General features: G+C 44.1%; 42 protein-coding genes and 1 riboswitch (1 of these 43 running past the window's edge). Of the genes, 31 read left to right on the forward strand and 11 right to left on the reverse strand.

The features are described 5' to 3' along the window. Both OQJ75_RS03215 and OQJ75_RS03220 read right to left on the reverse strand, forming a co-directional pair. Positions 1-792: IS110 family transposase (locus tag OQJ75_RS03215; protein WP_266067096.1), on the reverse strand; the 792-nt coding region annotated here is incomplete at its 3' end. Between the two features lie 110 nt (positions 793-902). Continuing rightward, positions 903-2,183 carry a cation:proton antiporter gene (locus OQJ75_RS03220; protein ID WP_065207267.1) on the reverse strand — a complete coding sequence of 427 codons (1,281 nt, stop codon included), beginning with the start codon at positions 2,181-2,183 and terminating at the stop codon, positions 903-905. Positions 2,184-2,352: 169 nt separating this feature from the next. Here OQJ75_RS03220 and metH point away from each other — a divergent pair, with 169 nt between their 5' ends. Further along, entirely contained in the window at positions 2,353-6,030 is a 3,678-nt protein-coding gene (gene metH / locus OQJ75_RS03225) for a methionine synthase (protein ID WP_265970969.1), read from the forward strand. Positions 6,031-6,145: 115 nt separating this feature from the next. On the opposite strand, the gene lysC is transcribed toward metH, so the two are convergent. Next, the gene (gene lysC / locus OQJ75_RS03230; RefSeq protein WP_265970970.1) at positions 6,146-7,513 is read right to left on the reverse strand and encodes a lysine-sensitive aspartokinase 3; all 1,368 of its coding nucleotides are present in this window, start codon (positions 7,511-7,513) and stop codon (positions 6,146-6,148) included. 108 nt (positions 7,514-7,621) lie between these two features. Further along, positions 7,622-7,799: riboswitch (Lysine riboswitch) on the reverse strand. 176 nt (positions 7,800-7,975) lie between these two features. Between lysC and OQJ75_RS03235 the strand changes: the two genes are divergently transcribed. Continuing rightward, complete coding sequence (locus tag OQJ75_RS03235) at positions 7,976-9,115, forward strand: pyridoxal-phosphate-dependent aminotransferase family protein (RefSeq protein WP_265970971.1); 1,140 nt, start codon at positions 7,976-7,978, stop codon at positions 9,113-9,115. 104 nt (positions 9,116-9,219) lie between these two features. Here OQJ75_RS03235 and OQJ75_RS03240 read toward each other — a convergent pair whose 3' ends face one another. From OQJ75_RS03240 to OQJ75_RS03255, 4 genes are all read right to left on the reverse strand, one after another. Next, positions 9,220-10,983, reverse strand: coding sequence for a PglL family O-oligosaccharyltransferase (locus OQJ75_RS03240; RefSeq protein ID WP_265970972.1), 1,764 nt, complete (start codon positions 10,981-10,983; stop codon positions 9,220-9,222). A gap of 96 nt (positions 10,984-11,079) precedes the next feature. Further along, on the reverse strand, positions 11,080-13,911 hold the full coding sequence (uvrA, locus tag OQJ75_RS03245; RefSeq protein ID WP_265970973.1) for an excinuclease ABC subunit UvrA: 2,832 nt from the start codon (positions 13,909-13,911) through the stop codon (positions 11,080-11,082). Between the two features lie 149 nt (positions 13,912-14,060). Beyond that, positions 14,061-14,933 (reverse strand): UTP--glucose-1-phosphate uridylyltransferase GalU, encoded by an 873-nt coding sequence (gene galU / locus OQJ75_RS03250; protein WP_004735975.1) that lies wholly within the window; start codon positions 14,931-14,933, stop codon positions 14,061-14,063. A gap of 157 nt (positions 14,934-15,090) precedes the next feature. Then, a complete protein-coding gene (locus OQJ75_RS03255) occupies positions 15,091-15,738 on the reverse strand; it encodes a LuxR C-terminal-related transcriptional regulator (protein ID WP_065105522.1) in 648 nt (215 codons plus the stop codon). Between the two features lie 278 nt (positions 15,739-16,016). Here OQJ75_RS03255 and OQJ75_RS03260 point away from each other — a divergent pair, with 278 nt between their 5' ends. The 26 genes from OQJ75_RS03260 to tldD all read left to right on the forward strand — a co-directional run bounded on the left by OQJ75_RS03260 (position 16,017) and on the right by tldD (position 47,626). Beyond that, positions 16,017-16,574: a single-stranded DNA-binding protein gene (locus OQJ75_RS03260; protein ID WP_017061342.1), complete on the forward strand. Its 558-nt coding sequence runs from the start codon at positions 16,017-16,019 to the stop codon at positions 16,572-16,574. A 161-nt stretch (positions 16,575-16,735) separates the two neighbouring features. Further along, on the forward strand, positions 16,736-18,751 hold the full coding sequence (gene csrD / locus OQJ75_RS03265) for an RNase E specificity factor CsrD (RefSeq protein ID WP_265970974.1): 2,016 nt from the start codon (positions 16,736-16,738) through the stop codon (positions 18,749-18,751). Positions 18,752-18,753: 2 nt separating this feature from the next. Then, positions 18,754-20,196, forward strand: a complete 1,443-nt coding sequence (locus OQJ75_RS03270; RefSeq protein WP_265970975.1) for an MSHA biogenesis protein MshI — start codon at positions 18,754-18,756, stop codon at positions 20,194-20,196. Then, positions 20,196-20,843: a type 4a pilus biogenesis protein PilO gene (pilO, locus tag OQJ75_RS03275; RefSeq protein ID WP_265970976.1), complete on the forward strand. Its 648-nt coding sequence runs from the start codon at positions 20,196-20,198 to the stop codon at positions 20,841-20,843. Before OQJ75_RS03270 ends, pilO begins: the two co-directional genes overlap by 1 nt. After that, positions 20,836-21,168: an MSHA biogenesis protein MshK gene (locus OQJ75_RS03280; RefSeq protein ID WP_265970977.1), complete on the forward strand. Its 333-nt coding sequence runs from the start codon at positions 20,836-20,838 to the stop codon at positions 21,166-21,168. The genes pilO and OQJ75_RS03280 overlap by 8 nt, the downstream gene beginning before the upstream one ends. A gap of 15 nt (positions 21,169-21,183) precedes the next feature. Next, entirely contained in the window at positions 21,184-22,821 is a 1,638-nt protein-coding gene (mshL, locus tag OQJ75_RS03285) for a pilus (MSHA type) biogenesis protein MshL (protein ID WP_265970978.1), read from the forward strand. Positions 22,822-22,874: 53 nt separating this feature from the next. After that, complete coding sequence (locus tag OQJ75_RS03290) at positions 22,875-23,714, forward strand: ExeA family protein (RefSeq protein ID WP_050622248.1); 840 nt, start codon at positions 22,875-22,877, stop codon at positions 23,712-23,714. Positions 23,715-23,716: 2 nt separating this feature from the next. Further along, positions 23,717-24,883, forward strand: coding sequence for a tetratricopeptide repeat protein (locus tag OQJ75_RS03295; RefSeq protein ID WP_265970979.1), 1,167 nt, complete (start codon positions 23,717-23,719; stop codon positions 24,881-24,883). Then, a complete protein-coding gene (locus tag OQJ75_RS03300) occupies positions 24,873-26,597 on the forward strand; it encodes a GspE/PulE family protein (RefSeq protein WP_265970980.1) in 1,725 nt (574 codons plus the stop codon). The genes OQJ75_RS03295 and OQJ75_RS03300 overlap by 11 nt, the downstream gene beginning before the upstream one ends. Before the next feature lie 12 nt (positions 26,598-26,609). Then, positions 26,610-27,830: a type II secretion system F family protein gene (locus tag OQJ75_RS03305; protein WP_265970981.1), complete on the forward strand. Its 1,221-nt coding sequence runs from the start codon at positions 26,610-26,612 to the stop codon at positions 27,828-27,830. Positions 27,831-27,832: 2 nt separating this feature from the next. Beyond that, the gene (locus OQJ75_RS03310) at positions 27,833-28,312 is read left to right on the forward strand and encodes a hypothetical protein (RefSeq protein WP_265970982.1); all 480 of its coding nucleotides are present in this window, start codon (positions 27,833-27,835) and stop codon (positions 28,310-28,312) included. 115 nt (positions 28,313-28,427) lie between these two features. After that, on the forward strand, positions 28,428-28,982 hold the full coding sequence (locus tag OQJ75_RS03315; protein WP_265970983.1) for a prepilin-type N-terminal cleavage/methylation domain-containing protein: 555 nt from the start codon (positions 28,428-28,430) through the stop codon (positions 28,980-28,982). A gap of 35 nt (positions 28,983-29,017) precedes the next feature. Next, positions 29,018-29,536 (forward strand): type II secretion system protein, encoded by a 519-nt coding sequence (locus OQJ75_RS03320; protein ID WP_265970984.1) that lies wholly within the window; start codon positions 29,018-29,020, stop codon positions 29,534-29,536. A gap of 150 nt (positions 29,537-29,686) precedes the next feature. Further along, positions 29,687-30,178, forward strand: coding sequence for a prepilin-type N-terminal cleavage/methylation domain-containing protein (locus tag OQJ75_RS03325; protein WP_265970985.1), 492 nt, complete (start codon positions 29,687-29,689; stop codon positions 30,176-30,178). Further along, positions 30,175-30,744 (forward strand): type IV pilus modification PilV family protein, encoded by a 570-nt coding sequence (locus OQJ75_RS03330; protein WP_265970986.1) that lies wholly within the window; start codon positions 30,175-30,177, stop codon positions 30,742-30,744. The genes OQJ75_RS03325 and OQJ75_RS03330 overlap by 4 nt, the downstream gene beginning before the upstream one ends. After that, positions 30,744-31,490, forward strand: a complete 747-nt coding sequence (locus OQJ75_RS03335) for a prepilin-type N-terminal cleavage/methylation domain-containing protein (RefSeq protein WP_265970987.1) — start codon at positions 30,744-30,746, stop codon at positions 31,488-31,490. The genes OQJ75_RS03330 and OQJ75_RS03335 overlap by 1 nt, the downstream gene beginning before the upstream one ends. After that, positions 31,480-31,908 (forward strand): MSHA biogenesis protein MshP, encoded by a 429-nt coding sequence (locus OQJ75_RS03340; protein ID WP_135456134.1) that lies wholly within the window; start codon positions 31,480-31,482, stop codon positions 31,906-31,908. Before OQJ75_RS03335 ends, OQJ75_RS03340 begins: the two co-directional genes overlap by 11 nt. 2 nt (positions 31,909-31,910) lie before the next feature. Beyond that, complete coding sequence (locus tag OQJ75_RS03345; RefSeq protein WP_265970988.1) at positions 31,911-36,329, forward strand: DUF6701 domain-containing protein; 4,419 nt, start codon at positions 31,911-31,913, stop codon at positions 36,327-36,329. Between the two features lie 150 nt (positions 36,330-36,479). Then, the gene (locus OQJ75_RS03350) at positions 36,480-37,523 is read left to right on the forward strand and encodes a rod shape-determining protein (protein ID WP_010434366.1); all 1,044 of its coding nucleotides are present in this window, start codon (positions 36,480-36,482) and stop codon (positions 37,521-37,523) included. 360 nt (positions 37,524-37,883) lie between these two features. After that, positions 37,884-38,771, forward strand: coding sequence for a rod shape-determining protein MreC (gene mreC, locus OQJ75_RS03355; RefSeq protein WP_265970989.1), 888 nt, complete (start codon positions 37,884-37,886; stop codon positions 38,769-38,771). Beyond that, complete coding sequence (gene mreD, locus OQJ75_RS03360; protein WP_265970990.1) at positions 38,761-39,249, forward strand: rod shape-determining protein MreD; 489 nt, start codon at positions 38,761-38,763, stop codon at positions 39,247-39,249. Before mreC ends, mreD begins: the two co-directional genes overlap by 11 nt. Positions 39,250-39,256: 7 nt before the next feature. Further along, positions 39,257-39,901 carry a Maf family protein gene (locus tag OQJ75_RS03365; protein WP_265970991.1) on the forward strand — a complete coding sequence of 215 codons (645 nt, stop codon included), beginning with the start codon at positions 39,257-39,259 and terminating at the stop codon, positions 39,899-39,901. A 20-nt stretch (positions 39,902-39,921) separates the two neighbouring features. Then, positions 39,922-41,391: a ribonuclease G gene (rng, locus tag OQJ75_RS03370; RefSeq protein WP_265970992.1), complete on the forward strand. Its 1,470-nt coding sequence runs from the start codon at positions 39,922-39,924 to the stop codon at positions 41,389-41,391. Positions 41,392-41,401: 10 nt separating this feature from the next. Further along, positions 41,402-45,274 carry a YhdP family protein gene (locus tag OQJ75_RS03375; RefSeq protein WP_265970993.1) on the forward strand — a complete coding sequence of 1,291 codons (3,873 nt, stop codon included), beginning with the start codon at positions 41,402-41,404 and terminating at the stop codon, positions 45,272-45,274. Between the two features lie 74 nt (positions 45,275-45,348). Beyond that, on the forward strand, positions 45,349-46,161 hold the full coding sequence (locus OQJ75_RS03380; RefSeq protein ID WP_265970994.1) for a carbon-nitrogen hydrolase family protein: 813 nt from the start codon (positions 45,349-45,351) through the stop codon (positions 46,159-46,161). 19 nt (positions 46,162-46,180) lie between these two features. Then, entirely contained in the window at positions 46,181-47,626 is a 1,446-nt protein-coding gene (gene tldD / locus OQJ75_RS03385; RefSeq protein ID WP_265970995.1) for a metalloprotease TldD, read from the forward strand. Positions 47,627-47,734: 108 nt separating this feature from the next. Here tldD and OQJ75_RS03390 read toward each other — a convergent pair whose 3' ends face one another. Next, a complete protein-coding gene (locus OQJ75_RS03390; protein ID WP_265970996.1) occupies positions 47,735-49,114 on the reverse strand; it encodes a PhoH family protein in 1,380 nt (459 codons plus the stop codon). A gap of 465 nt (positions 49,115-49,579) precedes the next feature. On the opposite strand from OQJ75_RS03390, the gene rapA reads away from it, so the two are divergent. Beyond that, positions 49,580-52,489 carry an RNA polymerase-associated protein RapA gene (gene rapA, locus OQJ75_RS03395; RefSeq protein ID WP_265970997.1) on the forward strand — a complete coding sequence of 970 codons (2,910 nt, stop codon included), beginning with the start codon at positions 49,580-49,582 and terminating at the stop codon, positions 52,487-52,489. A 111-nt stretch (positions 52,490-52,600) separates the two neighbouring features. Here rapA and OQJ75_RS03400 read toward each other — a convergent pair whose 3' ends face one another. After that, positions 52,601-53,878 carry an NRAMP family divalent metal transporter gene (locus tag OQJ75_RS03400; protein WP_265970998.1) on the reverse strand — a complete coding sequence of 426 codons (1,278 nt, stop codon included), beginning with the start codon at positions 53,876-53,878 and terminating at the stop codon, positions 52,601-52,603. 158 nt (positions 53,879-54,036) lie between these two features. Here OQJ75_RS03400 and OQJ75_RS03405 point away from each other — a divergent pair, with 158 nt between their 5' ends. Both OQJ75_RS03405 and OQJ75_RS03410 read left to right on the forward strand, forming a co-directional pair. Further along, a complete protein-coding gene (locus tag OQJ75_RS03405) occupies positions 54,037-54,771 on the forward strand; it encodes a pseudouridine synthase (protein WP_265970999.1) in 735 nt (244 codons plus the stop codon). A 34-nt stretch (positions 54,772-54,805) separates the two neighbouring features. After that, positions 54,806-55,771, forward strand: a complete 966-nt coding sequence (locus tag OQJ75_RS03410; protein ID WP_265971000.1) for a D-2-hydroxyacid dehydrogenase — start codon at positions 54,806-54,808, stop codon at positions 55,769-55,771. 113 nt (positions 55,772-55,884) lie between these two features. Here the strand turns inward: OQJ75_RS03410 and OQJ75_RS03415 are convergent, their stop codons facing one another. Together OQJ75_RS03415 and OQJ75_RS03420 are read right to left on the reverse strand one after the other, a co-directional pair. Then, entirely contained in the window at positions 55,885-56,322 is a 438-nt protein-coding gene (locus tag OQJ75_RS03415) for a universal stress protein (protein WP_010434405.1), read from the reverse strand. Positions 56,323-56,429: 107 nt separating this feature from the next. Then, positions 56,430-57,671 carry the end of a TRAP transporter permease gene (locus OQJ75_RS03420; protein ID WP_265971001.1) on the reverse strand. 1,338 nt of this gene lie beyond the right edge of the window, so 1,242 of the gene's 2,580 nt are visible here — the last part of the coding sequence; the start codon falls outside the window, past its right edge; the stop codon is at positions 56,430-56,432.

Below are 57,671 nucleotides of genomic sequence, written 5' to 3' on the forward strand. Positions count from 1 at the left end.
AAGTAGCTTGGTCTTTCCTCCCGTTGAGAATTGCCTTGGCACAAGCCCCAACCAAGCCGCCATCTCACGGCCACTGGCAAAGTTACTCGGAGAGCTTACATCGGCAATACACAATGTGGAGGTAAGATCGCCAATTCCAGGGATAGTTTTTAATAATTGAGCACTTTCATTATTATTAACAATCGATTGAAGCTTGTTATCTTGAGTTTTGATTTGTTCATTAAGGTACTTGTAATGCTCATGGATAGATATCAATTCACATAGCAAACTTTTTGGCAATGAGGCTGTTTGTTCTGCTAACCATTGAAACAGAGACTTCATCTTTGCATGCCCTTTGGGAAAGCTAAGTCCGAACTCAAGTAAGATCGCTCCGATCCGCGACATAGTGGCGGTTCTCTCCTTGATATAACTATCTCTGACTCGATGAATCGCTGCGATGACTTGAGCCTCTTCACTTTTTACAGCTACAAACCTCATGGTCGGTCGACCCGCAGCCTCTGCGATCGCTGAAGCATCGATGAAATCGTTTTTATTGCCTTTGACATATGGCTTAACATACTGAGGAGGAATAAGTCGGGGTTGATGGCCAAATTCACTACACTTTCGAGCAAGCCAATGAGCACCGCCACAAGCTTCGAAAGCAATAGTTGTTGGTTCTATTTTACTAAGAAAGATTAAGAGTTGATTGCGATTAAATTTACGACGAAGCACCTCCATCCCACAACGGTTATGTGCGATAGCATGGAAGCAATGTTTACCTAGGTCGATACCTAAAATATGAATAGAAGACATATGGTTCACCTCATTCTGAGAGCCTACTCTAAGCTTAATGGCTTGAGAGTGAGGCGGACCATATAATTAAGGCCACCTAAATTAGGCAGCCTGGTTAATATTTTTAGATGCTAATCCAGCTCTTTCTCAGCTTGTTTCGCTTTCTCTATCATCGGAGTAATTGTTGAACCTTGAACTAAGATTGAGAACACAACAACAGCGTATGTCATGACGAGGATTATCTCTTTAACATCTATTGCCTTGTCTTCAATCACCCAGATACCTGAAGGGATTGAAAGTGCCATGGCTAGAGCTAGTCCACCACGCAACCCACCCCAAGTTAAGATCTTGATTGACCAAGGGTTGTAAGTTCTAAAGCGTTTGAATCCGATATAAGACAAGAAAACACTTAGGTAGCGTGCGCTTAGCACTAGAGGTACTGCGAACGCCATTAAGATCCAGTCTTCTTGGTGGAATTTGAATAACAACATCGACATACCGATCAATAAGAACAATACGCCATTTAAGAATTCATCTATCAATTCCCAGAAGTGGTCTAGGTGATCCTCACTCTCTTTCGAGAATCCAATAAAGCGCGTCCAGTTACCAATCATGATACCTGATACCACCATTGCTAACGGTCCTGATACATGTAGGACTTCAGCAAAGGCATAACCAGCTGTCGGAATACCTATGGTTAATAGCAACTCCATCGAGTGGTCATCGGTGTTGCTGATTAGGTAATGGAATATTAAACCTAGAATAAAGCCATAGACGATACCACCGATAGCCTCTTGGACGAATAACATGGTCACGCTACCTACAGTCGGTGCTTCTGTACCGAACGCAATGGTAAATAGGGTAACGAAGATCACTAGGCCAAAACCATCGTTGAATAGAGATTCTCCCTCGATTTGAGTTGAGATTCGTCTGGGAGCATCGAGTTTCTTTACGATGGCTAATACGGCAATTGGATCGGTCGGGGAGATTAGAGAACCAAAGAGTAAGCAGTAAATTAGATCAAATTGAATACCGATGAACTGACAGAACCCATAGAGCACAAAACCAATAAAGAATGTTGAAAATAGCGTTGCCCCTAATGCGAGTACTGTTATTTCCCACTTTTGGTCTTTTAGGTTTGGTAATTTAATTCCCAACCCGCCTGCAAATAGTAAGAATCCTAATATCCCTTTTAGAAGGAAATCTTCAAAATTGATACTGGCAACGGTCTCTGAGGCAATGTCTGCCAATTGGAACCAATTATTTTGTCCCGCAATGATAATCAATAGGGATAGCATCATTGAACCAGCGGTGATGGCGATGGTTGTCTGCATCTTACCAATTTTGGTATTCACGAAAGCAATAAGCATGGCAGCAGCGGACAAGAAGCATAGGGTGTAATAGACCGACATTGGCATTCCAATATGTAACAAAGTATGAATATGAATTTTCGTTGTCTCATGCTCAAATAGCAAACATTTTTTTGTCATGACTCGGTAATCAATTTCCTTTTTTAGACGTCTAGACTCCTTTTTAATGTGTGATAGGATGGAGGGATAATTAAAGGAATGAGGTTGTACTGTGGGAAGCAATGTAAGGCAAAAGATTGAAGTTCTGTTGAAGCAAAGAATTTTACTGATCGATGGTGGCATGGGCACTATGATTCAGGACTATAAATTGGAAGAGCAAGACTACCGCGGTGAACGTTTTGCTAATTGGCATAGTGACTTAAAGGGCAACAATGACCTTTTAGTTCTTACACAGCCTAAGCTTATCAAAGATATCCATACTGAATATTTGGAAGCTGGGGCCGACATCCTCGAGACCAATACCTTTAACTCTACAACCATCGCTATGGCCGACTACGATATGGAAAGCCTTAGCGAAGAAATTAACTTTACAGCTGCAAAATTAGCTCGTGAAGCGGCAGATGAATGGACGGCAAAGACCCCAGAAAAACCTCGTTTCGTAGCGGGTGTGTTAGGTCCAACTAACCGAACTTGTTCTATCTCTCCAGACGTTAATGATCCGGGCTATCGTAATGTTAGCTTTGATGAGCTTGTTGAAGCTTACTCCGAATCGACACGAGCACTTATCAAAGGCGGCTCGGATCTTATTCTTATCGAGACTATCTTCGACACGTTAAATGCAAAAGCATGTTCTTTTGCGGTTGAATCTGTTTTTGAAGAGGTAGGCATCACGCTTCCTGTGATGATCTCCGGTACCATTACTGACGCATCAGGTCGTACGCTTTCAGGGCAAACAACAGAAGCTTTCTACAACGCCCTTCGTCATGTTAAACCTATCTCATTTGGATTGAACTGTGCACTCGGGCCAGATGAACTGCGAGAGTACGTTGGTGAGATGTCCCGTATCTCAGAAAGCTATGTTTCTGCTCACCCTAACGCCGGTTTACCTAATGCGTTTGGCGAGTATGACCTTTCTCCCGAAGATATGGCTGAACATGTTAAGGAATGGGCTGAAAGTGGCTTCTTAAACTTAATTGGTGGCTGTTGTGGTACGACACCAGAACATATTCGCCAGATGGCCGAGGCTGTTGACGGTGTAATGCCGCGCCAATTACCCGATTTGCCAGTCTCTTGCCGTCTTTCGGGGTTAGAGCCGTTGACGATCGCCAAAGAATCTCTGTTTGTGAACGTAGGTGAGCGTACTAACGTTACCGGCTCAGCTCGATTTAAGCGCCTGATTAAAGAAGAGCTTTACGATGAAGCGTTGAGTGTTGCTCGAGAGCAAGTAGAAAACGGTGCACAAATCATTGATATCAACATGGATGAAGGGATGCTAGACGCTGAGGCGTGCATGGTTAAATTCCTTAATCTATGTGCATCTGAGCCAGAGATCTCGAAAGTGCCAGTCATGGTCGACTCTTCAAAATGGGAAGTTATTGAAGCGGGTCTGAAATGTATTCAGGGTAAAGGCATCGTTAACTCTATCTCATTGAAGGAAGGGAAAGAGAAGTTTGTCGAGCAAGCTAAATTAGTTCGTCGTTATGGTGCCGCAGTCATTGTGATGGCCTTCGATGAAGTCGGCCAAGCCGATACTCGAGAGCGTAAAGTTGAGATCTGTACCAATGCCTACAACATTCTTGTTGATGAAGTCGGTTTCCCACCTGAAGATATTATTTTCGATCCGAACATTTTTGCAGTTGCGACGGGCATTGACGAGCATAACAATTATGCGGTTGATTTTATTGAAGCAGTAGGAGATATCAAACGCGATCTTCCTCATGCAATGATCTCTGGTGGTGTATCGAATGTTTCGTTCTCGTTCCGCGGTAATAACTACGTTCGTGAGGCAATCCACGCAGTATTCCTATACCACTGTTTCAAAAATGGTATGGATATGGGTATCGTAAATGCCGGGCAGTTAGAGATTTACGATAACGTGCCTGAAGATTTACGTGAAGCGGTTGAAGATGTAGTACTTAACCGTCGTGATGATTCGACAGAACGTTTGCTTGATATGGCAACCGAGTACCTAGAGCGAGCCGTTGGTAAAGTTGAAGATAAGTCAGCTCTAGAATGGCGAACTTGGCCAGTAGAAAAGCGCTTAGAACACTCTTTAGTGAAAGGTATTACCGATTTTATTGTTGAAGATACCGAAGAAGCTCGCGTTAATGCTTCTCGTCCTATTGAGGTGATTGAAGGTCCATTAATGGATGGCATGAACGTAGTTGGTGACCTCTTTGGTGAAGGTAAGATGTTCCTTCCTCAAGTGGTGAAATCTGCCCGTGTTATGAAGCAGGCGGTAGCCCATCTAGAGCCATTTATTAATGCAACCAAAGACGTTGGTGCAACTAACGGAAAAATTTTACTTGCGACCGTAAAAGGCGATGTTCACGATATTGGCAAAAACATTGTGGGCGTTGTCTTACAGTGTAATAACTACGAAATTATCGATTTAGGCGTGATGGTTTCATGTGAAAAAATCCTCAAGGTCGCTAAGGAAGAGAACGTCGATATCATCGGCCTTTCGGGTTTAATCACTCCTTCACTGGATGAGATGGTTCATGTTGCTAAAGAGATGGAGAGACAAGGCTTCAAACTGCCTCTTCTGATTGGTGGAGCAACGACATCCAAAGCGCACACTGCGGTTAAGATTGAGCAGAACTACTCTGAGCCAGTTGTTTATGTCAATAATGCATCTCGCGCTGTAGGTGTTTGTACTTCACTACTCTCTGATGAATTGAAACCTGCTTTCGTTGAGAAGTTGGATATCGATTACGATCGCGTTCGAGATCAGCACAATCGTAAGAAGCCGCGCACCAAGCCGGTCACACTAGAGAGAGCTCGTGCCAATAAAGTCGCTATCGATTGGGATGCGTATACTCCACCGGCTCCCGCTAAACCGGGAGTTCACATCTTCAATGATTTTGATGTAGCTACTCTGCGTCAGTACATCGATTGGACCCCATTCTTTATGACATGGTCATTGGTTGGTAAGTACCCAGCTATTTTGGACCATGAAGAAGTGGGTGAAGAGGCAAAACGTTTATTCAAAGATGCCAATGAATTACTGGATCGCGTAGAGAAAGAGAAGCTGCTTGAAGCGCGTGGTATGTGTGCTATGTTTCCAGCGAACAGTGTTGGTGATGATATTGAGGTGTATACCGATGAATCTCGTACCGAAGTTCTAAAGGTTCTACACAACCTTCGTCAACAAACAGAGAAGCCAAAAGGGTTTAACTACTGCTTGTCAGATTACATTGCTCCAAAAGACAGCGGTAAAGCTGACTGGATTGGTGGCTTTGCGGTTACTGGTGGTATTGGTGAGCGAGAGCTGGCTGATGAATACAAAGCGAGAGGCGATGACTACAACGCAATCATGATTCAGGCGGTTGCGGACCGTTTGGCTGAGGCGTTCGCGGAGTATCTGCATAAAGAAGTGAGAAAGGACATTTGGGGTTACTCGCCAGATGAGGATTTGTCTAACGATGATTTGATTCGCGAGAAGTACCAAGGTATTCGTCCTGCTCCGGGTTACCCAGCCTGTCCTGAACATACAGAGAAAGGCACGTTGTGGGAGTTGATGGACGTTGAAAAAGCCATCGACATGTCACTAACCACGAGTTACGCAATGTGGCCAGGTGCCTCAGTGTCGGGTATGTACTTCTCTCATCCTGATGCCCGATACTTTGCTATTGCACAGATTCAACAAGATCAAGTGGATAGCTATGCTGACCGAAAAGGTTGGGACATGTTAGAAGCCGAGAAGTGGTTAGGTCCAAACATTAACTAGTTTGAATCTATGACGAGCTTTGATTCGTAAAGTAGAAAAGAGAAAGGGTTGCTTAATAGCAACCCTTTTTGTATCTGTGATTTAGTTATTTATCTGCCGATGATAAACGGACTTTCTATTCAAATAACTCTTGGTGAAGCTTTTGAATCGCTAACTTAGACACAGATTCATCTAGCAAGAAGCATAGGTTGTGTGGGCTTGCTCCGTAACAAATCATGCGTAGGTTGAAATCTTCTAGAGTGCCGAATACCTGCTTTGCATAGCCTTTGCTTTCACTCATGTTGTTACCAATAAGTGCAACAAGGCATAGGTCGTGTTCAATATCGACAGAACATAGCTCTTCAAGCTCAAGGCGAGCGGCTTCGGGTAACTCTGGAGCACCACCTGATGTGTCTGTTTGATCGAGAGTGAGTGACACACTGATCTCTGAGGTAGTGATAAGATCGACCGAGATCTTATGTTTAGCAAGGATCTCGAACACTTTTGCCAAGAAGCCATAAGCATGGAACATGTTAGCGCTACGTAACGTAACCATAGTTTGGTTGCAGCGTAGGGCAAGCGCTCTAAATAGAGGAGAGCTCTCAACTTCTTGACGAATCCAAGTACCACCTAATTCTGGTGCTTTAGAAGAGCCGACAAATACCGGGATTTGGTGACGTAGTGCAGGTACTAGAGTCGATGGATGCAAGATCTTCGCACCAAAGTTTGCCATTTCCGATGCTTCACTAAAGCTGATCTCAGGGATAGGAGATGCTTTCGGTGCGATGCGTGGATCTGTCGTGTAAATACCCGGAACATCCGTCCAGATTTCTAAACCAATCGCCTGTACAGATTCAGCAATCAGTGCTGCTGAATAATCACTGCCGCCACGACCTAACGTTGTGGTGTTACCTTCGCTATCGGCACCGATAAAACCTTGAGTAACGACAACTTGTTGCTGGCACAGTGGAATTAATTTCTCTTTTGCTAAAGCGGCAATTTCTTCTAGCTGTGGTTCTGCTTTCCCGAAATCATCATTGGTACGCATCACTTCTCTGATATCGAAACGAGCCGCAGGTGTACCACGTTCGCGAAGGATCTGAGCCAAGATGTGTGTCGACATCAACTCGCCACAGGCGACAAGGTGATCAGTCAGCTTAGTGCTCGTTTGGAATGATGCAGCCTCTGCAGCGCTCGCAATGTCATCAAGAATACTGTGAACTTCTTTTTCGATGCTGATTGGGTCTGCGAGTTGGTCAAGAATTGCGTTATGAATGTCCGCTAATTGCGCCATTAGTTCCTGACGACGAGCTTTGTCTGGAACACCGTTTGCCAGTTCAACTAGCAAGTTAGTGACGCCAGAGCATGCACTACTCACGACCAGTTTCGTGTTTGAGTTGTTTTCAATAATGGCAGCACAACGGCTCATTGCTTCAAAGTTGGCAACACTTGTACCACCAAACTTAGCGACATTAAAAGAACCAGCTACATTAGATGCACTCACGATATATCTCCCACGACTTCCTAAAATAAAATTACGGTTGGGTAATCCAACGTCCGATGTTTTTCGAAGAGAGTTTTAGAGCAAAAAGAGAGGAATTATTAGAATAGTAACCTCAGAAGCTCTTCACCATATAGAAATGGCGACAGTTGACGGGATTCAGCCCGCTCAACCGACAATAAAGGTCCTGCATCCTTTTATTATCTCGGCACTGCTCCCCATAAATGTTTTGTATTGGAAATGCGGTTCCACAAAACATCTGCCTGGGCAGTGCTCCTCTTCTGCTAGATAGCCGTTTCATTGAACGTTTTTGTGGTAACAATGTCAATCCGTAACTTGAGATAATTGGAAAATAATTTTAACAATTATGTGACAGTGGTTTGACCTCAATACTTATGGCTAATTGCTGAGGTAATCAATTTGCTTTAGGGTGGATTGTTCACAACATTAACGTAAGGGATGTACATGTCTAATTTAACACTCACTACTGCTATCGAGAGCTTTTATCCGCCACACCGAACGTTAATGGGGCCAGGTCCTTCTGATATCTCACCTCAAGTACTGCAGGCTCTAAGCCGTCCGACGATTGGTCACTTAGATCCGCTTTTTATTGCGATGATGGATGAGCTTAAACAGCTTCTTAAATACGCTTTCCAAACGGAGAATGAATTTACGATTGCCGTTTCTGCGCCGGGTAGTGCAGGTATGGAGACTTGTTTTGTTAATTTGATTGAGCCTGGTGAAAAGGTCATTGTTTGTCGTAACGGTGTCTTCGGTGAGCGTATGCGAGAAAATGTGGTGCGCTGTGGTGGCGAAGCCATCCTTGTTGATGACGAGTGGGGCAAGCCTGTTTCAGTTGAAAAGGTAGAACAAGCATTGGCAGAAAACCCCGATGCCGTTGCTGTCGCATTTGTACATGCAGAGACATCAACCGGAGCGTTATCTGATGCTCAAGCTATTTCAGCTATCGCTCGTCAGTTTGATGCGTTAACGATTGTTGATGCGGTGACATCATTAGGTGGTGTGCCATTGCTGGTTGATGAGTGGCAGCTTGATGCGGTTTATTCTGGAAGCCAAAAGTGTCTGTCTTGTGTGCCAGGTCTATCTCCGGTGACCTTCTCTCAACGTGCTGTTGATAAAATGAAAGCCCGCCAAGCTCCCGTACAAAGCTGGTTCTTGGATCAAAGTTTAGTTTTAGGTTACTGGAGTGGAGAAGGCAAACGTAGCTACCACCATACTGCACCGGTGAATAGCCTCTATGCTCTGCATGAGTCACTGGTATTGTTGAAAAATGAAGGTCTGGATAATGCTTGGTCGCGTCATTATGCGATGCATCAAGAGCTTAAGGCTGGTGTAGAAGCTTTGGGGTTAAAGTTTGTGGTTGATGAAGAGAGTCGCTTGCCTCAACTGAATGCGCTTTATTTCCCAGAAGGAATCGATGAAGCTAAAGTCAGAACACAGCTGTTAGAAGAGTATAATCTTGAAATCGGTGCAGGCCTTGGCTCCTTAGCTGGGAAGGCTTGGCGTATTGGTTTGATGGGTTATGGTGCTCGTAAAGAGAACGTCGCATTGTGTCTAAAAGCGCTAAAAGATGTATTAGAATAATTAACCGTAAAATTCGAAAGAAAAGCGCACGAGAGATCGTGCGCTTTTTTTTGTGCCTAATTTAAGCTCCTACTAAATGGTGCTTGCGTTGCGAATTCTTAACATTATTCAGCAGACGAAACGTTATCTTCTGCCTGTGACACTTTTTTATACTGAACCTTTGAAAAATCTCTGTTAGGGAACAAAAATTTCGCTTCGCTGCGGATTTGTTCCGCTTTACTTTCCTCTCCGAGCCCTTGATAAGCAAGAATCAAATTACTGTAGAACGCGGGTCTTGGTTTGTTCTTTATTATTTCCAAAGACCAATCAACATAAGGCTGAATAAGGCTCGGATCAGCTTTGTAGAGCCCAATGTTGAGATACGTGCTGTACACATCCCAATCATAGCGATCTTTCCATACTACGGGGTTCGTCACTTGCTTAAGAATATCTGGGTTCTTCGGCTTAGATTGTTCAAATTGAGTCAGCACATAATTGGTATGCAGCGCGCTCAACATATAGAAACTCACCAAGATCGGAATCACTAAGCTCGACACTCTAAATAGGGTTTTACTGACGATACTAAACGACTGTTGATAGTGCCGAGAAGAGCGTTGATCAACCCAGTAAATCAATATGATAAAGGTGATCCAGTGAATTGCAGAGTGGTAAAATGGATACTCGAGCTGAGAATGCAGGAGTATGGGTATAAATAGCGCGAGCAGTGCTAGACGAGTTCCTTTAGCCGAACTGGCTATACGTGACATCACCAGCACCGCAGCAATCAAGATACCGATGATTGGTACTATCCCACCCTCAACGCCCCAAAAAAGAAACTCATTGTGAGGGTGATCCATGGATGGAAGGCCGGGGTGATAATTCGAGTTAAGTTGATGCTGGCGAGCCGTATATAAGGTGTATTCAGATTCAAACTTCCCGTAGCCATAACCTGTAAATGGCTTTTCTATCATCATGTCTAACGCTTGTGGGAAGGTATAGGCTCTTGGGCTTTCTAAATTGGTTCTTTTGCTCGCGAGACTATCCGTTGTGCTCAGGTTAATAATCGTAAACGCAACAGCGATACCGACTATTACTGATGTACACCATCCGTAAAATCGCTTCTTAGTCGAGAATTTGTATAGGTAAGGCAGAATGCATATCAACCCTAATACCGTCGCTAACCAACCCGTTCGTGATGCAATAATAATTAATAGCGGTACGGTTAAGGTTGGAGTTAAATAAAGTAAAATCGACTCGCTAATCTTGTGGTTATATTTAGCTGGCTGTCTTGCTAAAAGATAAGCTGAAAGCACAAAACCTGTCGCTAAAAAGCTGGCCATAACATTGGGTTGTTGAAATATCCCATAAGGTCGATTGGCCGCAGTGTTGTAGCCAAATAGGTTGCCGGGTTCCAGTAAGAAATATTGCACATAGCCAAAAAGTGCTTGAATGACGACAGCGAGTACAATGAACCACAATATACGTTGCTTGTGTTTATTGCTGAATTTAAATTGCTGGAGGACGACGAATAACGCAAAGCCTGCCCACAATCCAAGCAAACGCCCTGATGCCCCTTGAGGTGATGCGTTGCTGTAAAGGATAGGTAGTGTAAGTATGATGCAGCTAACCAGTAAACCAACGGTTAGCTTGGAATATTTGAGCACTCGGTTAGTCGCTAGCTGATAAAAGCCAATCGCTAACGTAAAGCTTAGTGCTAACCAAGTCATAGGGTTAAAGGATAAAGCTAGGCCAGAGCCCCCAGGATTAGGCATGAAAAAATGCATAGCTAATAAGAATACGACAGCTAAAGAAGCGAGAAAGGCTTTATTGAGTGGTAGCTGAGTTATCTGATTTTCTAGCTGGGTACCGCTAGTATGTATTGTTGCCATAAATCCCTAACCTTATAAAAACAGAGCTTGTTCCTTTTGAAACAAGCTCTGTTACTTTAACATTTTTCTGTCTGCCCGCAGGGAGCTATTTTACACCTACTTCAAATTTAACATAGGCTTAAGGAAGCGAGCAGTGTGTGAACCTTCGACTAACGCCACATCTTCAGGTGTACCCTCTGAAACAATCTCACCACCACCTTGACCACCTTCAGGGCCTAAATCTAGTATCCAATCTGCGGTTTTGACGACATCTAGGTTGTGTTCAATCACAACAACCGTATTTCCGTGATCACGCAGCCGGTGTAGAACCGTGAGTAGCTGCTGAATATCATGGAAATGAAGGCCAGTAGTTGGTTCATCAAGAATGTATAAGGTTTTTCCTGTATCTCGTTTAGATAGTTCACGTGCAAGTTTGACACGTTGTGCTTCACCGCCGGATAAGGTTGTTGCTGCTTGCCCAAGACGGATGTAAGAAAGACCAACATCCATCAGTGTTTGCAGCTTACGAGCGATAACAGGAACCGGGTTGAAGTATTCACGAGCATCTTCCACTGTCATCTCTAGAACTTCGTCAATGGTTTTGCCTTTGTAGCGAACTTCTAAAGTTTCACGGTTATAACGCTTACCTTTACACACATCACAAGGCACATATACATCGGGTAAGAAGTGCATCTCTACCTTGATTACGCCATCGCCCTGACAAGCCTCACAACGACCACCTCGAACGTTAAAACTGAATCGACCTGGCTTGTAACCACGAGAACGTGATTCCTGAGTGCCTGCGAATAATTCTCGGATAGGGGTGAAAATACCGGTGTAGGTCGCAGGGTTTGATCTTGGTGTACGACCGATAGGGCTTTGATCTATGTCGATTACCTTATCAAAATGCTCTAACCCTTTAATCTTTTTGTGCTGTGCCGGAACCGCCGTCGTAGCGCCGTTTAATTGAGTGTGGGCGACTTTAAAGAAGGTATCGTTGATAAGCGTTGATTTACCCGAACCTGATACACCCGTAATACAACTGAACAAGCCAACAGGAATTGTCGCGGTGACATTCTTTAGGTTGTTCCCCGTTGCGCCAACGATCTCGACGACCTTTTTCTTGTCGATAGGCGTTCTCTTTTCAGGAACTGCAATCTCTTTAGCACCGCTTAGGTATTGGCCGGTTAAAGAGTTCGGGTTTTCGATGATGTCTTGCATGGTGCCTTCTGCAACCACGTGTCCACCATGAACGCCAGCACCCGGACCGATATCGATAACATGGTCAGCACAACGGATTGCGTCTTCATCATGTTCCACTACAAGTACCGTATTGCCTAAGTCTCTCAAGTGTACCAAGGTTTGCAGTAGGCGTTCATTATCACGCTGGTGGAGGCCAATCGATGGCTCATCCAGTACATACATAACACCAACCAAGCCTGCGCCTATTTGGCTCGCCAAACGAATTCTTTGCGCTTCACCACCAGACAGCGTTTCTGCACTGCGTGATAGGTTAAGGTAGTTCAAACCAACGTTAACCAAGAAATGCAGGCGATCATTGATCTCTTTCATTACTTTATCGGCGATCTGCCCACGTTGACCGTCTAATTTCAACTCTTGGAAAAACTGCAGTGCATCGGCAATGCTGAGTTCAACGATTTCTGGTAGTGTTGTATCACCGATGAAAACATTTCGCGCTTCTAATCTCAGGCGAGTACCACCACAGCTAGAACACGATTTTGTTGAGATGTATTTGGCAAGATCTTCACGTACTGCGCTAGATTCAGTATCGCGGTAACGGCGCTCTAAGGTATTTAAAATCCCTTCGAATGGATGACGCTTAACTCGAATATCACCTCGGTCATTGATGTACTTGAATTCCACTTCAGTACGACCTGATCCCTTAAGAATGATCTCTTGAGTCTTTTTAGGTAGAGAATTAAATGGCGCATACAGATCAAAACCATAATGGTCTGATAACGACGTTAGCATCTGGAAATAGTAGTAGTTCTTTTGGTCCCAACCTTTAATCGCACCTTCTGCAATACTTAGGTTTTCATCTAAAATCACTCGGCTTGGATCAAAATATTGTTGAACCCCAAGTCCATCACACGTACCACAAGCACCTGCCGGGTTATTGAATGAGAACAGGCGAGGCTCAAGCTCCTGCATGCTATAGCCACACTTAGGGCAAGCGAAGTTTGCAGAGAATACGATTTCTTCTTGCTCTACGTCATCCATCCAACCGACTACGGCGATGCCACCAGAGAGCTCTAATGTTGTCTCAAACGATTCAGCTAAACGCTGTTGAAGATCAGGGCGGACCTTAAAGCGATCAACGACGACTTCTATGGTGTGCTTCTTGTGCAGTTCAAGGGTTGGTGGATCGGACAAGTCACAGGTTTCCCCATCAATTCGAGCGCGGATAAAGCCTTGGGCTGCTAAGTTTTCCAGTGTTTTTACGTGCTCACCTTTACGTTCTTTGACGATAGGCGCCAGTAACATCATTTTTGAGCCTGCAGGTAACTCTAGTACCTTGTCTACCATTTGACTGATAGTTTGCGCGGCAAGAGGGATATTGTGATCAGGACAGCGCGGCTCACCAACACGAGCATAAAGGAGTCTTAGGTAATCATAGACTTCAGTGATGGTGCCAACCGTTGAACGAGGGTTGTGAGAGGTCGACTTTTGTTCTATTGAGATAGCAGGAGACAAACCTTCAATGTGGTCAACATCCGGCTTTTCCATAAGGGATAGAAATTGACGAGCATAGGCTGACAAAGACTCAACATAGCGACGCTGCCCCTCGGCATAAAGGGTATCAAACGCAAGTGATGACTTCCCTGAACCTGATAATCCGGTGATAACCGTCAGCTTATCACGAGGTATGGTTAGGTTAATGTCTTTGAGGTTATGCGTACGAGCGCCTCTAATTTCTATTTTATCCATCTCAATAGACCATGTAATTTTAAGTGGCTAAAGTATTACATAGAGTGAGATTTGTGCAAAGTTTTACTGGATAAAAAAACAGTAAACAAAAAGGGCGACTCAAAGAGCCGCCCTTTTTAAAATCAGTAACGCGAGTTATTAACCCGCCGTTATGCTTCTTTTGTTGTTGAGTGCTTACCTAGCTCGATTTGTTGCTGGTCTTTTTTGTATAGGTTTTCAAAGCAGTAATTTGTTGCTTCGATGTAGCCTTCAACACTACCGCAGTCAAAACGTTGACCTTTAAATTTGTAAGCCAATACACAACCTGCTTTTGCTTGTTTTAGCAATGCATCAGTGATCTGGATTTCACCGCCTTTACCTGGTTCAGTCTGCTCGATAAGCTCAAAGATATCTGGAGTCAGAATGTAGCGGCCAATGATCGCTAGATTGCTTGGGGCAGTACCTGGTTCTGGCTTTTCTACCATGTCATCGACACGGAAAAGATCATCTTTGATCATCTCACCAGAGATAACACCGTATTTGTGCGTTTCATTTTCAGGCACTTCTTGTACTGCAACGATTGAGCAACGGAACTGTTTGTATAGCGCAACCATTTGAGCCAGTACACCTTGTTGTTCGTTCACACAAAGGTCATCAGCAAGCACAACGGCGAATGGTTCATCACCCACAAGCTCACGACCAGTCAAGATCGCATGACCTAGACCTTTCATTTCGCGTTGACGAATGTAGGTGAAGTTTGCTGCTTCAATCGTCTCACGAATATTGATCAGCAAGTCTTCTTTATTGGTGCCGCTGATCTGGTGCTCGAGCTCGTAGTTCTTATCAAAGTGGTCCATCAATGAATGCTTGCCACGACCGGTAACAATACACATGCCGTCCATGCCAGCTTCGATCGCTTCTTCAACGCCGTATTCAATTAGAGGTTTGTTTACAACGGGCATCATTTCTTTCGGCATTGACTTGGTTGCAGGTAAGAAGCGAGTACCGTAGCCAGCTGCCGGGAAAAGGCACTTTTTGATCATGATAAGACCCTTTATCTATAATAATTATGGATTCAACCTGAGTGGTTGATATTTCTGAGGGCAACTCTAGCATAAGTAATGTCAAAAATTCAGCAACAATCCGTATGGTTCACTAGAGTTTTCCTCAAAATTATCGTCAGTTTAAGAGGCCGATCAATTATGCAAGCAGGTTCTGGTTAGCCCATGCGATGGCTTGGACTCTATTTTTAACGGCTAACTTACGAAATATTTGGTAAAGATGAGATTTGACCGTGAATTCACTAATAAACAAGTCATCGGCTATCTGGGTGTTTGATGAACCTGATTGAAGACAACGAATCACTTGCAGCTCTCTAATGGTTAAGTCGACATTGGTGGGGGTTGTATTGGTACTCACGATGTTTCGATAGTAGAACAACAATTGGCTTGCCACTTTTCTAGGTAGCCAATTGTCTCCATTGATCACCTCTTCAAGTCCCTTCGCTATTTTGGCTTTCTCTTCAGTGTTGTAAAACAGACCTTTTAATACGCCAAACGTAATCAACTCCGATGTAGGGAGTGCCTTGGGGACGTTGAATAGAATGATCTCATGATTTTTCCACATCACGGGTAGATTTGGATGAAGGTTCGTTAATTGAGGTACCTCTTTGTAATCAACCAGTAAAATTCTGTTGCTCTGCTTTCGGTCAAATAACATCAAATCATCTGGTGTCATCTTGAAAAGGGTTAAAGATAAAAATTTTTCTATCTCTTTAACATGCAAATAGGTGTTACTCGGATCGATACAGATAAAATGCAAAGTGCGAGCATATCGAGATTTTCTCATTGAAACTCCTTGTTGAGCTGGGTTTAGATTTCACGTTGTCATGCATGCTTTCGCTTCTCTAGCGCCTTAATGGTGACTTGCGTTGAATATCAATTATCAAAGTAAATGAGTGGTTTGTAAGTGGAGAAAAAAGCAACATCGCTCTGAATATCATGATTTGTTACGTTTTTATTCTTTGTAGTGAGGAGAGAATAGGAATGCGATTTATCACTGCAGAAAAGCATGCTATTCTTGTGCGCTAAAATTTTCTGAGACTATGAATTTAGACGGAGCAAATCATGGCTAGCCGTGGAGTTAACAAAGTTATATTAGTGGGTAACCTAGGTAATGACCCTGAAATTCGTTACATGCCGAATGGCGGCGCAGTAGCGAACATTACCATTGCAACGTCAGAGTCATGGCGTGATAAAGCAACTGGCGAACAGCGTGAAAAAACAGAATGGCACCGTGTTGCTCTGTTTGGCAAGCTAGCTGAAGTTGCTGGTGAGTACCTACGTAAAGGTTCTCAAGTTTACATTGAAGGTCAACTTCAAACTCGTAAATGGCAAGATCAAAGCGGTCAAGATCGCTACACAACAGAAGTGGTAGTTCAAGGCTTCAATGGTGTAATGCAAATGCTTGGCGGCCGTGCTCAAGGTGGTGCTCCTGCTCAAGGTGGCATGGGTAACAACCAACAGCAAGGTGGTTGGGGTCAGCCACAGCAGCCACAACAACAGCAACAACAATACAGTGCTCCTGCTCAACAGCAGCCGAAAGCACCTCAACAAGCTCCTCAGCAGGCTCAACCTCAATATAATGAGCCACCGATGGATTTTGATGATGACATCCCATTTTAGATCCTGTTTTTAATATATTATAAAGACAGTATCAAATTGGAAAAAGCCGCGTTCATCGCGGCTTTTTGTTACCTACAATTCTTAACGCTTTATTTACAACGTCAATTTATAGTATAAGTAGCAATACGGTATAATGTGAGTTGAAAAGGATTTCGTTATTCATGAGATATACCCCGACACTAAAATTGAGCACTCGATTGGTCGCGTTTGTCACCGTAATAGTGATCAGTGCTATGTTCATTCTTTTTATTGGTGGCACACTTTCCTTTAAGCGTATTGGACAGGAATATTTAGACCATTATTTGGTCGGTATTGTCGACGTCGTAGATAAAGAGATGGAAGACCCTGACGCTGCGTATTCAATGCAGCGCTGGATGCCTAAGATGTTGCAGGCGAGCAATATTGTTGAGATGAAACTCTCGAACAAGACCGGCATCGTCTATCGTTTCAAAGATACCTCCCCACAAATTGATCCCAATCGCTTGTATGAGAAAAGCTTCATTTTAGAGCGTAATGAAGGCTATCGAATCGAATTTAAAGCGCTTCCTCCTTACATTGGCTACAACTACTCAATGGAAGCAATGTGGTCAATTACTTTGGCTGTGGCATTGGTCCTTTTCTGCCTTGCTCGTGGTGTCCGATGGCTAAAAGAGCAATTGATGGGATCCGAAATGCTCGAAGAGCGAGGCAGAATGATCCTTGCGGGGCAAGTTGAAGCTCATGCAAAAGGAGATGAGCGAGAATGGCCGTATACCGCAAGCGAAGCCTTAGATGTATTGATAGAAGAGCTGAAAGATGCTCGTCAAGAAAGAAGCCGCTTTGATACTTTTATCCGCACTCATACTTTTCTAGATAAACTCACAGGCACAGCCAATCGAGTACTCTTTGATAACAAACTTGAATCAGCCTTACATGAAAGTGGTGCTCGAGGTGGCGTATTACTAATACGTATCGACGAGTGGGAACAAGTTTGTGATGCTAATGACAAGCAAACCACGGACAGCTTTATTATTGAAGTCGGTGAAGTACTGTCGAATATCGTTCAGCGTTACCCCGATGTCATTTTTTCTCGTTATTATGAAGCCGACTTTGCGGTGTTTATTCCTCATCAGGGCGCAAAGGATATTGCGACCTTGGCTGCTCAGTGTTTAAGGCAGTTAGATAAGCTAACCCCGCCAGAACCTTTGGAATCCGATAACTGGTGTCATATCGGTGTGACCATGTATACCGAAGGTGAGCGTCACAGCCAGATCATGGATGAAACGGAAACGGCATTAAAGAGTGCTCAGTTAGAGCGTATTAATAACTGGAGCCGTTACCCGAAAGAGAATAAGAATGAGCTTGATAGAGGCAGTGTTCGTTGGAGGACATTGCTTGATAAAGCGCTGCTTCCTGAAAATTTAGTAATCTTTGCTCAGCGGTGTTATCTTATGCCGGAATCTGGTCAAGCTGATGAATTACATAGAGAAATATTTACTAGAATTCAGGATCCTGACAAAGGTTTATTGAAATCGTCTCGATTTATGCCTGCGGTAGAGCAAGTGGGTTACCAAGCTCAAATGGACCAATCGGTTCTAAAGGTTGTGTTGAAATCTCTGAAAGAGTCAACTCAATCGATTAACTATTCGGTGAACCTGAATGTTACCCCATTTGCTAATAAACAGCACTTTAAGTGGTTTAGGAGTGAGTTGCTACAGCTCTCTGCTCAACACCGCTCTCAGCTTGCGTTTGAGTTTCCAGAAGGGCACTTGATCGCTCATCTTGATTATATGAGACCGGTGGCAAAGATGCTGCGGGGGTTAGGGTGTAAAGTTGTGGTCGGCCAAGCCGGGCGAACCATTGTTAGCACTCACTATATAAAGGACTTGAAGGTTAATTATATTAAGCTTCATCGAAGCCTAATAAAGAAAATCGATCAAAGGCATGAGAACCAACTGTTCGTCCGAAGTTTAATTGGGGCGTGCGGTGATTCTCCGACTCAAGTTATTGCCGTTGGAGTCGAGACAAAACAAGAAAAAAACACCTTGATAGAGTTAGGCATTAATGGCTATCAAGGGAGGTATTTCGACGAAGAGCAACAAATTATCCCTTTGCCTAATCAAGGTGAAAAGGCCGCGAAAGCGGAATCTGTTGTCAAAGTTGGACGAAGAAATCGATGGCGTAAGAGTAGTAGTTAAGAATGAATTTTAAAGCGATTTTAGACAAGATAAAGCCAACGAATAATAAAGGTAGCTCGCAAGTTGTCCTGTTGGGCAATGATGCCATTTATATTTCATCGACAGAACAAGAACCTCAAGTAACCAGTATTTCCGTGGTGAATGGGGATTGGGAGAGTGCACTAAAAAAATCGCTTAGCAGTGAGGCGTTTACCAGTAATAGCCTCCAGCTGATTGTCTGTGCAAACTACTACCAAACATACCAAATTGATAAACCGGACATTCCTGAGAATGAATGGTCGGTTGCACTGCCTTTTTTACTCAAAGATCTTGTTTCAGAAAGAGTCACTGAAATTACCGCGAGTGCAGTCGCGTTACCGACCTCGAACAAGCTGCAAGTATACGTTTTGCCTAAAAAGCTGTTAGACAAGCTCTTGAATATTGCTAACTCTGCTCAGGTTGAATTAGTAGGCGTTGCTCCTGAAGATGAAATCTGGGGTTACAGTGCAGGCGAGCTGTCTAATTTCATTCTTTTACAACGTAGCGTCAATTCACACTTTAAGTTGGGTGCGTTTGTCGAAAATACCGTTTGTTTTCAAAGAACAATCCGCAGTGTTGTTCCTCCTTTAACGGGCGTTGCATCAAGTGCTCTGCAGTTAGATGGACTCGCGTTAGAGCTTCAACGCTCGATTGATTACCTTTCTTCGCAAATTAAAGGTACCCAGCTTCATCAGCTTAAAATCTGTTGTGATGAAGAAGATGAAGCTGAGTTACAAAGTGCCTTAAATAGTACATTGAGCTCGACAGTTTCATTGTTGGTTGAAGGTGAGCGTGATAATTCAGAGAGTTTGTTGGTTAAACTCGCCGCTGAAAAAGAGACTTTTAAGGTCAATCTTTACCCAGAACACCTTAAGCCTAAAAAAGAATATTTTACGCTGACCAATGTTGTTGCGAGTTGGGGGCTAGTTTGTGTTTTGCTGCTTGGTGGTTACTTCGCGATGCAGTATCAAGTCTCTAATCTAGATGAAAATATAACAGCCCTGCAACAAGACTCGAATCAACTTAACAAGCAAGTTAACCAATTGAATAGTAAGTTAACTCAACATAAACCGTCTCCAGAGAAAGTCGCGGCTGTTGCGCGTCTCAAACGTGAGACTGAGGCTAAAAAAGAGGCTTTGAAGGCTGTTGGACAATACGACGAATCCCAACAAGTCGGGTATTCTGGCGTCATGAATTCCTTAGCTAAATTAGGCCGAAATGACATCTCTCTTTCGCACATCTACATGACACACGATACGTTAGATCTTAGTGGCTTGGCTCGTAACGCAAATGTCGTTCCTAACTGGATTGGTCAGTTCAAAAGTGAGCTTAATTTAGTCGGACGCACTTTTGAAAAACTAAAAATTGGTCGTAATGATCAGGATGTGGTGACGTTCGAACTAAGTACTCGTCGGGAGAGTAAATAATGCAGCAGTGGAATCAGCTGAACGATAAGTTTCTTGCATTAAGTCAAAGAGAAAAATGGCTACTTTTCGTGTGTGGTTTTATTGGCCTATCCATGTTGTTGTTCACCTTATTGGTTGAACCTGCATACCTCGACTTACAAGCGAAAAACGCTAAATCGATGAGTCTGACTCAATCAAACCAAAGGCAACAAGGTGAGTTACTTGTTCTGCAAGCTAAGTTAAACAAAGACCCAGACAAAGACATTAATCGAGAGTACAAAAAGCTGCTGGTGGAGAGCCAAGATCTCTCACTTCAGCTTTCACAGATTGTCGATGGGCTAATCACACCTTCTCAAATGTCGCAGTTATTGGAGAGCGTTCTTAATGCGGGTAATGGGCTAAAGCTTGAATCGCTAGAGTCATTAAAACCAGAAGCGATTTCGAACAATAAAGAGACCAGCGAATATTCAGGCTACTTTCTTCACCCTGTAAGAATGGAGCTAACCGGCAGTTACTTTGATATCTCAGCTTACCTTCAAGCACTTGAGTCTCTACCTGTGAGTTACTACTGGCGCACATTTGAATACTCAGTAGAAGAATATCCTAAAGCTCGACTGGTGTTTGAGGTTTATACATTAGGTACTAGACAGGAGTTTATCGGTGGTTAGAACTCTTTTGTTGTCCTTGCTATTGAGTAGCTCTTTTGTGTGGGCTGAGCAAGATCCCACGGCGCCATTAGGCTGGCTTTCACCTCAACAGAAAACTGCGCCTGCTAAGAAAGCACCAACTCGTTATCGCTTACCTTCTTTAGAAAGCATCGTGTGTAAGGGAGATATGCCTTGCTATGCGATTATGAATGGTCAGATTCTCGGACAAGGGGAAACGATCAGAGGGTATCGAGTTAAGAACATTGATCCAGAATACGTCACTCTGCAGAGAAGCTCTAAGCAGTGGAAATTAGAGATGTTCTCTTTAGATGTTAAGAATAATTAAGGTTAGAGTGAAGACATGCGTAAACTTGTAGTAGCAATTCTAGTGTCATCTTTAGTCGGCTGTTCTATGGGGCATAGAGATCCTGTAGAAATTAAAGAGTCTTTAAACGAATCAATTAATGAAGCCAATAGCAGAGTGCTTCATGAGCTGCCTTCGTCGGTTCAAGATGACCTTATGCCTCAGCTTAATTCTGACTCTATGTCTCCAGGTATGGAAACCGTTAAGCGTTTTCGTATTCAGGCAAAAGGTGTTGAAGCGAGAACCTTTTTTGCCAGCTTAGTGAAAGGTACGGAGTATAGTGCGGCTATTCACCCAAGTGTGTCTGGAAACCTTACGCTTAATCTAACGGACGTGACGTTAGATGAGGTACTGGCTGTTGCTCAAGATATGTATGGCTACGATATTGAAAAGCGTGGCAAAGTGATTCAAGTTTATCCTGCCGGTCTTCGCACTGTAACGATCCCTGTCGATTACTTACAAGTTAAGCGTTCTGGTCGCTCACTCACGACGATCACCACAGGAACGATCTCTAACTCAGATAATAGCTCGTCGAGCTCATCAAGTTCAGATTCTAACTCGTCGAACTCATCTAATTCTTCAAATAACTCAAATTCAACTTCAAATGGTGGCACTGAGATTGAAACGACCTCTGAAAGTGATTTTTGGCCACAGCTTGAAGCGGCGGTTGCTCACTTGATTGGTTCTGGTGATGGGCAAAGTGTAGTGGTTACCCCACAAGCCAGTGTGATTACGGTACGCGCTTATCCTGATGAAATTCGTGAAGTTCGAGAATTTTTGGGCATCTCTCAAAAACGCCTGCAACGTCAAGTTATCCTAGAAGCCAAAATCATGGAAGTAACATTGAGTGATGGTTACCAGCAAGGTATTAGCTGGTCTAATTTATCTAAATCTATTGGTAGTGGTGGTGTGGTTATCGACCGTCCTGCAAGTACATTACCTCCATTAGATGCGATTAGCTCTTTGTTAGGCGGACAAACCAACGTAACGATCTCAGATGGCAGTTTCGAAGCGGTATTGAGTTTTATGGACACACAAGGTGACCTTAATGTTCTATCAAGCCCGCGAGTCACGGCGGCAAATAACCAGAAAGCGGTTATCAAAGTGGGTACCGATGAGTACTATGTGACGGATTTATCAAGTTCGGTCGGTAGTGGCGATGACGCGAATGTCGCGCCTGAGGTTGAACTAACTCCGTTCTTCTCTGGTATCTCTTTAGATGTGACCCCTCAGATAGACGATAAAGGCAGCGTGTTCTTACATGTTCACCCTGCCGTTATTGAAGTAGAAGAAGAAGTGAAAGAGCTAAATCTAGGCTCAACAACTGGCATAGTGCAACTTCCTTTGGCGAAAAGCTCTATTCGTGAATCTGACTCAGTGATTCGAGCACGAGACGGCGATGTGGTTGTTATTGGTGGTTTGATGAAATCCAACACCAGTGATGTGACCTCTAAAGTTCCATTCCTCGGTGATATTCCAGCCTTAGGTCATTTGTTCCGTAATACCAATCAGTTAACGCAAAAAACTGAGCTCGTGATCTTGCTTAAGCCAACGATCGTGGGTGTGAATACTTGGCAAAATGAATTGGAGCGTTCACGTGATCTTCTTCAACAGTGGTTCCCTGATGAAGAGTAATTGCTTACTTTCTCAATATAGAGTGGCAGTGTCTCACTAAGCTAGGTCGTCGTATGTATCAAGCTCACTTTGGTTTTGAACAACTGCCATTTACCTTAACGCCGAATACCGATTTCTTTTATGGTTTAGCGCCTCATTTCGAAGCGATTCAGACGGTAATCTCGGCGTTGGAGATGGGCGAGGGCGTGATTAAGGTGACCGGAGAGGTCGGCACTGGAAAAACCATGGTTTGCCGGATGTTGGTCAATCACCTACATGACTGTACAGCTCTGATCTACTTACCAAACCCTGTGTTATCAGGGGCAGACTTGCGCCAGGCTGTTGCTACAGAGCTTGGTTTAGCTGTCGATAATGAAGCAACCTTGGTTGATAACATTCAGCACAAGCTTATTGAGTTACACAATTCAGGTTTAAGAGTGGTGGCTATTCTTGATGAAGCTCAGGCTCTATCAGATGAAGCTCTCGAAACATTAAGGTTGTTTGGTAACCTTGAAACGGAAGATAAAAAACTGCTGCAGATTGTTCTATTAGGTCAGCCAGAATTGGATGCTCGATTAGAGGCTTACCACCTAAGGCAGTTTCGCCAAAGAATCACATTTAGTTCGACACTAAGACCACTGACTCTCGATGAAACGGTGGCGTATATCGATAATCGAATTGCTAAATCTGGTGGCAGTCCTGAGTTGTTCAGCTTGAATCAAAAAAAGGCGATCTGTCGTTCGTCGTTAGGTATCCCTAGATTGATAAACCAACTTTGCCATAAGGCTCTATTGCTTTCGTTCAGTGAAGATAAGAAAAGTATCGACAACCAACATCTGTTTTCAGCTATGCATGAAACGTACGATGTGTGTAAGCCTAAATTTAAAACGCCAATACTGTGGGGTTGGAATTAATTATGAGCGTCATTAACAACGCCTTGTCTGAATTGGCAAAGAAAAAATCAGCGACTTCGATAGAAGCGGCAGTCGTACCTAAAGTAAAAACGCGTTCCCCCCTAGTTTGGGTTGTTGCGGGTTTTACTTTGAGCTTAGCGATGGGCGGCTGGGCGATATCGCAAGGTCCAGTGATTGAGCAATCTATTGTTGAGCAGTCAATCTCAACTCGAGATTTACAGGTTCAAGTCTCTGTCGTTGATGATTCAAATAGCATTCAGGAAACCGCTCAACCTATCTCATCGCCAACCAAGAAATTGGTGACGCTAGACTCTGCGAACCTTTCAACAAAAAACACAGTAATGGTAAAAAGCGTTCAAGCTAAGCCCGATGTTTCCGAATCAGTTGTTGTGTCTGCCCCAAAAGAAACAACACCAGCTAAACCTCTAAGCGCGCCTAAAACGATTAAGGCTGAAATTCCCCAACCGATTTACGTTGCTAGTGTAGCAAAAAAAGATCCCACGCCTATCTCTAATGAGCCTGTAGCCCCTGGAGGTTCAGAAAATAGTGGAATGTTGATTGAGCAGGTGGAGTTAACGTCTGATCAACTATCAGTCAATGCACAAGGTCGTGCTCAGAAAGCGCTTGATGCGAACGATCTTACTGGTGCGTTGAAAGGTTATACCGAAGCACTTCGATATGCCCCTAGAAATGAGGACGTTCGCCAGAAACTCGCGATTCTCTATTTTGGGAAAGGTGATACTCGTAAGGCTTACGAACTTTATCAATCAGGTATCAAACTCAATACCAATAGTGAAAAGCTGCGACTGGGTTTATCAAAACTGCTAGTCAAAGCAAATCAAGCAGAAGCCGCATTGAGCCCATTAGTCCATTTACCGCCAAACCCAACCAAAGATTATCTAGCCATGCGTGCGGCGTTGAGCCAAAAATCGCAGCAAGAAGAGATTGCATTAGAGAGTTACAAAAATTTGGTCGATGTTGATTCTGATAATGCACGCTGGTGGCTAGGCTTGGCGATTCAGCAAGAACGACAGCTTGATTTTAGTGCCGCTAAAGCATCGTATCAAGGCGCTTTAACTCGAGTCGGAATCTCATCTCAATCACAAAGCTTTGTGCGTGACCGGTTAAAAATACTCAATGCTTTAGAGGAGAGCGGCGATGCAAATTAGATTAAGAAAAAGACTTGGTGATTTGCTTGTCGAAGAAGGCATTATCACTGAGGCTCAAGTTGAACAAGCACTGGCTGCTCAGAAAAGTACTGGGCGTAAGCTCGGTGACGCTCTAATTGAGCTTGGCTTCTTGTCAGAACAACAAATGCTGAGCTTTTTGTCGCAGCAGTTAGCTATTCCTCTTATTGATTTAAGCCGAGCCGTTGTCGATGTTGAAGCGGTACAGCTTTTACCAGAAGTACATGCTCGTCGCCTTCGTGCATTGGTTATTGGACGCCAAGGTGACACTTTGCGTGTTGCAATGAGTGACCCAGCCGATCTGTTTGCCCAAGAGTCTTTGCTTGGTCAGCTCGGCGATTACGCGCTGGAATTCGTTGTTGCTCAAGAGAGGCAATTGGTTGATGGCTTCGATCGCTATTATCGAAGAACCAAAGAGATTGCCTCGTTTGCTGAGCAACTTCACGCTGAACACCAAGTTAATGATGCCTTTGATTTCGATATCGCTGAAGAAGACAGTGATGAAGTTACCGTCGTTAAGCTGATCAACTCGCTATTTGAAGATGCTATTCAAATCGGCGCTTCCGATATCCATATCGAACCGGATTCTAATGTCTTGCGCCTTCGTCAACGTATTGATGGCGTGTTGCATGAAACCTTGTTAAACGAAGTCAATATCGCATCTGCTCTAGTTCTGCGCTTAAAGCTGATGGCAAACCTCGATATCTCAGAGAAGCGTCTTCCTCAAGATGGTCGCTTTAATATCCGAGCGAAAGGCCAATCTGTCGATATCCGTATGTCGACTATGCCAGTACAGCACGGTGAATCTGTGGTGATGCGTCTTCTTAACCAATCTGCTGGTTTACGTAAATTGGAGTCATCGGGCATACCGAGTGATCTTCTAGTTCGCCTTCGCCAACAGTTACGACGTCCGCACGGTATGATCTTGGTTACCGGCCCAACTGGTTCGGGTAAAACAACCACTTTATACGGTGCGTTAAGCGAACTAAACGAACCGGGTAAAAAGATCATTACCGCGGAAGACCCGGTGGAATACCGCCTACCTCGAGTGAATCAAGTTCAGGTGAACCCTAAGATTAACCTCGATTTCTCTACGATCTTAAGAACCTTCCTACGTCAGGATCCAGATATCATTCTTATTGGTGAGATGCGTGACCACGAAACCGTAGAGATAGGTCTGAGAGCAGCACTGACGGGTCACTTAGTATTAAGTACGCTGCATACCAATGATGCGGTAGACAGTGCGCTGCGTATGATGGATATGGGCGCTCCGGGTTATCTGGTGGCAAGTGCCGTTCGAGCAGTTGTCGCTCAGCGATTGGTTCGTAAAGTGTGTAACGACTGTAAGGTTGAAGATGAGCTAGATGAACCTCGCAAGCAATGGTTGAGCGTTCGCTTCCCAAATCAGGTAGGCGTGCCATTTATGAAAGGGCGTGGCTGTCAGAACTGTAACCTAACGGGTTATCGTGGGCGTATTGGTGTATTTGAAATGTTGGAGCTAGAGCAAAACATGATGGATGCACTGAGAGCGAATGATGCGGTAGGTTTTGCTCAAACGGCGAGACAGTCTGAAAACTACAAACCGTTACTGGCTTCTGCGATGGAATTGGCTCTGCAAGGTGTCGTGAGTCTTGATGAGATAATGCATCTTGGCGAAGGTGATGCGTCCGGTGCCACTGACCCAATTTATCTATAGGGGTAGAATGATATGCCAACGTATCGTTATGTAGGTCGCAGCTCTGATGGTAGCCAAGTAAGTGGGCAATTAGACGCGAATAACGAAGATCTTGCCGCTGAAAGCTTGATGAGCAAAGGGATCATTCCAACCTCGATCAAACTGGGTAAAAGTGGTGGTTCAGTCTTAGATATGGATGTATCGAGCCTATTTTCGCCGAATGTTCCGCTTGAAGTCTTGGTTCTGTTTTGTCGACAGTTATACAGCCTAACCAAAGCGGGTGTACCACTATTAAGATCGATGAAAGGCCTAACTCAAAACTGTGAAAATAAACAGCTGAAAGCCGCCTTAGAAGAAGTGGTTGCTGAGCTAACTAATGGTCGTGGATTAGCAGCATCGATGCAGATGCACCCAAAGGTATTCAGTCCGTTGTTTGTTTCGATGATTGGTGTTGGTGAAAACACCGGTCGTCTAGATCAGGCTTTGCTGCAATTAGCTGGATACTACGAACAGGAAGTTGAGACTCGCAAACGAATTAAGACTGCGATGCGTTACCCCACTTTTGTTATTGCCTTTATAACCGTAGCTATGTTTGTCTTGAATACACAAGTGATACCTCAGTTCTCTAGCATGTTCGCACGTTTTGGTGTCGACCTACCGCTACCCACTCGTATCTTGATTGGTATGTCGGAGTTCTTTGTTAATTACTGGGGCTTAATGCTTGGCGTGATTTTTGGTCTTATCTTTGCTTTTAAAGCATGGGTTAAGACAGACAAAGGATTGGAAAAGTGGGACAGGCTCCGCTTAAAAATACCCGTGATTGGTGGGGTAGTGAATCGAGCGCTACTTTCGCGTTTTTCACGCACATTCGCCTTGATGCTAAAAGCCGGTGTACCACTAAACCAATCACTGTCGTTGTCTGCGGAAGCTTTGGATAACCGATTCCTTGAATTGAGAGTTCAGGCTATGAAAGCCGCAATAGAAGCGGGCAGTACCGTATCTTCTACCGCAATAAACAGCGAAATTTTCACACCCTTAGTGATACAAATGATCTCGGTAGGTGAAGAGACCGGTCGTATTGATGAGCTATTGCTTGAGGTGTCAGATTATTATGATCGAGAAGTTGACTATGACTTAAAAACATTAACTGCGCGAATAGAACCCATTTTGTTGGTCATCGTTGCTGGTATGGTGTTAGTGCTAGCATTGGGGATATTTTTACCAATGTGGAGCATGATGGATGTAATGAAGTAGTTATGTTGCCGAAGCAATTGTACCAACAAGATGTGAAAAGCTTAACCTGGGCTCAGCGCTTTATTATTTATGCCTTGGTTCTCCTTCTTATCGGCGCTTTTCTTTCATTCACAAAAAGAATCAATGAAGAAGCACAAAGAGTCTCATTGATAGCATCGGCAAAGTCGATGCAGTTAAGGTTAAACGAATATCATGAATATTGGTTATTGAATAAGCAGCCAAAATTTGTACAACTAGATGGTAATGGTATATCGTATGATTTAAATGGATGGGTGATTCCAACGACAAATACTGACAACACTTGTCAAGAGCTACTTAAGCTGGCTTCCCCTGAAAAAAAGTTTAAAGGCTATACTTTTGAGTTAAGGAGGGGAGAATTATTAGATGGAAGTTATGAGTGTCGTTATCAGTTAGTTAGAAACTCCACTTTAATCATAAATAAGTCAGTCGGGTTCTTAGTAAAGGTAAGCTTTAATGAGTAACTGCTTGTATATCGTCATTTTTTTTGACGATAGTGGTTTTTTTGACACAAAAACATTTCATTAATTTTTTTACAAGTTAGAATACGTTTATATTTAACATTTCAAGGGTATATCCATGAAAAAAGTAACAGGTTTTACGCTCGTTGAGCTAGTTGTTGTCATCGTTGTTTTAGGTTTGCTTGCTGTGGCAGCGTTACCTCGATTTATTGATGTAACTGATAATGCGAAAGAAGCAAGCATTGAAGCTGTTGCTGGTGGATACGCCACCGCTGTGCTTTCTGCTCGTGCGCAGTGGGAAGGGAACGGCCGCCCGGTAGCAGGAAATCAAGACCGACCACAAGTTGATTATGATGGTCAAGATTTCTGGTTAACGGAGTCTGACGATACTTACCGTGATGGTTACCCTTATGAAATTGAAGATAATAGTGCGAATGGTATAGGCACTCCTACTGTTAATTCAGCAAGATGTGTTCGTCTTATGGAAAACCTTCTTCAGAATCCACCTTCAGTTGCGATTAACGATACTGATTCTCCCAAGTATGTAGCTGCTCTTGGAGGAGACAATAGTGATGTGGATACTGCGTGTCGCTATACACAACAAGAAGGCAAAGAACATTATTTTGAGTACGACATTACATCGGGCTCGGTAACAGTAACGCTAGATAATTAAGAAAATTTTAAATTTACCCAAAGTGAGAAAGTAGTATGAAAAAGCAAGGTGGTTTTACCCTAATCGAGTTAGTGGTAGTGATTGTTATTTTAGGTATTCTTGCTGTAACTGCAGCGCCACGTTTCTTGAACCTGCAAGATGATGCTCGCACTGCAACATTAGAGGGCTTACGTGGGGCTGTAGCAGGAGCCATGGGGATCTCTTATGGTAAAGCGGCAATCAACGGCATTGAAGCTACAACATATACCGCTTTTACTGATACTGATAATCCAGGTACTGTAGTTGAAGGTATAGCACATAGTTTTGGTTACCCTGTTGCGGTTAACGATGAAACTGCTAACCAAGGCGGTATCATGCAAACCTTAGATGTATCAAATGAGTTCGTGGTTTTAGATAGCTCTGAAGATGATGCAACTGACCCTACAAATACTACTATTGACATTGGTATAGACGGATACACTGTGCAATGTGTTCAGTATACAGCAGCTATTGATGCGAATACGCCTGCGACTGTATTGATTGTTGATGGTGCTGATGGAAACTGTGGCTTATAATCCCCAGTGAATATTATCTAGATTTCAGGCCGGCTTTTGTCGGCCTTTTTTTTCCTATCGCTCATAAATATCAAAACTATTCATATACATAAGATCGTAAGTTTCGTTATTTGGTATAATCAGTATTCGCTAGGCAGTTAGAGGCTCATTATGGATAACAGCCCCCCACCCAACGGCTTTACACTGGTTGAGCTGATCATCGTTATCATTATCCTCGGTATTATTTCCACTTTTGCCGCGAGCCGCTTCACTGGTACCTCTAGCTATTCCACTTTTACTGCACAAGAGCAAGCCATCTCCGTAATTCGCCAAATCCAAGTCAATCGAATGCAATCGAATGTTTCCGCTGCTAATGATAGCTTTCGCCTTGCTATTAATGGTGACTGTTTAGGTTCAGTAACCGCTTGCAGTTTAAATTTATCGAACAGCACTCAGAAATCACAAGCTGATGCACGTAGTGATTATGTTCGTGAATCAGATATTTCATTTTCTTCTCCGAATACCATTGTCGAATTTGACTTATTAGGGAACCCTTCAGTGAGCGCTGGAGTTAGCATCACGATTAACTCAACCACTAGTAGCAATAGCGCTCAGGTGTGTATCAATTCTCAAGGTTATGTGCGTGAAGGGGCGTGTCTATGATTCGCGCACGTGGTTTTACTCTCATAGAGAGCATTATTGTGATTATCGTACTGGGTATTGCGATGGTCACAATTAGTAGTTTTTTAGCACCTCAAGTGGCAAGTTCGGCCGACCCACAATATCAAAACCGCTCCGTAGCCTTAGGTCAAAGTTTGATGAACCAAATATTGGCACGTGGTTTTGATGAACACAGTGATTTTGATGGTGGTTTGATTCGCTGTGGCGATGCGGGAGCAGCGACTTGTTCTGCACCCAATGAACTGGGAGTGGATGGTTCAGAGACTGCGCCCGCTGCTTTTAATGATGTCGATGACTATATTGGTTGTTGGTATACCGATACCACAGAGTCAGCTTGTGTATCATCGACGAAGTATCCGCTTGCTAATATTCTAGATGAAAATATCGAAGACAGTTATGCCAATTTCCGTGTTGAGGTCTTGGTGTTTTATGACCAAAACATGGATGGGCTTAACGACAATGTAATTGGAACGATGAAGCGCGTTGAGTTACAGATCTTTGGTGGTAACAACCGTTATAGCTTGGTTGCTTACAAGGGGAACTACTAATGAAACAACGTGGTTTTACTTTGATAGAGATGATCGTAACCATTGTTGTGGTTGCAGTCATTGGCCTCGCAATTGCCGGTTTTGTCGAATATGGCATGAAAGGCTATGTTGAAACTATCGATCGTCAAAAAGTACAAGTAAAAGGTCAATTTGTTGTTGAGAAAATGTCGCGAGAGATAAGCCATGCTGTGCCCAACAGCTTTGATTCGAGTATTACTCCAGCTTCGGCTTCGTCCTATGCTCAAAAATGTCTAGTATTCTATGCTATTAAATATTCAGGTTTTTATCACTTTGATGAAGCGACAAACGATTTGAATTTCATAATTGGACAAGACGCACCTGAATTGGAGGCCGACGACTACCTTATTATCAACCCAACTGCTTATTCTGAATTTGTGGCTGGTTCAACGAAACGCATTCCGCTTGTTGGGTTAGTCTCAACAAATAATGTATTTACCGCGCCTTCAGTTAATTTAAGTAGTCAGTCTATTGCTCAACGCCATTATATTTATGATGGTAGTGACCCGGTGAGTTATTGTTTAGTGAATGATACTGTTCAGAATCAAGGCCTAATCCAACGTAATGGAGTCACCGTTGCGGATAGCATTAATTATGTTCAAAGTAACTTCCGCTACGAAGAGCCAAGCTTACAAAGAGGTGGTGTAATTCACATCGATCTTGTGCTCGAGCAAAACAGTGAAGTAAGTGTTTACCAACAAGATGTGCAGGTACTCAATGCGCCATAGAAAATCATCTCAACAAGGCAGTGTTTTGGTCGTCGCAGTATTTGTTATTGTGGTAATGGGCTTCCTTGCGACTTCTTTAGTGCAAGTTCAGTGGTCAAATCACGATACATTGACGCGTAAGCAGCTTGGAACACAGGCTTGGTTGCTGGCACACTCCGCGAATGAGTGGGCACTCACTCAAGTTTACCCTTTGACGGTATCACCTGCGGTTTCAACAAGTGTTAGCACTGTCTGTAGCAACTTAAATTCAAATCAAGTGAGCAGCGGCATGTCGACTATCTGTACTGTAGACCAACTAACTTGTAGTCAGATCGGTGTGTTAGATGGTGTTGGCTTTTTCAAAATAGAATCAACGGCCATTTGTGGTTCGGGTATCAACCAAGTACAGCGTATTCAAGAAGTTTGGGTGAGGGAGTAGTTATGGCATTTTGGGTTGTTCTTTTTAGAGTCATTAAAAATTATGCATGTTGCTATGCGAACTTTTTGAAGCTCACTGCAGTCATGATTGTTTTATGTGGGACATCTTTCGTTTCGATAGCTGACGAATTTTCTCCTGAACAATGTAATGATCTAAAAAGGCAAGATGGCTTTTCTGTTGCTTTTACTATTCCAAACCCAACTCCTGTCACGATCACTTTTACGTCAAATAACTCTGTAGTTAAATTGTGGTCCAGCGTTAGTGGTAGTAACGCTAAGATAACCGATCAGAACGTGAATCCAGGAGAAAGAGTTCTCCTAATTTATAGACCGACTTCTAATAATGGTAAAAACGGCAGTCTCATTTACAAGCTTGATACAGGCTCTGGATATGAACAGAAACAGACTACTTCAATTGTGATAAACGGTGGTAATGGTACTTTAGAAGTGTCAGGTGATACAGTTGTAGTTGAGTGTGCCGATGGAGAAAAAGAACCAGTCCCTGATTTGGAGGATGTTCAATATGAGTTTGGTTCTATTGAAGGTATGGATTGTACTTATGGTTGTAACTTGTTGTTTCAGAAGGAATATGACAATCCAATTGTATTCTTAATGTCGACTATCGATCCTGATGATATCGTGAATAGTGTGCCAACAAAGGCTAGTGTTGCGACTATTTGGAACTCTAAGAAAGGAGCGACTATTGAGAGTGAGTCGATGCCGGGCACTTCAAAATCAGACCGAATGTCACCTATCTACTATTTTGTTACCGAGCCGGGAAAATTAAAATTCTATGATTCTAGTGGTCGTGCCGTTTATGGCGAAGCTGGCGTCAAAACAACAGACCTAGCTCAGTGTACGAGTGGATGTGATAGAGCTGATCATTGGGATGATATTGACTATCAGCTGGGAAGCATTACCGCACCAGTTATCATGGCTCAAGTCCAAGGAAAAGACTCTAAGTGGGCGACTACCGCAATCCAAAATGTCAATTCAACAGGCTTTGACTTGTCTCTTGAACGTGGTCGTCAAGGGCCTCTCAGTTCTGGCTCTAAAGATATCGCTTATCTAGTTGTCCCTGAGTTTCATGGTAAAGATGAAGATTTGCAGGCAAATATCGAGTTTTATCAAGGTTCTCGGGATTATGCCCAATCTAACGAATTACCCAAAACCAAGTCTATTGGTTGGTCGTGCGAAAATAATAAAGTGAATTTACATCAGAGTTTTTCTAAATTCGGTGTGATTGTGAATAAGCAAAGTCGAGTAGGCAGTCATGGTGGATGGCTTCGTTACTGTAAGCAATTTGAGGACGGTGGGAAGCCAACTTTTACTTTCGCGTTTGACGAAGATGTAGAGTCTCTTGGTGACCGTAAGCACGGCAGAGCAGAGTCTATCGGTTATTTTGCTTTTGAAATTCCTGAAGTCGAGATCCCAGTTAACGTATGTAACTTGTTCCCTGAGACAATCCAAAGTTGGACCGGGGTTGAGAGTTCATTAACTGTTAATAATGGGGGTGCCACAACTTTCAATGGCTGGTCTCCCGATTACCTCAGTGCCTTTTCAATTGAAAATGATCGGTCTTGGAGCCCATCAAATCCTGATCCTGAGAGTTTGCTTTTGATCGGATTCGATTTAGAGGGTGGGACAAATCAAATGTACAACCATGATGTCTGTGGAGATGATTTAGGTTGTGCTGTAGGGAATGAGGATGGTCAGCTAAACCGACGAAAGATTGAACATAATTTGTTGCCTAACGTCCCGAGTCGTTCAGTAACAGGAACGTTATCAATTGATAAAAACATCAAGGCTAGATGCGATGCGTCAAATTTGTGCTCATTTGAGTTGGCAGGGGCTAATGCTAATGTATATATCAATGAAGACTTAGAACGACTGTATATAAATGATTTAGGTAATGAGTATCCAGAAATAAGGGTCCACTTAAAGGATGGGTTATATATTGATGATTTTGAAATATCAAATGGTAGTGGTTTAGTCTTAATCATCCCTGAACAATCATCAGTAACTTTTAATAACTTTTTAGCTTCGGACACAAACCAAAGTGATTTTATATTTGAAAATAGCTCTAAAATAAATGTAGTCACAAGTTTTAAATTTAGTAATAGCGTAGATATTGTCAATGAGAACGCATACCCAATTATTTATGCTCCAGATGCAACGGTACAGTTGAAAGGAAACTTTAGAGGCTTTATTTTAGCAAAAACACTTAACCTTCCAAACTTACTTACAGTGGAAGGCGCAGTTACTGCAGCGAACGTTGTTTCGCAGAGTGGTTTAGTTATTAATAAACCTGACTATAGTTGTCCGCTTCCTCCGCTCCTAACTGGCTCTCTTGTCGTAACCCCAAAATACTCGCACGTTTTGCTTTGTGAGGTCGCTGAGGTTGAGTTTAAAGTCGTAGACGATGATGGCAATGTGATTAATACGGTTCAAGATAGTTTCACTGCATCACATACACCAAACTCTACTGGGAAGTGGTGTGAAGATGAGAATGGAAGCAGTTGTTCTACATTCACTGGGGACTATCAAAGCAACTTTGTAAATGGACAAAAGACGTTGTATTTATCGTCTTCGAAATTGGAAAGCTACGGTGTAAGCGGAAATTGGAATGGTGAAACTGAAACTACAGCATCAAAGATTAACTTTGTACCTTATAAGTTCGATGTAGATGAGCAGTTTGTTGTTGCTGGGATGGATTACTCAGTGACGGCAAAAGTGTCTTCTTGTAATACTCAAGATTCGTCGTTGTCACAAGATTATGTGGGTACGCCTACTGTGAGTCTAGATATCGTTCAACCAGTGAACGGTGATGATGCGATAAGCTTACTCGATTACAAACCAGATTTTGAAGCGAGTGATAACGGAGAGACCACCGATACTCTTTCTATTCAAGAGGCTGGCCAGTTTAAAGTAACGCTGATTGACAGTAGTTTTGACTGTAGTGAAATATCAGGTTGCCCTGAAAGTGGCGTTGACAAACTCTCTGGAAGTTTCTTAATTAATTCTCGCCCGTGGCAATTTGCGGTCTGTACGGATAGTAACTCTGACGGAACTAGTAACAAAGGAAGTGCTTTTGTGGCGGCTGGTGAAACATTTAATGTGTTTGCTAAGCCAATTAGGCACACAAGTGACACAAGTTTACTATGTAGCAATAGCTTGGTAACACAAAACTATTTACTTTCTGCAGGTGCCGTAGGTGCGACTCATACATTAGATACACCTAGTAATGGTGATGCAGTGTTAGGTAGTTTAGAACCGAGTAGTCAACTGACTCAATCTAGTTCTGATATTGTTTCTTCTGATAATGGTTATAAATTCAAAAGCTTAAAGTATTCAGAAGTGGGTAGCTTTAACTTTGTTGCAACTGAAACTGGCAGCTTCTACGGGAGTATCCTTGGCGGCTTCTCTGGTAGTAAGTCTATTGGCCGCTTTTACCCTAAATACTTTGTGCAAGGTACTCCGGAATGGAATGTCGCCAATCAAAATGATATCGCATACCTAAGTCAACCTTATGATTCTACAGTTCACCAAGTATATCCAATGGCTTCTGGTGAAGATGATACGGATAATGTTCTTAATAATTACCGGTTCTTTAATGCAGAGTTACAAGCAAAGTTTGGTGTTTTAGATGATAGCAACACTGATAACGGCTTCTTGTTAGATACGGGCTCTGGAACATGGTCAGCTGATCGTAAACATTGGTTGCTGAATGACAATGCAGCTGAGCTTCAACGAATTGTGGATCCTGATGATGTTAGCCGCAGAGACACACCGTTTAATACGTCAGATGCTAACTCGACTACTACAAACTTTGGTTTAACAATCGAGGGAACAGATCCGGTGTCATTTACGGATTCTGACCCTGTTACCAGTTCGGCAGCATTCCCAGTTCAACCTCCTGCCCGCTATGGCCGAATGGCGCTTGATGATATTGGCGGTAACTCCGGTAGTACTTTGACGATTCCACTTCGTGCTGAGTTTTGGGATGGTAGTGACTTTATTGTGAATGACGATGATGATCGCAGCACCTTTAATGGTTCAAATTTCTGTAAGCAAGTCATTTGGACCAGTAATACAGTCAAAACTACACTAGCTTCACTCAATGGCAGTGGAAGTGTTGATGATGGCGAAGAAGAAGTAACAGCGAATCAAAATACGCCTGCTGGTGCAGATGCGCCACGTGAGCAGGTACGATTGTGGTTAAGAATGGATGCGTCGACACCACAGGCTAAATCTGGCGAGAATCCTGTTGCATGCTCAGGCAGCGATCAAGATCAGCCATGGCTGCGCTACAACTGGAGACAGCTAGGTGATGAAGATCCCTCCACCGTCGTCACATTTGGCATCTACCGCGGTAACGATCGAGTGATCTACCGAGGTGAAAGTGGGTTAACAGGTCAGTAAAAATATAATTTTTGCCCCTTAAGTTAGGAATCTGTAAGAAATTGCGGGTTTCAGTCCATGTTTATACTTCAATGCCTTGCCGTGACAGCAAGGCATTGGTACATTTAGTGCAATTTTTGTCTTCTAATTCTTGCAGGATGAGCGAAGAATATGTTTAAAAAACTTCGTGGCATGTTTTCAAACGACCTATCGATTGATTTAGGTACAGCCAATACCCTTATATATGTAAAAGGCCAAGGCATTGTTCTTGATGAGCCTTCCGTTGTCGCTATTCGCCAAGATCGTACAGGGTCTGCAAAGAGTGTCGCTGCTGTCGGTCATGCTGCTAAGCAAATGCTTGGTCGTACGCCAGGTAACATTTCAGCGATCCGTCCAATGAAAGACGGCGTAATTGCTGACTTTTACGTAACGGAAAAAATGCTTCAGCACTTTATTAAGCAAGTGCATGACAACAGTGTTCTTAAACCAAGCCCTCGTGTCTTGGTTTGCGTTCCTTGTGGTTCAACACAGGTTGAGCGTCGTGCCATCCGTGAGTCAGCGCTAGGCGCTGGTGCTCGTGAGGTTTACCTAATCGATGAGCCAATGGCTGCGGCGATTGGTGCTGGCCTGCGTGTTTCTGAGCCAACAGGTTCAATGGTGGTTGATATCGGTGGTGGTACTACTGAAGTTGCGGTTATCTCATTAAATGGTGTGGTTTATTCTTCTTCTGTTCGTATCGGTGGTGACCGTTTTGATGAAGCTATCATCAACTACGTTCGCCGTAACTACGGTAGCTTGATTGGTGAAGCAACGGCAGAAAAGATCAAACACGAAATCGGTTCAGCTTACCCTGGCGATGAAGTACAAGAGATTGAAGTACGTGGTCGTAACCTTGCTGAAGGTGTGCCTCGTAGCTTTAGCCTAAACTCAAACGAAATCCTTGAAGCGCTTCAAGAGCCGCTATCAGGTATCGTATCTGCAGTGATGGTTGCACTAGAACAATGTCCGCCAGAGCTTGCTTCTGATATCTCAGAAAACGGTATGGTACTGACTGGTGGTGGTGCACTGCTTAAAGACCTTGATCGTCTGCTAACGGAAGAAACAGGTATCCCTGTTGTTGTTGCAGAAGAGCCACTAACGTGTGTTGCTCTGGGTGGCGGTAAAGCCCTAGAGATGATCGACATGCACGGCGGCGACCTGTTCAGCGAAGAATAATATCTAGGGCGTGTTGATCTTGCGAGCTGATTTTTGCAGCGAGTTGCTGGGTATTTATACAAGACAGAGGCTTTTATGTGTAGCTAGCCTACATGAGAAGCCGATAACGTAGTAGAAATGACCAGCAAACGCTGCCCGAAGGGTTCGGCTAAAAGCGTTTTACTCTTTGTTGAGGGAGGTTTGCTTAGAATGACTAGGCTACTTCTCCCTCGCCTCGATTAAAACGCTTTTATCTCGAACAAAATTTAACCGCGAAAGGTCAACACGCCCTAGTGTTAGGCCCTTTTCTTATCTATTTTTATGTAAAGAGCCTAGGACCTTGTCTATAGGATCAAATGTAGCTCTAGGACCAAATATAGAATGAAGCCAATTTTTGGTAGAGGTCCCTCTCTACAATTGCGCCTGTTTTTTGCTGTAATTTTATCAGCCAGCCTTATGCTGGCTGATAGTCGTTTAGATGCTTTCTCAAATGTCCGCTATCTATTGAACAGCATGGTTGCCCCTATTCAATACGCAGCCAACTTACCTCGCACTATGTTCGATGGTGTCTACGACCGTTTTAGTACTCGTAAAAGCCTAATCGAATCCAACCATAATATTAAACGAGAAGTCTTACGTCTGAAAAGCGAGCTGATTCTGCTTGAGCAATACCAAGAAGAAAACAAGCGCCTTCGTAAGCTATTAGGATCTCCGTTTATCCGTGATGAGAAGAAAGTCGTCACAGAAGTTATGGCGGTAGACACTTCACCATATCGTCATCAAGTCGTGATCGACAAAGGTCAGATTGATGGGGTGTATGAAGGTCAACCTGTGATCAACGAAAAAGGCATTGTCGGTCAAGTCACTTTCGTTGCTGCTCATAATAGTCGAGTTCTGCTATTAACTGATGCAAACAATGCGATTCCCGTGCAGGTTATTCGTAATGATATCCGCGTTATTGCTTCAGGCAATGGCATGATTGATGAGATCCAGCTAGAGCACATTCCAACCAGTACCGATATACAAGAAGAAGATCTGTTGGTGACATCGGGTCTTGGTGGTGTATATCCAGAAGGTTATCCAGTCGCCTACGTTACTGCCGTTGATTACGACCCGAAACGTGAATTCGCTGTTATTAAAGCAGAGCCTGTCGTTGAGTTCGATAAGCTCAGATACTTGCTGCTTGTATGGCCTGATGAAAACAAACAGATGCAAGCGGATCAATCCAGCATAGAACAAGCATTGTTAGAGGGCGAAGATGGCCAATAGCGTTTTGAGAAGCAAGGTAGTAATTTTCTGCTCATTTTTGGTCGCACTTATTCTGCAGACGATCCCTTGGCCTGGTAGCTTAGATCTATTTAGACCATCTTGGTTACTGCTAGTTACGTGTTACTGGGTTTTAGCTCTACCGCATCGTGTTAACGTGGGTAGCGCTTTGATTCTAGGCTTATTGTGGGATCTTTTGATCGGCTCTACTTTAGGCATTCGAGGTATGATGATGGCAATAGTGATGTACATTATTGCGATGAACTTCCTCGTCATTCGTAACATGGCGTTATGGCAGCAAGCGATGATCATTGCCGCGTTAACGGTGTTGTTTGAGGTGTTGATCTTCTTTGGTGAATATTTGATCCAAGATGTTGTTTTCAATCCGTTATCGTTATGGAACGCATTGATAAACTGTATACTTTGGCCGTGGATGTTTTTGTTGATGAGACGCGTGCGTCGCCATTGGCATGTGAGGTAGCGTGACGATGGAAAAGAAACATTTAGTTTTGGCATCCGGTTCTCCACGCCGCAAAGAATTGCTCTCTCAACTTGGTTATGAGTTTTCTGTCCTCGTAACCGATGTTGAAGAGTGTAAACACGATCAAGAAACCGCCGAAGAATATGTTAAGCGACTATCTTTAGATAAAGCCTTAGCTGCGTTGTCTTTATTGAAAGATAACCCTTCTGAAAGGCAGCATGTCGTACCTAGTTCTGATACTGTAGATCTTAGCTCTAATATTATAGCTATTGACTCTGATACCGTGGTTCTTGGTTCTGACACAGTCGTCGTAAGTAAAGGGCAAGTGCTCGAGAAGCCAATAGACCTTGCTGACTCTAAGCGTATGCTTACTCAGTTAGCGAATGAACGTCACCAAGTGATGACGGCGGTCTCTGTGGTTTCAGAAGAAAAACAAAGAACAGAAATCATTATTACCGACGTATGGTTTAAACCCCTCAGTGAAAAAGAAATAGAACAATACTGGCAAACAGGGGAGCCATGCGATAAAGCCGGTAGCTATGGGATCCAAGGTTTGGGCGGACGCTTTGTTACCCGAATCGAAGGTAGTTATTACGCCGTTGTCGGCTTACCTTTATTTGAAACGGACCAGCTACTGCAAGAATTCTTATAATTACTAATCTGAGGTGCACCATGAGTGCTGAATTGTTGCTGAACGTGACCCCGAGTGAAACTCGTGTGGCCATGATTGAAGGGGGGGCTCTTCAAGAGATCCATGTCGAACGAGATGCTCGACGCGGTATCGTAGGAAATATCTATAAAGGACGTGTAAGCCGTGTTCTTCCGGGAATGCAGGCGGCTTTTGTGGATATAGGCCTTGAAAAAGCAGCTTTTCTACACGCCTCTGATATTGTCCCACACACTGAATGTGTCGCTGAAAACGAAAAGAAGCAATTTCAGGTTCGTGATATTTCAGAGCTTGTTCGTCAAGGGCAAGACATTGTGGTGCAAGTGGTCAAAGACCCTCTTGGTACTAAAGGTGCCCGCTTAACCACTGATATCACACTACCGTCTCGTTATCTGGTCTTTATGCCGGGCGCAAGCCATGTTGGCGTTTCTCAACGTATCGACAGCGAGTCTGAACGTAACCGTCTTAAAAAAGTCGTGTCTCGTTACTGTGACGAACATGGTGGCTTTATCATTCGTACTGCCGCAGAAGGTGCAGACTCAAATGAGTTGGCACAAGATGCCGCATTCTTAAAGCGACTATGGTTAAAAGTATTAGAGCGTCGTAGTAAGCATAAAGCGCGTACTCGTTTGTATGGTGAGCTTTGCTTAAGTCAACGTATCTTGCGTGACTTTGTCGGTACTGAGCTGAGCAAGATTCAGGTCGATTCTCGTCTAGAATATGAAAACCTAAAAGAGTTTACCTCTGAATACGTGCCTGAGCTTACAGATAAGCTTGAATTGTATGAAGGTGATAAGCCTATCTTTGATATGTACGATACCGAGAACGAAATTCAGCGTTCATTGGATCGTAAGGTCGAATTAAAGTCTGGTGGATATCTGATTATCGACCAAACTGAAGCGATGACCACTGTTGATATCAACACTGGCGCGTTTGTTGGTCGTCGTAATCTAGAAGAGACGATTTTCAACACTAACGTAGAAGCGACTCAAGCGATTGCTCGTCAGCTGCGTTTGCGTAACTTAGGTGGCATCATCATTATCGACTTTATTGATATGTTATCTGAGGAACATCGTAAGCGAGTACTAACTTCTTTAGAGGCTGCGCTCGACAAAGACCGTGTGAAAACCAATATTAATGGCTTCACGCAGCTTGGTTTGGTTGAGATGACTCGTAAACGCACTCGTGAAAGTATTGAGCATATTCTGTGTTCGAGTTGTCCTGCTTGTGAAGGCCGCGGCAGTGTGAAGACAGTTGAAACCGTTTGTTATGAAATTCTTCGAGAGATCACGCGAGTGAATCGTGCGTACGACGCCGATAAATTTGTGGTCTATGCGGCAGCTGCTGTAGCTGAGGCGCTAGAGGGCGATGAATCTCATGCGCTTGCGGAGCTTGAAGTCTTTATTGGTAAGCAAGTTAAAATCCAGGCTGAGCCTCTGTACATACAAGAGCAGTTTGATGTTGTTATGATGTAATGGAAATTTTGTGAGCTCAAGCGTTACTCTGATTCTACGTGCATGTTTATGGTTAGTGGTTACTCTCTTAGTGACGCTAGCCATTGCCGTTACTACACTGCGTGTAGCCTTACCCAATTTAAACAAGTATCAATCTGAAATTGAGCTTTGGGTAAACCAACATTCCGGTTTTGATTTTTCGATTCAAGACGTGGGCGGTTTTTGGCGTAACACTCACCCCTCTATTGCTCTGCAAGGCGTTAAAGCCAGTCTTCCTAATGCAGAAGATGTGAGCTTTTCTGTCGAGCGTGTTGAAGTCGAGTTTGACTTGATTCAATCGGTCGTGCAGATGCGCCCGGTTGTGGCCGACTTGGTCATGAATCAAATGTATCTTGATATTCGCTCAATTGATCTGTTTGCCGGACAAAACGGCAAAGACGAACCTAAAGATCCCGGCTCTTCCAAGCGAGTGATACAAGAGCTTGATAACTTACTTCTGAAAACTTTGGTGGATGTGACCGCTAAAGATTCCACTCTTTTATATCGCACTATCTCCGATGAAGAACGTCAGCTTGATATTGAAACTCTGAAATGGCAAAACTCAGGTAAACATCACCTTGCGGAAGGCGTGGTGAGTATTAAAGATGCCAATCTCAACTCTTTGTCAGTGAGCGCTAACTTTATTGATGGTGGCTCGTTAACTGATATGACGGGCGAGTTTTATGTCAGTGCGGACAGCATCTCGGTTAAACCTTGGTTAACTCGTTATATGCAGGCAGAATCCGGAATTGAAACGGGTACTGTGAGCTTAAATAGTTGGCTTACGCTACGAAATAGCAAACCGGTAAGCGCTTATGTTGAGGTTTTACCCTCAGAACTGACGTGGAACGAAGATGGCGAGCATGACCTCATGCTTGAGTCTGGTGTCTTTAAGCTGTCTCCGACTGATGATGGTTGGCAAGTAAATGGTCACTCACTTAATTTAAGAACCGATGACACACCTTGGCCAGAACTCGATGTTGCATTCAAGTGGAACAAAGGTCCGTGGCAACTCAACGTTTCTGAGTTGGATATTACAACTATTACTCCGTTGATTAAGTTGTTGCCGGATTCCGAGCAATCCACTCAAATGATTAATTCGTTGGCTCCAGGCGGTTTGGTTTCTGATATTCGCGTCTCCATGGATTCAGGCATCGAAAGCTTGCGTTATTCTGCTAGTTTTTCTGATATGGCTATTGAGCAATGGGAGTTAGTCCCAGGCTTTAGCCAAGTGTCAGGCAGTGTGTTTGGTTCTGCATCAGAAGCGAAAGCCAGCTTACATGTTATTGATGATGTGTTTCCTTACGGCGATGTTTTCCAAGCGCCTCTGAATATCAAACAAGGTCAGGTTGACATTGTTTGGCAGCAGGATGAAAACGGCTGGAAGCTTTGGTCGGATAAAATCACGGCAGCAACGCCAGATTTACAAGTTCTGGGCGCATTTCGTTTAGACTTTCCAAATGACGCAAGCCCTTACCTTTCTTTTTATGGTGAAGCGGACGCTTACAATGTTGGTGAAACCTGGCGTTATTTGCCGACATTGGCACTTGGCCAAGACTTAACCGATTACCTTTCCACTGCGATTCAAGCGGGTAAAGCCGACACCGTTAAATTACTTTGGCATGGTGAATTAGCTCAATATCCGTATACCAATCATGATGGTATTTTTCAAGTTTGGGTTGGGTTAGAAAACGCGAAATTTAGTTTTGATACCGGCTGGCCTTTGATTACCGATCTTCAGCTTGATCTGTTATTTGAAAATGATGCGATGCATCTAGATTCTCGCTCAGCTCAACTGATGGATGTGACAGCCGACCGAATCACTGGACGTATTCCTTATCTAGGGGAAGGCGGCCATATTGAGATAGAAGCTAAAGCAACGGCATCTGGCAACGCAGTACGCGATTACATGACGTCTTCGCCATTAGTGGGCTCGGTAGGCGCCGCGTTGACCGCACTTCAAGTCAGTGGTGATGTCTCTTCTGAGTTTCAGCTAAATATTCCGTTTGATTCTGAAAAAGAAGCAAGAGCATGGGGTTATGCTGACTTAAGTGGTAACCATGTCGAAATTGAAGCGCCGCCGATGGTGCTTGAGAACACCACGGGCCGTATCGAGTTTGATAATGATGTAGTGACGGCAAATGGCCTCGCAGCTGATCTGCTTAACCAAGGTATATCCATTGATTTTAAAGGCCTGAATGATGGTCCTGGCTATGCTGTCGATATTGACGTGTTAGGAGATTGGGATGTTAAACCTCTAGAACCTTACATTGGTGACCAATGGCTAAGTCGTTTGTCTGGGCATGCTCAATGGCAAAGTCAGATTGATATCCAACTCAACGACATAGGGTTTACTTACCAACTTGATTTACAGTCAGATCTTAAATACTTGGCAAGTGATTATCCATATCCATTGGCGAAAAAATCGTTAGAAAGTGGATCGGCAAGATTACAAGCATCAGGTAACCAAGAGACGATTACCGCGCGCCTGCAATTGCCAAACACCAAGTACCAAGCTGAAATTGATATCACGGGTGATGTTCCTGAACTAACAGCGACTAATTTAGTTCTTGGTCGTGGTGGCTACAAAATTAGTCCTGTTGTCGGTCATCACGCATTGATTCGTACTGATAAATTCAATGCCGATGATTGGCTATCGGTTGTGATGGAACCAGTAAAGCCTTCAACAGCTGTGCTTAGCCAAATGAATACGCCAACCATCCCTGCGCCAAGTCGTGTGACCTTCGAAAGTAAAGAGCTGATCTTGGGTGGTATCTCTTGGAATGATGTCGATTTTAGTGCTCGTAAAAACAAACAAGCATGGCAAATGGAAGTTTCGAGCCAAGAGATAGAAGGAGACATTAATTATCTACCTCCTTACGATTTAACGGTTTCACTAGATCGCCTGCATTTGTTTGTTCCAGAGTGGAGCGATCAGAAAAACCAAGAACAACTGCTGCAACGTAAAGCGCAAGAAGCACCATTGATCTCTGATTTGGATCGAAAGATCCACGATGCGATGCCGAACCTGAAGTTAACGTTGAACGACTTTTGGCTGCAAGGTTACAAGGTTGGCAAGGTTGATGTTGAAATGGCTAGGAACGAAGATCGTATTGAGTGGAACAAAATTCAGGTTCGAAGCGGCGGTAACAAAGCGGATGTAAGCGGCTGGTGGGAACTGGACGGTGACAAAAGTCATTCATCGCTAACTCTTGATGTTGAAGGTGAAAACAACAGTGAGCTAATGGAACGCTTCGGTATTACTTCCGGTATTCAAAAAGCGCCATTTGCATTGGAAGGCAAACTGAACTGGGATGGTTCGCCTTGGGGAATTAAAATGGATACCCTTGATGGCAATGTTAAAACCAAGTTTGGTAAAGGCATTATTTCGGATGTGAGCGGGGCGGCTCGCTTACTTGGTTTGTTTAGCTTAGATTCGATCATACGTAAGATGCAGCTCGATTTCTCAGACGTGTTTGATAAAGGTATGGCGTTCAACAGCATTACCGGAACAGGCGAGATTCAAAATGGTATCTTCCTGACTAATGATCTGAATATGGATGCGGTTGCTGGTGATATGAAAATCAAAGGTATCGCTAACCTCAACACGCGTAAGGTTGATGCTGAGGTGAACTTTACCCCAGATATTACCTCGGGTATTCCCGTATTAACGGCCTTTGCGGTAACCCCTCAAACGGCGCTGTACGTATTGGCGGTGACCACGGTGATTTCGCCAGTGGTTGAAGTCTTTACCCAAGTTAATTACTCGGTGAAAGGGCCATTGGATTCACCAACGGTGAGCGAGCTTTCACGTAGCTCCGGTGAGTTCCAGCTACCAGATAAGCTGAGAAAATTAGCCGAATAGGCCTTAGATCCTAGTCAGCGAATATACGGTGAAATGCTGATTTCTGAATCATAATAAATGGAGGAACGATACACATGGATTGTGTTGGGTTGATTCAAATGACATCTGGCCCTAGCCCTGAATTGAACTTTGAGTACCTTGCTCAAGAAGTAGCAAAGTGCAAAGAGTTAGGGGCTAAGTGGGTTGTGTGCCCTGAAAATGCATTAGTTTTTGGTAGTAAAGCCGACTATCACCAGCATGCAGAGCCTCTAAATGATGGCCCAATGCAAAAGAAAACCTCTGAGCTAGCAAGGCTTCACAGAATTTGGATTGTTATTGGTAGTATGCCTATTAGTACAACTAACGGCGTGACGACTACAACCTTGGTGATTGATGATTTTGGTTGCCTAGTGGCTCATTACGACAAGCTTCACATGTTTGATGTGGACGTCGCTGATGCCTATAAGTGCTATCGAGAGTCGGATATTTTTACTCCGGGCAACCAAGTTGTGACAGCGGAAACGCCTTTTGGTCGCTTAGGTTTGAGTATTTGTTATGATGTGCGCTTTCCACACTTGTATTCAGAGTTACGCAAGCAAGGTGCACAAATCATTGTGGTTCCTGCGGCTTTTACAGCGGTAACGGGTCAAGCGCACTGGGAAGCATTATTAAGATGCCGCGCGATTGAAACACAGTCGTGGATTGTCGCGGTAGGTCAAGGCGGAAAACACCCTTGCCAAAGAGAAACATGGGGACACTCAATGGTGGTTGATCCATGGGGACGAGTGGTCGCACAGTTAGACCAAGATCCTAAAAGTATGGTGGTTGAGATAGACACATCCAGTTGCGAGTCCATTAGGCAAAATATGCCAATTACGCAACACTCTCGATTTACCAATCAATTTTAATTACAAACAAGAGCCATTTATGAGCATTAATCAAATTGAAGAAGCGCTACTGAACCCGACAGGGCTTACGGAGCAAAATATCGCAGATACATTGGCGAGCATTGCTACCCGCCAAATTGATTATGCTGATATCTACTTTCAGTCAAGCTGGCACGAATCTTTAGTGCTAGAAGACAGCATTATTAAAGACGGCTCTTTCAATATCGATTGCGGTGTTGGTGTTCGCGCGGTATCTGGCGAAAAGACCGGTTTTGCTTACTCTGACCAAATCCAATTGGATGGCCTTAAGCAGAGCGCAATTGCCGCTCGTGGTATTGCGAAGCAAGGTCAAAACGGTAAAGTTCATGCATTCAAGCGTAACTCGAACCAAACTTATTATGATGCAGTTAACCCGCTAGCGAGCTGGGAAAAGCAGCAGAAAACAGAATTACTAAAATCATTAGATGCTTACATTCGCACTAAAGAGCCGATGGTGACTGAAGTATCGGTGAGCCTAAGTGGTGTGCATGAGCAGATGCTGGTTGCTGCTACTGATGGGACTTACGCTGGCGATATTCGTCCGCTGGTTCGTCTATCTATCAGTGTACTTGCGCAGAAAGGCGATCGCCGTGAGCGTGGCAGTGCTGGTGGTGGTGGTCGTTTTGGTTACGATTTTTTCCTAAGTGATAATAAAGGCACTCAGGTTGCTTACCAGTTTGCTGATGAAGCGATTCGCCAAGCATTAGTTAACCTTGAAGCGGTTGCTGCGCCTGCTGGTGCAATGCCTGTTGTCCTTGGTTCTGGTTGGCCGGGCGTTCTTCTACACGAAGCGGTAGGCCACGGTTTAGAAGGCGACTTCAACCGTAAAGAGTCGTCAGTATTTTCTGGTAAAGTTGGCGAACAAGTTACATCAAGCCTATGTACGATCGTTGATGATGGTACATTGACTGACCTGCGCGGTTCATTGAACGTTGATGATGAAGGCGTTAATGGTCAGTACAACACGCTGATCGAAAATGGCATCCTAAAAGGTTACATGCAAGATAAGCTTAATGCTCGTTTAATGGATGTAGCACCTACGGGTAACGGTCGTCGTGAGTCTTACGCACATCTTCCGATGCCGCGTATGACAAACACTTACATGCTGCCGGGTGAGCACACACCGGAAGAGATCATTGCTACTGTTGAGAAAGGCATCTACGCGCCGAACTTCGGCGGTGGACAGGTTGATATTACTTCTGGCAAGTTCGTGTTCTCAGCTTCTGAAGCGTACATGATTGAAAACGGCAAAATTACTCACCCAGTTAAAGGTGCAACGCTCATTGGTTCTGGTATCGAAGCGATGCAGCAAGTGTCTATGGTGGGTAACGACCTTAGCCTAGACCGTGGTGTTGGTGTGTGTGGTAAAGCAGGCCAAAGTGTCCCTGTTGGTGTTGGTCAGCCGACATTGAAGCTAGACTCGCTAACGGTTGGTGGTACTGAGTAATTCAGAAGAATCTCTGCCAACTTACTTCAAAAGATTAAATTGAAAAGCGCCTCCAATGTGAGGCGCTTTTTGTTTTTAGATTACGGATTCAGTGAGTGTATCGAGTTGCTACATGTTCTCTTCGGCAAACTCTGCCAGTCGGCTACGTACCACGCCATTGAGGTGGATATTGGCACTGCCTTCGAAGTTTTTAAAACGCTCAACCATGTAGGTTAAACCTGAAGTCACAGGGGTTAAGTAGGAAGAATCTATCTGAGCCAGGTTTCCTGAACAGACGATCTTGGTGCCTTCACCACAACGGGTGATGATGGTTTTGATTTGCGAAGCTGTGAGGTTTTGACACTCATCCAGCAGTACAAACGCATTCTGGATCGAGCGGCCACGCATGAAGTTGATGGATTTGAACTGGATATTAGCTTTATCGCAGATGTATTTCATCGACCCTTCGGTACAGTGATCATTCTTGTGTAGCGCCTCGAGTGTATCGGTTACCGCAGCCAGCCAAGGTAGCATCTTCTCTTCTTCGGTACCTGGGAGGAAGCCAATCGACTCACCAATGTCTGGCGTGTTTCGGGTTACGATGATCTTATCGAATTGCTTACGTTCAATGGTTTGTTCTAGCGCTGCAGCCATAGCTAACAGTGTCTTACCACTCCCTGCAGCCCCCGTTAGGATCACAAGGTCAATATCGGGATCGAGTAGGGCGTCGATCGCCATACCTTGATAGATGTTCTTAGGTGTAATATCCCATGCTCTTCGGTTCATCAACCGTTCACGACTAAGATCTCTCAGAGTGATGGTTTCGGTTTCAATCTCTTCGACCCGAGCGGCAAAGTCACTCTCCTCGTCAATCACATATTGGTTGAGAAAGGTTGGCTCGAAAGGTGCTCTTGCTAGAGTGTGTAACGTCTTTCCCCCTAGAGCCTTACTCTCGACATTATCAATGCCATCCCAAAATGCCCCTTCGAGTTGCTGAAAGCCTTTAGTCAGGTATTGGATATCATCGATCAATTGGTCTGTTTGATAATCTTCAACGAAGCGAACACCAGCGCCTTTGGCTCGCAAGCGCATGTTGATGTCTTTGGTGATGAGAACCACTTCACGTGGCACGCGTTTGTTTTGAAGGTAGAGGACGGCATTGAGGATTCGATTATCGCCTGCCTTATCGTCAGCGAAGGCCTTAATGCTTTCTTGAAGTTCGTAGTCCGCGAGTATGGAAATACTGCCGGATGCGTTTATTTCTTTAGAGAAAGGAATGCCTTCCGATATTTGGTCTGGTGTAGCTTCCCTGAATAGGTCTTCGAGCGTTCGAATCGCAATTCTCGCATCTCGAGCAACGTCTCTTTTACTGTCTTTGATTCTGTCGAGTTCTTCTAGCACGGTCATGGGGATAACGACATCGTGCTCTTGGAAAGAAAATATAGCGAAGGGTTCGTGAAGTAGGATATTGGTGTCTAAAACAAATAGCTTCCGGTTGGTCTCGCCCATAGCATCTCCTTGCCGACGTGCGGCTTGCTTTGCATTCATTGAACGTAGATAAAGCTCATATAAAGATTAGTAGCTCATTCTGGTGATAGTCAACTACTTACCTAAACTTCATCTAGAGGAATATCGACATATCGTTGTGAGTGAATATGGCGTGTTCATTTAAGAGCAGCAATCTGCTACCTATAGATTAACCATGATTTTTTGACAGTTTGATTGCATTGGCGAAAACAGAAAAAAAGTGTGAAATCATCGCCTTTAGGCGTGACCTAAATCACAGCATCGAGTAATATTAGCGACCTTTTTCTGCACCATTTTCTTGAGATATTTATTATCGAGAGCGCACTTAAAAAGTGGCTGCAAACTAGGCATTTTTGGCTATATTTTTAATGCAGGAGCGATAACGCTCTTGTTTAAATTGCAGTTCAAATGACCAAATTCCAACTATAAGATTGAGGTAGTCGATTCATGACATTTGCTTTGGGGCAACGCTGGATAAGCGATACGGAGAGCGATTTAGGTTTAGGTACCGTTGTAGCAATGGATGCTCGAACAGTGACACTAATGTTTGCAGCGTCAGAAGAAAACCGTGTCTATGCACGTACTGATGCTCCCGTAACCCGAGTAACGTTTAATGTCGGCGACGTCATCGAGTGCCAAGAGGGTTGGTCTTTATCGGTTGAGCAAGTGATCGAAGATAAAGGCATTCTGACTTACATGGGTACTCGTGAAGATACTCAGGAAGCGGATGTGGCTCTACGAGAAATCTTCTTAAGCAACCAAATTCGTTTTAATAAACCGCAAGATAAATTGTATGCAGGTCAAATTGATCGCATGGATAACTTTGTCTTGCGTTACCGTGCTTTAAGCAACCAATACCAACAGCATAAAAGCCCAATGCGCGGCCTGTGTGGTATGCGTGCTGGCTTGATTCCTCATCAGTTGTACATTGCTCATGAAGTGGGTCGTCGTCACGCTCCGCGTGTTTTACTTGCTGATGAAGTTGGCCTAGGTAAAACCATCGAAGCGGGCATGATCATCCACCAACAAGTGTTGTCTGGTCGTGCTGAACGTATTCTGATTGTGGTGCCTGAAACTCTACAACACCAATGGTTAGTTGAGATGATGCGCCGTTTCAACCTGCACTTCTCTATCTTTGACGAAGAGCGCTGTATTGAAGCGTTTGCTGAATCGGACAACCCGTTTGATACCCAGCAGTACGTTCTGTGTTCTTTGGATTTCCTACGTAAGAGCCGTAAGCGCTACGAACAAGCACTTGAAGGCGAGTGGGACTTGTTGGTTGTCGATGAAGCGCACCACCTTGAGTGGAGCCAAGACAAACCAAGCCGCGAATACCAAGTGGTTGAAGGCTTAGCGGAAAATACGTCTGGTGTGCTACTACTAACAGCAACGCCTGAACAGCTTGGTCGAGAGAGTCACTTTGCACGTCTGCGCCTGCTAGATCCTGATCGCTTCTACGATTACGAAGCATTCGTTGAAGAAGAAGACCAATACGCACCAGTTGCAGATGCAGTAACGGCTCTGTTCTCTGGCGTGAAGCTTGAAAACAGCGCGAAGAACCAGATTACGGAACTGCTTTCTGAGCAAGATGTTGAGCCTCTGTTCCGTGTGATTGAAGGTGATAGCAGCGAAGAAGAGCAAGCGTTGGCTCGCCAAGAATTGATTGATAACCTTATGGATCGCCATGGTACCGGCCGTGTTCTTTTCAGAAACACACGTGCTGCAATCAAAGGCTTCCCTAAGCGAAATGTAAACCTACTGCCGATGGAGATTCCAACGCAGTACACAACCTCAATGCGTGTATCTGGCATGATCGGTGGCAAGATGACACCCGAAGCTCGTGCGATGAAGATGCTGTACCCAGAAGAGATTTTCCAAGAGTTTGAAGGTGAAGACTCAAGCTGGTGGCAGTTCGATTCACGCGTTAACTGGTTGATTGAAAAGATCCAAGACAAGCGCAGCGAAAAGATCCTAGTGATCGCTTCGCGAGCGAGTACAGCTCTTCAATTAGAGCAAGCACTGCGTGAGCGTGAAGGCGTACGTGCAACGGTATTCCACGAAGGCATGTCGATTTTAGAGCGTGATAAAGCTGCGGCTTACTTTGCTCAAGAAGAGGGCGGCGCTCAGGTTCTTATCTGTAGTGAAATAGGCTCTGAAGGTCGCAACTTTCAGTTCGCTAACCAACTTGTGATGTTCGATCTACCGTTCAACCCAGACTTGCTTGAGCAACGTATCGGTCGTTTGGACCGTATCGGTCAGCTGCGTGATATCGACATTCATGTTCCTTATCTGAAAGGCACATCGCAAGCGATTCTAGCGCGTTGGTTCGATGAAGGTCTGAATGCATTTGCTGAGACGTGCCCTACTGGTCGCACGGTTTATGACAAGTACTCAGATGTTCTTATCGAGATGCTGGCTTCTGGTAACACAGAGCAACTTGATGAAGTGATAGAAGAGTCTGCCAAGCTAAACCAAAGCCTGAAATCAGATCTAGAAAAGGGCCGAGATCGCCTACTAGAAATGCATTCAAATGGCGGCGACAAAGCGCATGAGATTGCAGAGAAGATTGCGTCGACTGACGGCGATACTAACCTAGTAACGTTTGCACTGAGCCTGTTCGACACGATTGGTTTGAACCAAGACGACAAGGGTGAAAATGCACTGGTTGTAACGCCGTCTGAGCACATGATGGTACCAAGCTACCCTGGTTTACCTTACGAAGGTGCAACCATCACGTTTGACCGTGACACAGCCCTTTCTCGTGAAGACATGAACTTCATTAGCTGGGAACACCCAATGATTCAAGGCGGCATCGATCTGCTACTGAGTGAAGGTGTTGGTGCATCAGCGGTATCGCTACTGAAAAACAAAGCGCTGCCAGTGGGTACTATCCTGCTTGAGTTGGTTTACCTTGTGGATGCGCAAGCGCCGAAACGTAGCGGTATCAGCCAGTTCTTACCTAAGACGCCAATTCGTTTAATGATGGATGGCCGTGGTAATGACTTGTCAGCTCAGGTCGAGTTCGACAGCTTTAACCGTCAATTAAGCCCGGTAAACCGTCACTTAGCAAGCAAGCTAGTGAACTCGGTACAAGGTGAGATTCACAAGCTAATCGAAGCGGGTGAGACGCACGTACTTCCTAAAGTGGAAGAAGTGCGTGAACAAGCTCAACGAGACATGCAGACTAACCTAAACGGCGAATTAGAGCGTCTACAAGCGCTTAAAGCCGTGAACCCTAATATTCGTGATGAAGAGCTAGAGGTTATCGAAGCTCAAATCAATGAACTGACGGGTTATATCAGTAAAGCTCAGGTTCAGCTCGACTCGCTACGTTTGATTGTGGTTTCTCACAACTAGTTTTGAATTAGCTAAATGCTTTAACAAAAGAAGGCCTTCATCACGAAGGCCTTCTTTTTATCTAGCGTTTGAAAGGTGTTTTGATTGTTGAAAGGTGCAATGGCAAAGGAATTACATTAACCATTTCCACCAAACAAATACGGCTAAGAAGCCAAATAGGTAAACAAGACCTGCGACAGACAACCATTTTAGCTTCGTGCCAATCGCCAGCGCTTTTGGAAGCTTTGTTTTATTGACTAAGATGAAGTTAAGCAATGCGAAGAATGGCGTGGTCGCAAACGCTAGCACCATCGCAAAATCAAGCATTGGCATCAGTGCTGCACTGAAGAACATCACGATGGAGAGTGCTGCGAGAGAGACGATGACGATCCAACCCTGTAGCATTTTTGGGCTGCTTTCTTTTTTAAGCAATAGACGTTGTGATTCAGCAAGCACGCGTGAATAACCATCGATAACGGTAATGGTGCTGCCAAAGATACAGAAGAAGGCGATCAGAGCGATTAATGGACGAGACCATTCACCAATCGTTGAAGCGTAGATACCCACCAATTGATGAGTGAAGCCAACACCAGAGCGAGACAGTTCAACACCTGAACCGTGAAGGACTAGCGCACCTAAAGCAACGAATACTAAAGCAAGCAGTGCAGTACCAATGTAGCCGACATTGAAATCGAACAGTGCTGATTGAGCGGTCACTTCTTGTTTCTCTTTTTGGCTTTTTAGCCACATAGAGGTGATGCTTGAGATCTCGATAGGAGCTGGCATCCAACCCATGGTTACCACGATAAAGCCGATAGCAGCCAATGACCAAGGCGACGGTGGAACAAAAGCCGCATCAGGTTCAACGGGAGAGCCAATCGCAATGGCGACTGCAGCTAAGGTTGTGATGGTCAGGATCGCCATGATCGATTTAGATAGCGTGTCGAGAGCGCGATAATGGCCGGCGAATAGAATGATTAAGCATGTCGCTAAAACGATCATGCACAATGTGCTGGTAGCCAAATCAAAAGGAATAAAGTAGCTAAGCAAGCTTGCACTGAATAACAGTAAGGCTGCGGTATTCACAACGGCCGAAATAGCACTCAAAATAGAAAAGATCACAAGGTAAGGGCGACCTAAGTTAGAGTAACCTTCCACCAAGCTTTGACCCGTTCCCAATGTATATTGGATGCCGGCTTTAAAGAACGGGTACTTAAATAGGTTCACTAGGATAATAAGAGCGGCAAGTTGCCAGCCATATATCGCCCCAGCTTTAGTAGATGCAACTAAATGTGAACCTCCCACAGCAGCTGCAGCCATCATGATACCTGGGCCAAGAGACTTAATTAACGTTGATAGGGGAGCAGAGGTTTGTGCTTTTGTTGTTGTGGTTTTAACCGTACTTTCCATCATTTTTCCTTTGATGCTGACTTCTTATTTTCCGTTCCCCTATCAATACCATTTTTTGTAAGGTCGTCAACTTTTATGTACGGAAATGTTGAAAATTGTATTTATTTATAAACAAATCAACCGTGAATTATTTATTAACCAGTAATTAAGAGGCTCTAATGGCGTTAGAACAGTACACACCACCACGTGAACCGTGGACAGATATTGTCTATCAAGATGATGATATTCTTGTGGTGAACAAGCCAGCAGGCCTACTTTCGGTACCGGGTAGACTGCCAGAGCACTACGACAGTATGTGGAGTCGGTTGGTTGTGGATTTTGCGGAGATTCAGGTTGTGCATCGGTTGGATATGTCGACATCGGGCTTGATGCTATTGGCTAAGCATAAGCAGGCTGAGCGCTATCTGAAGAAGCAGTTTCAATATCGACTGACACACAAACTCTATTACGCCCGAGTATGGGGTTCAGTAGAAGAAGCAGAAGGTTTGATTGACCTCCCTCTTATTTGCGATTGGCCAAACCGGCCGAAGCAGAAAGTGTGTTTCGAGGATGGTAAATCATCTCAGACTCGCTATGTGGTTGAGCAAGAAGAGGTAAAAACGACCTTATTGAAGCTACTGCCTATCACTGGACGATCTCATCAGTTGCGAGTGCATTGTATGGAGATGGGTAATCCTATTGTGGGTGATGAGTTTTACGCAACGTCAGATGCGTTTAATTATAGCGATAGGTTAGCTTTGCACGCTTGTGAATTGAGTTTTTATCATCCGAGCACCAATCAATTATTCAAAGCCTTTGTCCCTTGTGACTTTTACCCTCAAGCACGACCGCAAATTGAACAGCACTTTGAAATTGCGCCAGAGCTTCCAGACTACAGTAAGCTAAAAGCTTAGAATGACTCAATTGACATAAACTCAAGGACGTACAATGCCGAAGTTGAAAGTGGTCTTTCTCGACAGAGCCACCATCCCATCTCAAATCCATTTAAAACCGCTCAGCTTTGAACATGAGTGGTTGGAGTATGATTTTACTGCTCCAGAGCTCGTTGCTGAGCGCGTTGCGGGAGCAGATGTTGTTATCACCAATAAGGTTGTGCTCAATGCTGATAATTTGGCTCAAGCACGACAACTCAAGTTGATCGCTGTGTCAGCGACTGGCGTCAATAATATCGATGTCGACTATTGCGAGGGTAACAATATCGCAGTAGCTAACGTGCAAGGTTATGCGACTCAATCGGTGCCCGAACATGTAATCGCGATGCTATTTGCGTTAAAGCGTAATCTCGTTGGTTACCATCAAGATATTGAAGCTGGTGAGTGGCAAAAGGATAAACAGTTCTGTTTCTTTACCCATCCAATTCAAGATATCGCAGGCAGTACATTGGGCTTAATGGGCAGTGGGAGCTTAGGACAAGCAACTGCCGCACTGGCTAAAGCGATTGGAATGAAAGTGATCTTCGCAGAACGTAAAGGGGCGGAGTTTTGTCGAGAAGGGTATCTGCCTTTCGATGCTGTCTTACAGCAAGCCGATGCGATCAGCTTACATTGTCCGTTAACCGAAGCAACTCGCAATCTGATTTCAGAGCCAGAGCTAGCAATGATGAAACCAAGTGCGGTATTAATTAATGCGGGGCGTGGAGGGCTTGTCGATGAACAAGCTTTGGTTGAGGCTTTGGTCAATCATCAGATTGCAGGTGCGGGTATGGATGTGTTTACACAAGAGCCTGCGGACAAGTCGAATCCACTATTGGCTAACAGTCACTTATCCAATTTACTATTAACGCCTCACGTTGCGTGGGGCAGTGACAGCTCAATTCAAAAACTGTCGGATATCTTAATGGATAACATCGAGGCATTTGTTGAGGGTAAGCCACAGAACTTAGTGAGTGAGTGAGTTCATTCATGATATGAGTGTCTTCATGGACGCTAATTAAGCGTTGCAGAAACAAAAAGGTTGGCTTTTAGGCCAACCTTTTTAGGTGTTTATCTTAACGTTTATCGAACGGGTTAGCCTTGAGGCTTAACCACTAACACATTGATTGGTGAGTTCTGTACGACTTTACTCGCGACTGAACCCAGTACAACTTTGTCGATTTTTGAACGCTTGTGGCTAGGCATGACGATAAGGTCGGCACCAAGTTTTTCAGCGTAATCTAGGATCGTTGTGTAGGTTTTGCCTTCGGCAACATGAACCTTATACACCACTTCATCATCGATGTGCTTATCGGCAAACTCTTTCAGCTGATTTTTAACATCGAGCTTCATTTGGTTCGCTGCATCTTTTGGGAAGTAAGACGCAACCATCGACATGTGAATGCCAGGTAGTACGTTCAGAATATGGATCTCAGCATTGCTGTGTTTTGCGTGCCATACCGCTAGCTCGACAGCTTTGTCTGAAAAGCCTTTGTCGTTAAGATCTACGGGAACAAGGATCTGTCTATACATGTATTCGTCTCTTTTTGAGCAGCGCTAAGTAAACACCAAGCGCTGTAATTATCTTTTCCATGTAGTAAAAAAGCCAAATAGAGTAGAGCGCTACTTGGCTCTATCCATTACGCGCTAATCTCATCCTTACGAGCACGCCTTCTTTGGTTCATTGCTAAACCAATCAAAATCAGTAGGGCAGGCAAGAACACCCACTCTTTCATTGGTCGATCTGCATCTTGGATAACGGATTTAATTTCCCAATCAAAGTCAATACCAGCGGCTTCTGCAGGGCTACCAAACTCAACCATATCAACAAACATCTTGTCGTCAGCTTGTGTCAGCATTAGGCCCATTGAAGCAATGCGGTCTTCACTTGTTGTTGCAGAATCTTCAAACGGAAGGCGAACTGTCTTCTCAGAATAGTTACCTTCTAAGTTTTCGCCACCTACTCTCAATTCAAGTGATTGTCCCACAGATAGATTTTCTGTGATTTGAGCGATCTCAACTCCAGGTGAAAGAACTTTCTCTGGATAAATCATGTCCCACCAGAAACCTGGGCGGAAGAAAGAGAAGGTCAGAACGATAAGCAGTATAGTTTCCCACCACTTGTTCTTGGTGAACCACCAACCTTGAGTTGCTGCTGCAAAGATAAGTACCGCAGTAACAGAAGAGAAAATCGTTAGTGCTAAGTGCCACCAAGAATCAATGCCCATCAACAGTAGTTGGGTATTGAAGATGAACATGAACGGCAAGATCGCGGTCCTGATATCGTAGGTAAAACCTTGAATACCTGTACGAATTGGGTCTGATTTCGCAATCGCGGCGGCCGCAAAGGCTGCCAGACCTACCGGAGGTGTGTCATCCGCAAGAATACCGAAGTAGAACACGAATAAGTGAACCGCAATCAGTGGAATGATCAATCCGTGCGCTGCACCTAACGTAACAATGACCGGTGCCATCAGTGTTGAAACAACGATGTAGTTCGCCGTTGTTGGCAAGCCCATACCTAAGATCAAGCTGATTACCGCAGTGAATAGCAACATAAGAATGATGCTACCGCCTGAGATGAACTCAACAAAATCGGTCATTACAAGACCGATACCCGTCAGAGTTACTACGCCTACAACCGTACCTGCAGCCGCTGTCGCTACGCCGATACCGATCATGTTACGTGCGCCTGAAACCAAGCTTTCTGCTAGGTCAACGAAACCAGCTTTAGTTTGCTCTGCAAGATCATCAGATTTATTCATCAGAGTCATCAAAGGACGCTGAGTGATCAAAATGAAGATCATGAATACTGTTGCCCAAAATGCAGATAAACCTGGAGAGAAACGTTCAACGGTTAGACACCACACTAGTACGACAAT

The organism is Vibrio sp. 14G-20 (assembly GCF_026241515.1).
Taxonomy (GTDB): domain Bacteria; phylum Pseudomonadota; class Gammaproteobacteria; order Enterobacterales; family Vibrionaceae; genus Vibrio.

Excerpts from the sequence above, each read along its gene's own strand:
- OQJ75_RS03220 (WP_065207267.1), bottom strand. The coding sequence starts at position 2,183 with ATGTCGGTCTATTACACCCTATGCTTCTTGTCCGCTGCTGCCATGCTT.
- OQJ75_RS03235 (WP_265970971.1), top strand. The coding sequence starts at position 7,976 with ATGTCTAATTTAACACTCACTACTGCTATCGAGAGCTTTTATCCGCCA.
- OQJ75_RS03240 (WP_265970972.1), bottom strand. The coding sequence starts at position 10,983 with ATGGCAACAATACATACTAGCGGTACCCAGCTAGAAAATCAGATAACT.
- uvrA (WP_265970973.1), bottom strand. The coding sequence starts at position 13,911 with ATGGATAAAATAGAAATTAGAGGCGCTCGTACGCATAACCTCAAAGAC.
- galU (WP_004735975.1), bottom strand. The coding sequence starts at position 14,933 with ATGATCAAAAAGTGCCTTTTCCCGGCAGCTGGCTACGGTACTCGCTTC.
- OQJ75_RS03255 (WP_065105522.1), bottom strand. The coding sequence starts at position 15,738 with ATGAGAAAATCTCGATATGCTCGCACTTTGCATTTTATCTGTATCGAT.
- OQJ75_RS03260 (WP_017061342.1), top strand. The coding sequence starts at position 16,017 with ATGGCTAGCCGTGGAGTTAACAAAGTTATATTAGTGGGTAACCTAGGT.
- csrD (WP_265970974.1), top strand. The coding sequence starts at position 16,736 with ATGAGATATACCCCGACACTAAAATTGAGCACTCGATTGGTCGCGTTT.
- OQJ75_RS03270 (WP_265970975.1), top strand. The coding sequence starts at position 18,754 with ATGAATTTTAAAGCGATTTTAGACAAGATAAAGCCAACGAATAATAAA.
- pilO (WP_265970976.1), top strand. The coding sequence starts at position 20,196 with ATGCAGCAGTGGAATCAGCTGAACGATAAGTTTCTTGCATTAAGTCAA.
- mshL (WP_265970978.1), top strand. The coding sequence starts at position 21,184 with ATGCGTAAACTTGTAGTAGCAATTCTAGTGTCATCTTTAGTCGGCTGT.
- OQJ75_RS03290 (WP_050622248.1), top strand. The coding sequence starts at position 22,875 with ATGTATCAAGCTCACTTTGGTTTTGAACAACTGCCATTTACCTTAACG.
- OQJ75_RS03295 (WP_265970979.1), top strand. The coding sequence starts at position 23,717 with ATGAGCGTCATTAACAACGCCTTGTCTGAATTGGCAAAGAAAAAATCA.
- OQJ75_RS03300 (WP_265970980.1), top strand. The coding sequence starts at position 24,873 with ATGCAAATTAGATTAAGAAAAAGACTTGGTGATTTGCTTGTCGAAGAA.
- OQJ75_RS03305 (WP_265970981.1), top strand. The coding sequence starts at position 26,610 with ATGCCAACGTATCGTTATGTAGGTCGCAGCTCTGATGGTAGCCAAGTA.
- OQJ75_RS03310 (WP_265970982.1), top strand. The coding sequence starts at position 27,833 with ATGTTGCCGAAGCAATTGTACCAACAAGATGTGAAAAGCTTAACCTGG.
- OQJ75_RS03315 (WP_265970983.1), top strand. The coding sequence starts at position 28,428 with ATGAAAAAAGTAACAGGTTTTACGCTCGTTGAGCTAGTTGTTGTCATC.
- OQJ75_RS03320 (WP_265970984.1), top strand. The coding sequence starts at position 29,018 with ATGAAAAAGCAAGGTGGTTTTACCCTAATCGAGTTAGTGGTAGTGATT.
- OQJ75_RS03325 (WP_265970985.1), top strand. The coding sequence starts at position 29,687 with ATGGATAACAGCCCCCCACCCAACGGCTTTACACTGGTTGAGCTGATC.
- OQJ75_RS03330 (WP_265970986.1), top strand. The coding sequence starts at position 30,175 with ATGATTCGCGCACGTGGTTTTACTCTCATAGAGAGCATTATTGTGATT.
- OQJ75_RS03335 (WP_265970987.1), top strand. The coding sequence starts at position 30,744 with ATGAAACAACGTGGTTTTACTTTGATAGAGATGATCGTAACCATTGTT.
- OQJ75_RS03340 (WP_135456134.1), top strand. The coding sequence starts at position 31,480 with ATGCGCCATAGAAAATCATCTCAACAAGGCAGTGTTTTGGTCGTCGCA.
- OQJ75_RS03345 (WP_265970988.1), top strand. The coding sequence starts at position 31,911 with ATGGCATTTTGGGTTGTTCTTTTTAGAGTCATTAAAAATTATGCATGT.
- OQJ75_RS03350 (WP_010434366.1), top strand. The coding sequence starts at position 36,480 with ATGTTTAAAAAACTTCGTGGCATGTTTTCAAACGACCTATCGATTGAT.
- mreC (WP_265970989.1), top strand. The coding sequence starts at position 37,884 with ATGAAGCCAATTTTTGGTAGAGGTCCCTCTCTACAATTGCGCCTGTTT.
- mreD (WP_265970990.1), top strand. The coding sequence starts at position 38,761 with ATGGCCAATAGCGTTTTGAGAAGCAAGGTAGTAATTTTCTGCTCATTT.
- OQJ75_RS03365 (WP_265970991.1), top strand. The coding sequence starts at position 39,257 with ATGGAAAAGAAACATTTAGTTTTGGCATCCGGTTCTCCACGCCGCAAA.
- rng (WP_265970992.1), top strand. The coding sequence starts at position 39,922 with ATGAGTGCTGAATTGTTGCTGAACGTGACCCCGAGTGAAACTCGTGTG.
- OQJ75_RS03380 (WP_265970994.1), top strand. The coding sequence starts at position 45,349 with ATGGATTGTGTTGGGTTGATTCAAATGACATCTGGCCCTAGCCCTGAA.
- tldD (WP_265970995.1), top strand. The coding sequence starts at position 46,181 with ATGAGCATTAATCAAATTGAAGAAGCGCTACTGAACCCGACAGGGCTT.
- OQJ75_RS03390 (WP_265970996.1), bottom strand. The coding sequence starts at position 49,114 with ATGGGCGAGACCAACCGGAAGCTATTTGTTTTAGACACCAATATCCTA.
- rapA (WP_265970997.1), top strand. The coding sequence starts at position 49,580 with ATGACATTTGCTTTGGGGCAACGCTGGATAAGCGATACGGAGAGCGAT.
- OQJ75_RS03400 (WP_265970998.1), bottom strand. The coding sequence starts at position 53,878 with ATGGAAAGTACGGTTAAAACCACAACAACAAAAGCACAAACCTCTGCT.
- OQJ75_RS03405 (WP_265970999.1), top strand. The coding sequence starts at position 54,037 with ATGGCGTTAGAACAGTACACACCACCACGTGAACCGTGGACAGATATT.
- OQJ75_RS03410 (WP_265971000.1), top strand. The coding sequence starts at position 54,806 with ATGCCGAAGTTGAAAGTGGTCTTTCTCGACAGAGCCACCATCCCATCT.
- OQJ75_RS03415 (WP_010434405.1), bottom strand. The coding sequence starts at position 56,322 with ATGTATAGACAGATCCTTGTTCCCGTAGATCTTAACGACAAAGGCTTT.